Source organism: Candidatus Pantoea gossypiicola, assembly GCF_008632075.1.
GTDB classification, from domain to species: domain Bacteria; phylum Pseudomonadota; class Gammaproteobacteria; order Enterobacterales; family Enterobacteriaceae; genus Pantoea; species Pantoea gossypiicola.
In genome coordinates, this window is sequence record NZ_VWVM01000012.1 from 115343 (window position 1) to 156291 (window position 40949).

Annotated in this window: 40 protein-coding genes and 1 rRNA gene (1 of these 41 cut by a window edge); 30 read left to right on the forward strand and 11 right to left on the reverse strand. The window is 55.9% G+C overall.

The features are described from left to right. The 4 genes from uvrD to F3I20_RS15895 all read left to right on the forward strand — a co-directional run. Positions 1-390, forward strand: the 3' end of a protein-coding gene (gene uvrD, locus F3I20_RS15885; protein ID WP_150013245.1) for a DNA helicase II. Its footprint begins 1773 nt before the window's first position; 390 of the gene's 2163 nt are visible here — the last part of the coding sequence; the start codon falls outside the window, past its left edge; its stop codon occupies positions 388-390. A 67-nt stretch (positions 391-457) separates the two neighbouring features. Beyond that, complete coding sequence (ysgD, locus tag F3I20_RS24440; RefSeq protein WP_352230973.1) at positions 458-514, forward strand: YsgD/CorL family protein; 57 nt, start codon at positions 458-460, stop codon at positions 512-514. A 177-nt stretch (positions 515-691) separates the two neighbouring features. Then, positions 692-1645 (forward strand): magnesium/cobalt transporter CorA, encoded by a 954-nt coding sequence (gene corA, locus F3I20_RS15890; protein WP_150013243.1) that lies wholly within the window; start codon positions 692-694, stop codon positions 1643-1645. A gap of 97 nt (positions 1646-1742) precedes the next feature. Next, positions 1743-2795 (forward strand): AbrB family transcriptional regulator, encoded by a 1053-nt coding sequence (locus tag F3I20_RS15895; protein ID WP_150013241.1) that lies wholly within the window; start codon positions 1743-1745, stop codon positions 2793-2795. Here the strand turns inward: F3I20_RS15895 and rarD are convergent. Then, complete coding sequence (gene rarD / locus F3I20_RS15900) at positions 2766-3665, reverse strand: EamA family transporter RarD (protein WP_150013239.1); 900 nt, start codon at positions 3663-3665, stop codon at positions 2766-2768. The genes F3I20_RS15895 and rarD overlap by 30 nt on opposite strands. A 23-nt stretch (positions 3666-3688) precedes the next feature. Continuing rightward, a complete protein-coding gene (locus F3I20_RS15905; protein WP_013359695.1) occupies positions 3689-4159 on the reverse strand; it encodes a thioesterase family protein in 471 nt (156 codons plus the stop codon). A 194-nt stretch (positions 4160-4353) separates the two neighbouring features. On the opposite strand from F3I20_RS15905, the gene pldA reads away from it, so the two are divergent. From pldA to F3I20_RS15925, 4 genes are all read left to right on the forward strand, one after another. Further along, complete coding sequence (pldA, locus tag F3I20_RS15910) at positions 4354-5232, forward strand: phospholipase A (RefSeq protein WP_046100957.1); 879 nt, start codon at positions 4354-4356, stop codon at positions 5230-5232. A 24-nt stretch (positions 5233-5256) separates the two neighbouring features. Continuing rightward, positions 5257-7086: an ATP-dependent DNA helicase RecQ gene (gene recQ, locus F3I20_RS15915; protein ID WP_150013237.1), complete on the forward strand. Its 1830-nt coding sequence runs from the start codon at positions 5257-5259 to the stop codon at positions 7084-7086. A 12-nt stretch (positions 7087-7098) separates the two neighbouring features. Beyond that, a complete protein-coding gene (rhtC, locus tag F3I20_RS15920) occupies positions 7099-7722 on the forward strand; it encodes a threonine export protein RhtC (RefSeq protein WP_150013235.1) in 624 nt (207 codons plus the stop codon). A 211-nt stretch (positions 7723-7933) separates the two neighbouring features. Beyond that, complete coding sequence (locus F3I20_RS15925; RefSeq protein ID WP_150013401.1) at positions 7934-8743, forward strand: DUF1460 domain-containing protein; 810 nt, start codon at positions 7934-7936, stop codon at positions 8741-8743. Between the two features lie 69 nt (positions 8744-8812). On the opposite strand, the gene rhtB is transcribed toward F3I20_RS15925, so the two are convergent. Further along, positions 8813-9436 (reverse strand): homoserine/homoserine lactone efflux protein, encoded by a 624-nt coding sequence (gene rhtB / locus F3I20_RS15930; RefSeq protein ID WP_003854387.1) that lies wholly within the window; start codon positions 9434-9436, stop codon positions 8813-8815. A 112-nt stretch (positions 9437-9548) separates the two neighbouring features. On the opposite strand from rhtB, the gene pldB reads away from it, so the two are divergent. Both pldB and yigL read left to right on the forward strand, forming a co-directional pair. Continuing rightward, on the forward strand, positions 9549-10541 hold the full coding sequence (pldB, locus tag F3I20_RS15935; protein ID WP_150013233.1) for a lysophospholipase L2: 993 nt from the start codon (positions 9549-9551) through the stop codon (positions 10539-10541). Between the two features lie 52 nt (positions 10542-10593). After that, the gene (gene yigL, locus F3I20_RS15940) at positions 10594-11394 is read left to right on the forward strand and encodes a sugar/pyridoxal phosphate phosphatase YigL (protein ID WP_033784698.1); all 801 of its coding nucleotides are present in this window, start codon (positions 10594-10596) and stop codon (positions 11392-11394) included. Between the two features lie 48 nt (positions 11395-11442). Here yigL and glpT read toward each other — a convergent pair whose 3' ends face one another. Further along, positions 11443-12783, reverse strand: coding sequence for a glycerol-3-phosphate transporter (glpT, locus tag F3I20_RS15945; RefSeq protein ID WP_150013231.1), 1341 nt, complete (start codon positions 12781-12783; stop codon positions 11443-11445). 374 nt (positions 12784-13157) lie between these two features. Here glpT and F3I20_RS15950 point away from each other — a divergent pair, with 374 nt between their 5' ends. Continuing rightward, positions 13158-14018, forward strand: a complete 861-nt coding sequence (locus F3I20_RS15950) for a carboxylate/amino acid/amine transporter (protein ID WP_150013229.1) — start codon at positions 13158-13160, stop codon at positions 14016-14018. A 160-nt stretch (positions 14019-14178) separates the two neighbouring features. On the opposite strand, the gene F3I20_RS23970 is transcribed toward F3I20_RS15950, so the two are convergent. From F3I20_RS23970 to metR, 3 genes are all read right to left on the reverse strand, one after another. Further along, positions 14179-14349 carry a hypothetical protein gene (locus F3I20_RS23970; protein WP_156085417.1) on the reverse strand — a complete coding sequence of 57 codons (171 nt, stop codon included), beginning with the start codon at positions 14347-14349 and terminating at the stop codon, positions 14179-14181. A 177-nt stretch (positions 14350-14526) separates the two neighbouring features. Further along, positions 14527-15009: a YehS family protein gene (locus F3I20_RS15955; RefSeq protein ID WP_150013227.1), complete on the reverse strand. Its 483-nt coding sequence runs from the start codon at positions 15007-15009 to the stop codon at positions 14527-14529. Positions 15010-15092: 83 nt separating this feature from the next. Continuing rightward, positions 15093-16019: an HTH-type transcriptional regulator MetR gene (gene metR, locus F3I20_RS15960; protein ID WP_150013225.1), complete on the reverse strand. Its 927-nt coding sequence runs from the start codon at positions 16017-16019 to the stop codon at positions 15093-15095. 144 nt (positions 16020-16163) lie between these two features. Here metR and metE point away from each other — a divergent pair, with 144 nt between their 5' ends. Beyond that, a complete protein-coding gene (gene metE / locus F3I20_RS15965) occupies positions 16164-18434 on the forward strand; it encodes a 5-methyltetrahydropteroyltriglutamate--homocysteine S-methyltransferase (protein ID WP_150013223.1) in 2271 nt (756 codons plus the stop codon). 52 nt (positions 18435-18486) lie between these two features. Here metE and F3I20_RS15970 read toward each other — a convergent pair whose 3' ends face one another. Continuing rightward, positions 18487-19320: a dienelactone hydrolase family protein gene (locus tag F3I20_RS15970; protein WP_150013221.1), complete on the reverse strand. Its 834-nt coding sequence runs from the start codon at positions 19318-19320 to the stop codon at positions 18487-18489. A gap of 304 nt (positions 19321-19624) precedes the next feature. On the opposite strand from F3I20_RS15970, the gene udp reads away from it, so the two are divergent. The 10 genes from udp (at position 19625) to tatD (ending at position 29091) form a co-directional block, all read left to right on the forward strand. Further along, complete coding sequence (gene udp / locus F3I20_RS15975; protein ID WP_150013219.1) at positions 19625-20386, forward strand: uridine phosphorylase; 762 nt, start codon at positions 19625-19627, stop codon at positions 20384-20386. Positions 20387-20478: 92 nt separating this feature from the next. Next, positions 20479-21747, forward strand: a complete 1269-nt coding sequence (locus F3I20_RS15980) for a tetratricopeptide repeat protein (RefSeq protein WP_150013217.1) — start codon at positions 20479-20481, stop codon at positions 21745-21747. Positions 21748-21832: 85 nt separating this feature from the next. After that, entirely contained in the window at positions 21833-23332 is a 1500-nt protein-coding gene (rmuC, locus tag F3I20_RS15985) for a DNA recombination protein RmuC (RefSeq protein ID WP_150013215.1), read from the forward strand. A 75-nt stretch (positions 23333-23407) separates the two neighbouring features. After that, a complete protein-coding gene (gene ubiE, locus F3I20_RS15990; protein WP_150013214.1) occupies positions 23408-24166 on the forward strand; it encodes a bifunctional demethylmenaquinone methyltransferase/2-methoxy-6-polyprenyl-1,4-benzoquinol methylase UbiE in 759 nt (252 codons plus the stop codon). Between the two features lie 11 nt (positions 24167-24177). After that, on the forward strand, positions 24178-24783 hold the full coding sequence (ubiJ, locus tag F3I20_RS15995) for a ubiquinone biosynthesis protein UbiJ (RefSeq protein WP_150013212.1): 606 nt from the start codon (positions 24178-24180) through the stop codon (positions 24781-24783). After that, on the forward strand, positions 24780-26417 hold the full coding sequence (gene ubiB / locus F3I20_RS16000; protein WP_150013210.1) for a ubiquinone biosynthesis regulatory protein kinase UbiB: 1638 nt from the start codon (positions 24780-24782) through the stop codon (positions 26415-26417). Before ubiJ ends, ubiB begins: the two co-directional genes overlap by 4 nt. A gap of 109 nt (positions 26418-26526) precedes the next feature. Continuing rightward, positions 26527-26781, forward strand: coding sequence for a Sec-independent protein translocase subunit TatA (gene tatA, locus F3I20_RS16005; protein ID WP_150013208.1), 255 nt, complete (start codon positions 26527-26529; stop codon positions 26779-26781). Positions 26782-26784: 3 nt separating this feature from the next. Next, entirely contained in the window at positions 26785-27462 is a 678-nt protein-coding gene (tatB, locus tag F3I20_RS16010; protein WP_150013206.1) for a Sec-independent protein translocase protein TatB, read from the forward strand. Next, positions 27462-28220, forward strand: coding sequence for a Sec-independent protein translocase subunit TatC (gene tatC, locus F3I20_RS16015; RefSeq protein WP_150013204.1), 759 nt, complete (start codon positions 27462-27464; stop codon positions 28218-28220). Before tatB ends, tatC begins: the two co-directional genes overlap by 1 nt. Before the next feature lie 88 nt (positions 28221-28308). Continuing rightward, positions 28309-29091, forward strand: coding sequence for a 3'-5' ssDNA/RNA exonuclease TatD (gene tatD / locus F3I20_RS16020; protein ID WP_150013202.1), 783 nt, complete (start codon positions 28309-28311; stop codon positions 29089-29091). On the opposite strand, the gene rfaH is transcribed toward tatD, so the two are convergent. Next, positions 29088-29576 carry a transcription/translation regulatory transformer protein RfaH gene (gene rfaH, locus F3I20_RS16025; protein ID WP_150013200.1) on the reverse strand — a complete coding sequence of 163 codons (489 nt, stop codon included), beginning with the start codon at positions 29574-29576 and terminating at the stop codon, positions 29088-29090. The two genes, tatD and rfaH, sit on opposite strands and share 4 nt — an antisense overlap. Before the next feature lie 206 nt (positions 29577-29782). Here rfaH and pepE point away from each other — a divergent pair, with 206 nt between their 5' ends. From pepE to fre, 3 genes are all read left to right on the forward strand, one after another. Then, on the forward strand, positions 29783-30508 hold the full coding sequence (gene pepE, locus F3I20_RS16030) for a dipeptidase PepE (protein WP_150013199.1): 726 nt from the start codon (positions 29783-29785) through the stop codon (positions 30506-30508). 80 nt (positions 30509-30588) lie between these two features. Then, entirely contained in the window at positions 30589-32073 is a 1485-nt protein-coding gene (ubiD, locus tag F3I20_RS16035) for a 4-hydroxy-3-polyprenylbenzoate decarboxylase (RefSeq protein WP_010257222.1), read from the forward strand. Between the two features lie 41 nt (positions 32074-32114). Further along, positions 32115-32816: an NAD(P)H-flavin reductase gene (gene fre, locus F3I20_RS16040; protein ID WP_008926461.1), complete on the forward strand. Its 702-nt coding sequence runs from the start codon at positions 32115-32117 to the stop codon at positions 32814-32816. A 70-nt stretch (positions 32817-32886) separates the two neighbouring features. On the opposite strand, the gene fadA is transcribed toward fre, so the two are convergent. Both fadA and fadB read right to left on the reverse strand, forming a co-directional pair. Next, positions 32887-34050, reverse strand: a complete 1164-nt coding sequence (gene fadA, locus F3I20_RS16045; protein ID WP_150013197.1) for an acetyl-CoA C-acyltransferase FadA — start codon at positions 34048-34050, stop codon at positions 32887-32889. Positions 34051-34060: 10 nt separating this feature from the next. Next, complete coding sequence (gene fadB, locus F3I20_RS16050) at positions 34061-36244, reverse strand: fatty acid oxidation complex subunit alpha FadB (protein WP_150013195.1); 2184 nt, start codon at positions 36242-36244, stop codon at positions 34061-34063. A gap of 187 nt (positions 36245-36431) precedes the next feature. Between fadB and pepQ the strand changes: the two genes are divergently transcribed. The 5 genes from pepQ to F3I20_RS16075 all read left to right on the forward strand — a co-directional run. Continuing rightward, complete coding sequence (pepQ, locus tag F3I20_RS16055; RefSeq protein WP_150013193.1) at positions 36432-37763, forward strand: Xaa-Pro dipeptidase; 1332 nt, start codon at positions 36432-36434, stop codon at positions 37761-37763. Beyond that, positions 37763-38380: an IMPACT family protein gene (locus F3I20_RS16060; protein WP_150013191.1), complete on the forward strand. Its 618-nt coding sequence runs from the start codon at positions 37763-37765 to the stop codon at positions 38378-38380. Before pepQ ends, F3I20_RS16060 begins: the two co-directional genes overlap by 1 nt. Positions 38381-38412: 32 nt before the next feature. Next, positions 38413-39864 carry a Trk system potassium transporter TrkH gene (gene trkH / locus F3I20_RS16065; RefSeq protein WP_013359724.1) on the forward strand — a complete coding sequence of 484 codons (1452 nt, stop codon included), beginning with the start codon at positions 38413-38415 and terminating at the stop codon, positions 39862-39864. 17 nt (positions 39865-39881) lie between these two features. Further along, on the forward strand, positions 39882-40415 hold the full coding sequence (gene hemG / locus F3I20_RS16070; RefSeq protein WP_150013189.1) for a menaquinone-dependent protoporphyrinogen IX dehydrogenase: 534 nt from the start codon (positions 39882-39884) through the stop codon (positions 40413-40415). Positions 40416-40824: 409 nt separating this feature from the next. Beyond that, positions 40825-40949, forward strand: a 16S ribosomal RNA gene (locus tag F3I20_RS16075); the annotation flags it as partial.

Consider the following 40949-nt stretch of genomic DNA (forward strand, 5'->3'; position numbering starts at 1 on the left):
CTGGAGGAGGAGCGTCGTCTGGCGTATGTCGGTGTGACCCGCGCGATGCGCAAGCTGACGCTGACCTACGCTGAAACCCGCCGACTCTATGGTAAGGAAGTGTATCACCGGCCTTCCCGTTTTATCGGTGAGCTGCCCGAAACGTGCATCGAAGAAGTGCGTCTGCGCGCCAGCGTCAGCCGTCCGGTCAACCATCAGCGGATGGGTGCCCCGGTGACCAAAAATGACAGCGGATTCGCGCTGGGCCAGCGTGTTCATCACGCAAAATTTGGCGAAGGCACCATCATTAATCTGGAAGGCAGCGGTGAGCACAGCCGTTTGCAGGTGGCGTTTCAGGGGCAGGGAATCAAGTGGCTGGTAGCGGCTTACGCGAAGCTGGAAACGCTTTAGCGCGCGGTTGACGGCTTTTTCGTCTCAGCGTAACATGCGCCCACTATTATCATGAGAGGACAATGCCTTGGACACGCCCAGTCGATGCTGGCTCAATGACCTGGATATCAGGCATAACATCTAAGGCTACCTCTTTACGCGGGTAGCCTTAGCGGTTATCAGCGACCCCCCTTTTTGATTCCGTCGCGCGAGTCAGCACTGATTTATCTTTGAAACTCTGTTTCCGTGTTCAGGCTGCCTGTTCCTTTAAAGGAACGGCGGACCGCTTTGTCCCATTTAGTCTGCAATGGGGAGTATTGCTATGCTGAGCGCATTTAAACTCGATCAAAGCCGCCTGACGCGACTGGAGCTGGAAGACGAAACCGACAAACTGACCAACTCTGTCTGGGTCGATCTGATCGAGCCGGAAGAGGGCGAACGTGACCGGGTGCAAACGGAGCTGGGCCAGAGCCTGGCAACACGGCCAGAGCTGGAAGATATCGAGGCCTCGGCACGCTTCTTCGAAGATGAAGATGGTCTGCATATCCACTCCTTCTTCTTCTATGAAGATGCTGACGATCACGCCGGTAACTCCACCGTGGCATTCACCATTCGTGAAGGCCGCCTCTACACGCTGCGCGAACGTGAACTGCCCGCTTTCCGCCTCTATCGTATGCGTGCCCGTAATCAGACCCTGATCGATGGCAACGCCTTTGAGCTGCTGCTCGACCTGTTTGAAACCAAAATCGAACAGCTGGCAGACGAAATCGAGAACATCTATAGCGCGCTGGAGAAACTCAGCCGGGTGATCATGGAAGGTCAGCAGGGCGAAGAGTACGATCAGGCGCTGTCACGCTTAGCAGAACTGGAAGATATCGGCTGGAAAGTGCGTCTCTGTCTGATGGATACACAGCGCGCCCTGAATTTCCTGGTGCGTAAAGCGCGTCTGCCGGGTAATCAGCTGGAGCAGGCGCGGGAAATCCTGCGCGATATCGAGTCGCTGCTGCCGCACAACGAATCGCTGTTCCAGAAGGTCAACTTCCTGATGCAGGCCGCAATGGGCTTTATCAACATCGAGCAGAACCGCATCATCAAGATCTTCTCAGTAGTCTCCGTGGTGTTTCTGCCACCCACGCTGGTGGCATCCAGCTACGGGATGAACTTCGAATTTATGCCGGAACTGAAGTGGAGCTTTGGTTATCCTGCGGCTATCGGTCTGATGATTCTGGCCGGCCTGGCACCTTATCTCTACTTTAAGCGTAAAAACTGGCTTTAAAAAAGCCACGGGCCATCTGAGATGGCCCGTTCTGCTGGCTCCCGTCGCCATTTCTGCGTACTCTGACCCTCCTGTTTTTACAAATAATTAACTTCTTATGGACGCTTTTTCGTTACGCACGCAGTGGACGCTGCTGCTGCTAATCTCGGTACTACTGGGCGCGGTGCTGCACTACTTTCATGTACCCGCCGCGCTGCTACTGGGACCGATGATTGTGGGTGTGGTGATGGGGCTGTCAGGTGCCACACTGCGGATTGATAAACGATTCTTCCTGCTTGCCCAGGCGGTACTGGGTTGCATGATTGCGCAGAGCCTGTCTCCTTCCATTCTGACACCGCTGATTCAGGAGTGGCCGATCGTGCTGGCGGTGCTGCTGTTGACGCTGGCGGCCAGCGGCCTGTCGGGTTTTCTGCTGGTGCGTTTCAGTCATCTGCCTGGCCCGACCGGCGCATGGGGCTCGTCACCGGGTGGTGCTTCGGCAATGGTAGCAATGGCGGGGGACTTTGGTGCTGATGTGCGGCTGGTGGCGTTCATGCAGTATTTGCGGGTGCTGTTTGTCGCCTCGGCGGCCGCGCTGGTCGCGCGCATCGGGCTGGGCGATGAAGCGCACAGCGTTTCGCTACTCTGGTTTCCCGCGCTGAGTTATGGCTTTGCAATGACGCTGGTGGTGGTGCTGGCGGGCGCGTGGCTGGGTACTCGACTGCGCATTCCTTCTGGCGCATTACTGCTGCCCGCGCTGGCGGGTGCGGTACTGAACAGCAGTGAAATCGCAGTGTTACAGGTGCCGGAATGGCTGCTGGCCGTGGCCTATGCGCTGATTGGCTGGAGCGTGGGATTACGTTTTACCCGTCCGATTTTCTTGCTGGCACTGCGCACGCTGCCGCAGATGCTGGCCTCAATTTTCGGGCTGATGCTGTTGTGTGGCGGGCTGGCGTGGATACTGACACGCATGCTGGATATCGATCTGATGACGGCCTATCTCGCCACCAGTCCAGGCGGGCTGGATACGGTGGCGATTATTGCTGCGGGAACCCAGGTCAACATGGCATTTGTGATGGCGATGCAGACGTTGCGTCTCTTTACCATCCTGCTGACCGGCCCGGCTTTAGCGCGCTTTATTTCACGCTATGCGCGGACGGGAACGGAATGAAAATGCCACCGCATCGCAGACAAACACCAGCAACGCCAGCCAGATAAAGCCGAAGGTTACCATCTTGTCTGGCGTGATGGTTTCATCGTAAAACACCACCGCCAGCACAAACATCAGCGTCGGGCCGAGATACTGAAAGAAACCGACTGTGGAGAGGCGCAGCCGGCTACAGGCCGCTGCAAACAGCATCAGTGGAATGGTTGTCACAATGCCCGCTGCAATCAGTTTCAGGTTGAGACTCAGCGGGTTCGCCGATAAATGACTGGTGGCGCTGTCGGCAAAGCCAAACAGATAAATGGCTGCCAGCGGAAACAGCCACAGGGTCTCAATGAGCATGCCGCTCTGTGCATCGACCTGGATTTTTTTGCGCATCAGACCATAAACGGCAAAGCTCAGGGCCAGGCCGAGTGCGATAACCGGCAACGATCCAAACTGCCACAGCTGCACCAGCACGCCGACGGTTGCCAGCAGCACCGCCAGCCATTGCAGACGGCGGAAACGCTCACGCAAAAACAGCATGCCGAACACCACGTTGATCAGCGGATTAATAAAGTAACCCAGGCTGGCTTCCAGCATATGCTGGTTGTTGACTGCCCAGATAAACAGCAGCCAGTTGCCGCCAATAGTCAGCGCCGTGATCGCCAGCAACAGCACTTTTTTGGGCTGGCGCAATACGCTGCGAACGCCGGGCCAGCTGCGGCTCAGGGTAATCAGCAACAGCATAAAGAGTGCCGACCAGATCACCCGGTGCGTCATGATTTCTGTGGCGGGAACCTGTTTGACCAGCTTGAAATAGGCGGGCGCAATGCCCCAGATAAAGTAGGCGCCCAGTGCAAAGCCAACGCCCTGGCGGGTTTGTTGCGTATCCATATGCGATCCATTCAATGGCGGGGTTAGCCGATAAGATAGGTGGCGGTTGCCGTGGCGATATAGTCGCCCTGTTGATTGTGCAGCTCCACGCGCGCCACGGCGACTTTGTTACCGGCCCGCAGCAGGCTGCTGGTGGCGGTGAAGCGCTCACCGCGTCCGGGACGCAGATAGTCAACGCGCATATCGATAGTGCCCATACGTGACAAACGCTGGCGCAGATCCGCTTCGCTGATGCTCTCCTGACGGGTTAACGCATTGCTGACGCAGACCATGCCCGCGGCCACATCAAGGACTGACGCGATAACACCACCGTGCAGAATCTGTTGCGCCTGGTTGCCCACCAGCATGGTTTTATTATTGAAGCTGATTTCAGCGTAGTCTGCGTCGAGACGCATCAGCTCCAGGCCTAACGCCTGATTAAACGGCATGTGATAAACAAAAATTTCGCCAACCAGCTGGCGAGCGTCCTGCGGTGTCAGCACGGGTGATGACATGATGATGTGTCCTGAAAAAATCGGGCCAGGGGGCGCGCAACATTAACGAGTTGTGTATTCTATGCCGCCTGCGAGGGGGTTTCCAGTTTAAGAAATCAGCACTCTTGCTCACTGCCATTTGCGTGTAGAATGGCCTGCTTTTTACAACACCCTTTTCAGTTATTCTGATACGCAGCTGCTCACCGGAGAATTTTATGCGTAAGCATCGCGCCTTGCTGGCGGCAATGTTGATAATTCCTGCGCTGGCGCAGGCAGATGAAGCTCAGATCAAAGAGGTTCATGACGCGCCACAGGTTCAGGGCAGCATCATTGCTAACCTGCTGGAGAAGCATGATAATCCGTTTGTTCTCTATCCTTACGAGAACAATTATCTGCTCTACACCTACACCAGCGACCTGAACAAAGAGGCGATCTCCTCCTATAACTGGGGAGAAAATGCCCGCAAAGATGAAGTGAAATTCCAGCTCAGCCTGGCGTTTCCGCTGTGGCGCGGTATTCTGGGTGATAACTCGGTACTTGCAGCCTCTTACACACAGCGCTCCTGGTGGCAGCTGTCGAATCGCGGTGAATCCTCGCCCTTCCGTGAGACCAATTATGAGCCGCAGATTTTCCTTGGCTGGGCCACGGATTATTCGCTGGGTGGCTGGACACTGCGGGATGTCGAACTGGGTCTGAATCATGAGTCTAACGGGCGCAGCGATCCCACCTCGCGCAGCTGGAACCGCGTTTATGCGCGGCTGATGGCGGAGAACGGGAACTTCCTGGCGGAGATCAAACCCTGGTATCGCATCCCGGACGGGGCGAGTAATGACGACAACCCCGATATCACCAAATATATGGGTTACTACCGCACCCGGCTCGGCTATAAGCTTGGCGACAGTATCTTCAGCGTAGAGGGCAACTATAACTGGAACAGCGGTTATGGCGGCGCGACGATGGCCTGGAGCTACCCGATCAGTGAACACGTCCGCTTCTATACGCAGGTGTTCAGCGGCTACGGTGAATCACTAATCGACTACAACCATCGCCAGACACGTCTGGGCGTGGGTGTAACGCTTAACGACTTGTTCTAATCCCTAACGTAAGACAGGAATCGCGTGGCAACCTCGGCAGTTCTTAATCAGGAAGCGCTGGCGCAGCAGGTATTGCAGGATACCTTCGGCTACCAGCAGTTTCGTCCCGGTCAGCAGACGATCATTAATCAGGCGCTGAGCGGGCGCGACTGTCTGGTGGTGATGCCCACTGGCGGCGGTAAATCGCTCTGTTATCAGATCCCGGCGCTGGTGCGCGAAGGGCTGACACTGGTGGTGTCGCCGCTGATCTCACTGATGAAAGATCAGGTCGATCAGCTGCTGGCGAACGGCGTGGCGGCAGCCTGTCTCAACTCCACTATGACGCGCGATCAGCAGCAGACGGTGATGGCTGACTGCCGTACCGGCCGGGTTAAGCTGCTCTATATCGCCCCTGAACGCCTGATGATGGATAACTTCCTGGACAGTCTGGCGCACTGGCAACCGGCGATGCTGGCGGTGGATGAGGCGCACTGTATTTCACAGTGGGGCCACGATTTCCGTCCGGAATATGGTGCACTCGGGAAGATGCGTCAGCGCTTCCCGGAATTACCGGTCATGGCATTGACGGCGACTGCGGACGAAACCACCCGCAACGACATCGTTAATCTGCTGCACATGCAGGATCCGCTGATTCAGATCAGCAGCTTTGACCGCCCCAATATTCGCTACACGCTGGTGGAAAAATTCAAACCCACCGATCAGCTGCTGCGTTACGTTCAGGATCAGCGCGGCAAGTGCGGCATTATCTACTGCAACAGCCGGGCGAAGGTGGAAGACACCGCCGCGCGACTGCAAAGCCGTGGATTCAGCGTCGGGGCGTATCATGCCGGCATCGACAGCGAACAGCGTGCCCGCGTGCAGGAAGCGTTCCAGCGTGACGATCTGCAAATCGTAGTGGCAACCGTGGCTTTTGGTATGGGCATCAACAAGCCCAACGTCCGTTTTGTGGTCCACTTCGATATTCCGCGCAACATCGAATCCTATTATCAGGAAACCGGACGAGCCGGACGTGATGGTCTGCCCGCCGAAGCGATGATGCTCTACGATCCAGCCGATATGGCCTGGCTGCGTAAATGCCTGGAAGAGAAAGTGCCGGGACCCTTGCAGGATATTGAGCGCCACAAGCTCAATGCCATGGGCGCGTTTGCTGAAGCCCAGACATGCCGCCGCCTGGTGCTGCTGAATTACTTTGGTGAAGGTCGCCAGCAGCCGTGCGACAACTGCGATATCTGCCTTGATCCGCCAAAACGGTATGACGGCCTGGTTGAAGCGCAAAAAGCGCTTTCCGGTATCTATCGCGTGGGCCAGCGGTTCGGCATGGGCTATATCGTTGAGGTGCTGCGCGGGTCCAACAACCAGCGTATCCGTGAGCAGGGCCATGACAAGCTGCCGGTCTATGGACTGGGCAAAGATCAGAGCCACGAACACTGGGTCAGCGTGTTACGTCAGTTAATCCATCTGGGACTGGTGACGCAGAACATCGCTATGCACTCGGCTTTGCAACTGACCGAAGCAGCGCGACCGGTGCTGCGCGGTGAAGTGCCACTGATGCTGGCCGTGCCGCGTTTAATTACCGCGAAAACAAAGAGCAGCGGTCCGGCGAAGTTTCACGGTGGTAACTACGATCGCAAACTGTTCGCCAAACTGCGTAAGCTGCGAAAAGCGATCGCCGATGAAGAGAATATTCCGCCTTACGTGGTGTTCAATGACGCCACACTAATAGAGATGGCAGAACAGATGCCGGTCAGCGCGTCCGAGATGCTTAGCGTCAACGGCGTGGGTCACCGCAAACTGGAGCGCTTTGGCAAACCCTTCCTGGTGATGATCAAAGAGCATCTTGATGATGAAGAGTAAAGGACACTAATCATGCTGATGTTATTCGCAACCGTGGCGCTGGTACATCTGGTGGCGCTGATGAGCCCCGGCCCCGACTTCTTTTTTGTATCACAGACCGCCGCCAGCCGATCACGCAAGGAGGCGATGATGGGGGTGCTGGGCATTACCCTGGGAATTGTGGTCTGGGCAGGCGTGGCGCTGATGGGCCTGCATCTGATCCTGGAAAAAATGGCGTGGCTGCATCAGATCATCATGGTTGGCGGTGGCCTCTATCTGCTCTGGATGGGCTGGCAGCTGATGCGCTCGGCGCGTCAGCGTCATAGGCAGCCGCAGCAGGATGAGCCGGTGGTAGAGCTGCCGAAACGCGGCATGAGCTTTCTCAAGGGCCTGCTGACCAACCTGTCGAATCCTAAAGCGATTATCTACTTCGGCAGCGTCTTCTCGCTCTTTGTGGGTGACGATGTTGGCTCAGCAGAGCGCTGGGGTCTGTTCCTGCTGATTGTCGGTGAAACCTTTGCCTGGTTTACGCTGGTGGCGGCTATCTTTGCGCTGCCGTGGATCCGCGCGAAGTATCAGCGACTGGCGAAGTGGGTGGATGGTATGGCTGGCGTGCTGTTCGCCGGTTTTGGTATCCACCTGATAATTTCGCGTTAAGCCCTTATGCCGGAGAGCGCGCTGCGCATCCGGCAGTCATTTCACCTCCTGTTACTTCCTCTGAACTTCATCTGCGTGACGACTGTCACAATCTGTACCCGACGATGCCCCTCTGCTGCAACCGCAGATAAATAGTCACCATTCGTTAATTAATGAAACCATCACCTCCGGTATGGTCGTGTCGACGGACTATTTTTTCATGGAGAGGATGATGCGAGTAAAACCCCTTTTACTATTGTTTATCGCGGCCTGTATCAGCGCCTGCGCTTCCCCTGATGCTGCCCAAAATCGCGTTTCTGAAACGGCAGAAGTAGATAGTGTTCCGGCTATCCTTGCGCAGACATTTCCGGCGTCAGAGCAGCCACAGGGCGAGAGGATTAGCCAGATTTCCGCCGCGTTTCTCGGTACGCCCTACCAGGCGGATACGCTGATCGGCTCGCCTGATACGCCGGAAGCGCTGGTGATCAATTTCAATGGGGTGGATTGTTTCACGCTGCTTGATTACGTCCAGGCGCTGAGCCGCAGCCACGACCGCGCCAGCTTTGAGGCGAACCTGATTCGGACCCGCTACGCTGACGGTGAGGTCAGCTACCTGAAACGCCGACACTTTTTCACCGACTGGTTCGCTGAGAACCCGCGCAATGCCGATGACATAACAAGCACACTCACCCCGGATGCGATGACGGTAGTGAAGCAACTGAACCGTCAGGCCAGCGGAAAAGAAAGGCTGCCCGGTCTGGGTGTGATTCCTCGCCGCATTACCTACATTCCGGCCCGGGCGATCACACCAAAGGTGCTGAAGCAGATTCAGACTGGCGATTACATCGGAGTTTATACGCCCGCTCAGGGGCTGGATGTCTCGCATGCCGGGATTGCCGTCCGGCATGATGGGCAATTGTGGTTCAGGAACGCCTCATCACTGGCCGTTAATCGCAGGGTTGTCGATACGCCGTTGAGTGAATATATGCAGTCTAAACCGGGTATCATTGTGTTACGTGCGGTGCCGCTGACTGCGCCTTAATGGTGCCCGGCAAGAAGGGATTAAACAGGGAGTGTTCGCGCCGACCTCAGTGTGTCGGCGCGTAAAGTCTTAAGCGATTTTTCTGGCGCTGGCCAGCAGTGCGCCCACCGCCATAAACAGACCACCGAAAATACGGTTCATTAACTTCATCTGCTTTGGCCCTTTAATCCAGCCAGCAATGCGCGTTGCCAGCGTGGCGTAGCCAATCATCACGATGATATCGACCACCACGGTCGTCACGCCCAGCACCAGATACTGCATAAACAGCGGCTGATGTGGCTGGATAAACTGCGGGAAAAGCGCCGCCAGAAAAACGATACTTTTCGGATTGGTCAGATTAACCAGCACGGCACGTTTGAACAGGCGACGGCGCGGCATCGCTTTAGCGACCGCATCCAGATCGATGCCACCCGCCGAGCGCCACTGCTGAATACCCAGCCAGACCAGATAGGCCGCACCGGCCCATTTCAGAATTTCAAACGCCAGCAGCGACTGCGAAAACAGTGCGCCCAGCCCGATACCGACCAGCACAATGTGCAATGCCAGGCCGACCTGCAGGCCAGAGATAGAAGCCACCGTGCCGCGATAGCCGTGGCTGATACCGGTACTCATGGTATTGATTGCGCCGGAACCCGGCGACAGGCTGAGAATTGTGGTGGTAAGCAGGTAGGTCAGCCACCATTCGATGGTCATGGGTCAGGCTCTCTTTAGTCGCGAATTTGTGACACAATACGCCAGAAATAAGCGCGGCGCTACGGCCCGCGCAGGGCGTTCAGGACTCTGTATCCGGTCATCAGGAGGGCGAATGAATCAACACAAAGCCAGCTGGCTGCGACGGGAAAAAGCCTTTGCTGCCTTCGCCACCGGGCCGCTGCTCGATTTCTGGCACAGTCGTGAGGAGCTTGAGTTTACCGGCGTCGGCAATCTGACGCTGCGTTATGTTCGCTTCACATCGCCGCAACACAAGCGTGTGATCCTGATTGTGCCGGGACGCATCGAGAGTTACATAAAATATCCTGAGCTGGCGTACGATCTGTTTCACTGCGGATTTGATGTGGTGATCCTGGATCATCGCGGTCAGGGGCGCTCCGATCGCCTGCTGGAAGATTCACACCGCGGTCACGTGGCGGAATTTACGCATTACGTGGACGATCTTGAAACGCTCTACCTGAAAGAGATCGTCAGCGGTCATTATCAGCAGCGCTATGCGCTGGCTCACTCAATGGGTGGCGCAATCTTAACGCTGTTTCTGGCGCGTCAGCCGCAGGCGTTTCATGCCGTCGCGCTGGTGGCACCGATGTTTGGCATCGCCTTACCGTTGCCCTCTTTTCTGGCTCATCGTATCCTGGACTGGGCGGAGAAGCGTCCAGCCTTACGCGATGGCTATGCGCTCGGCACCGGACGCTGGCGCGCGCATCCGTTTGGCATTAACCGGCTGACCCATAGCACCGAGCGTTACCGGCGTAACCTGCGCTTTTATGCGGACGATCCTGCGATTCGTGTGGGCGGACCGACCTACCATTGGGTACGCGAAGGCATCCATGCGGGGCGCAACATCATCAGTCAGGTGGATAAGATCACTACGCCGCTGCTGCTGCTACAGGCGAGCGACGATCGGGTGGTCGACAACCGTTCGCAGGATCTGTTTTGTGCTGCGATGGCTGCGGCGGGTCATCCGTGTGAAGGTAATAAGCCACGGGTGATCGACGGCGCGCGTCACGAGATTCTGTTTGAAAAAGATGAGATGCGTGCCGAAGCACTCAATGCAGTGGTCGACTTTTTTTCATCGCACCACTGACGTTATTTATCCGACCGGTAAAAACCGGCAGAACCAGATACCCGAGGTTTTCATGTATCACATCGTTGCATCCGATCTGGATGGCACGCTGCTTTCTCCCGAACATCGCCTGACCCCTTTTGCACGTGAAACGCTGCAGCAGCTGGTCGCTAAGGATATTCACTTTGTCTTCGCCACCGGCCGTCATCATATCGATGTCGGACAGATGCGCGACAGCCTGGCGATTCCGGCCTATATGATCACCTCGAACGGTGCGCGCGTACACAACGCAGAGGGCGAACTGGTGTTCAGTCATAATCTGGATGAGGATATCGCCAGCGACCTGTTTGGCCTGCAGTATCATCACAGCGATATTCTGACGCACGTTTACCGCGATGATGAGTGGTTTGTCAGCCGTTCAAGCCCGGCTGAGCAGGACTATTTTCGTGAGTCAGTCTTCAACTATCAGGTCTACGAGCCAGGTCTGCTACCAACCAGCAACATCAGCAAGGTCTTCTTCACCTGCGAAAACCCCGAGCATCTGATCCCGATGGAGCAGGCGATTGAAGCGCGCTGGGGCGATCGGGTTAACGTCAGTTTCTCGCTGCCAACCTGTCTGGAGGTCATGGCGGGCGGCGTGTCGAAAGGACATGCACTGGAAGCGGTCGCGAAAACGCTGGGTCACTCGCTGGAGAGCTGCATTGCCTTTGGCGACGGTATGAATGATGTGGAGATGCTGAGCATGGCGGGCAAGGGCTATATCATGCAGAACGCCCATCAGCGCTTAAAAGATACGCTGCCGGAGCTGGATGTGATTGGTTCGAATGCCGATGATGCGGTGCCGCAGACGCTGCGCACGCTCTATCTGGCTTAAGCCGTCAGCGTAAACAAGGGCCGGATAGCCGGCCCTTGTTTACTACCGTCAGGCGAGAGTCTTTTTGTGTTTGTGTTCGCTGACCATGGTCAGTAACAGCAGAATAACCGCCAGCACACAGCCCGCAATCATCACCATAAAGCCGCCGTCCCAGCCGAAGTAATCGACGGTGTAACCGACAATGGCGCTGGCCGCGACCGAGCCACCCAGGTAACCGAACAGGCCGGTAAAGCCCGCCGCTGTCCCCGCTGCTTTTTTCGGTGCCAGCTCCAGCGCATGCAGACCAATCAGCATCACCGGACCGTAGATCAGGAAGCCAATCACGATCATGCAAGCCATGTCGACGCCAGGATTGCCCGCCGGGTTGAGCCAGTAGATCACGGTTGCGATGGTCACCAGCGTCATAAAGAACACGCCGGTCGCACCACGATTACCCCGGAACACTTTGTCCGACATCCAGCCACACAGCAGCGTCCCCGGAATCCCCGCATATTCATACAGGAAGTAGGCCCAGGACGACTTATCCAGCGTGAAGTGTTTGACTTCACGCAGATAGGTTGGTGACCAGTCGAGGATGCCGTAGCGCAGCAGATAGACAAAAACGTTGGCCAGCGCGATGTACCACAGCAGCTTGTTCGGCAACACATACTTCATGAAGATCTGTTTTGCCGTCAGCTCCTCTTCGTGGCTGGCATCGTAGTCGGGCGGATAGTCGTTTTTGTACTCTTCAATCGGTGGCAGGCCACAGGATTGCGGGGTATCGCGCATCAGCGCAAAGGCCAGAATCGCGATGGCAATCGCGCCAAAGGCGGGCATGTAGAGCGCCGCTTTCCAGTCGTTGAACCACGCCATACCCAGCAGGAAGAGCAGCGGCGGAATACCGCCGCCCACGTTATGCGCACAGTTCCAGACCGAAACGATCCTTCCGCGCTCCTTCTGCGACCACCAGTGAACCATGGTTCGTCCACAGGGTGGCCAGCCCATGCCCTGAAACCAGCCACAGATAAACAGCAGCACAAACATCACCATGATGCTGGAGGTCGCCCAGGGGACGAATCCCATAATCAGCATCACTGCTGCGGCCAGAATCAGGCCTGCCGGTAAGAAGACGCGCGGGTTTGATCGGTCAGAGACCGAGCCCATGATGAATTTTGAAAAGCCGTAGGCAATGGAGATGCCGGACAGGGCAAAGCCGAGATCGCCACGTGAAAAACCCTGCTCCACCAGATAGGGCATGGCGAGTGCGAAGTTTTTTCTGACCAGATAATAGGCCGCATAACCAAAAAAGATCCCGATGAAAATTTGCCAGCGCAGACGACGGTAGAGCGGATCAACGTGATCCTCCGCTACCTGCGGCTGACGTGGTGCAGGTTTAAAAATGCTCAGCATCAGTGAGGCCCTCCAGGGCACATTATGGTTTTTCATTCCCGGCAGGTTGGAGCAGGAAAGTGCAGAACAAAATGGATGCAGAATGTTCCATTTCGCGCAAAGAATAGTGTTAGTTGCGCAACGTTACTGTGATGAATGACACATTTGTTACAGTTTTATTACAGTCAGGAGCGGAAGTGATCATCTGATGGATCATTTCGCGCATTTTATGTGGCTGAAAACCTATTCTGTCGATTGATATGTCAGGAAGTGTAAGCAGGGTATCCGGTCGGCTTTTTAATCGCCTGGTTTATAATCAGATGTCAACCAGATTTCACAGCCTGACGGCGGCACATTGTTTACACTGTCGGCCTGTTAATTTCGGGGTCGTTGCCGTGTTTTTATTGATTATTACCACCATTCTGTGGGCCTTTTCCTTCAGCCTGATTGGCGAATATCTCGCTGGTCAGGTGGATAGCTGGTTCTCTGTGCTGATGCGTCTGGCGCTGGCTGCGCTGGTGTTTTTGCCTTTCCTGCGCTGGCGAGGTTACCGCCCTTCAACGCTACTGCTGTATATGCTGGTGGGGATGCTGCAACTGGGCGTAATGTATCTGCTGAGCTTCGAAGCCTATCTCTACCTTAGCGTGTCAGAATTCCTGCTGTTTACGGTAATGACACCGCTCTATGTGACGCTGATTTACGATCTGATCAGCCGTCGTCCATTGCGCATCGGCTATATCTTCAGTGCGTTACTGGCGGTGGCGGGTGCGGCGATTATTCGTTATGACAAAGTCAGCGATCATTTCTGGTTTGGTCTGCTGTTAGTGCAACTGGCAAACATCTGCTTCGCGGCAGGCATGGTGGGTTATAAGCGTCTGCAGGAGACCCGTCCCATGCCGCAGCATACGGCCTTCTCATGGTTCTATCTGGGGGCGGTGTTGATTGCGGTGATTGCCTGGTGTGCCTGGGGCAATCCACAGAAGTTGCCGACCACCTCATTGCAGTGGAGCATTCTGGTGTGGCTGGGCGTTGCGGCTTCTGGTCTTGGCTATTTTATGTGGAACTACGGGGCGACGCAGGTCGATGCCGGTACGCTGGGCATTATGAATAACATGCACGTTCCCGCCGGGCTGCTGGTGAATCTGGCTATCTGGCAGGAGAAACCGCACTGGCCGAGCTTTATTGCGGGCGCGCTGGTGATCATTGCCTCGCTGTGGGTGCATAAGCGCTGGGTGGTGGGGCGCGGTCAGAAGTGACTTTGCGGGTTGTCGGGTGTGTTTTGCCTGAAGAAAGGGTTTGTCATTTAAAGACGGCGTAAAGTGTGAGTTGCTTCTCTGCGATGGACACTCGACGCCGTGATCCGACTCCAGCCTTTAATGAGCTGGACGATCATTATCACTTACTCACTCTGTCTGGTTATTTCAGATAAGGTATCTTCATGCCAAATAATCCATTAAGTACCCGGAATATTTTATTAACCAGCAGACTGTTTTTATTAACGGAGCTTAACTGCACAACGTCCGTACTGGCACTTTCTGTTCCTGCACCGCTGGCCTGGCTTGTTTCAAAATGAGTTAATTCACGCATATTTCTTCCTGATTGAATGATTGAAAGTTAACCCGGCAGGGTGCGAATCAGGCTTTGATTGCGCCCCGCCAGAATCAATCATGCATCAGGAAATATTGAGAAATAAATAGTAATATTTTTAAAGGCCGCATTATGGGATCTCTGATCTTTCAGAAAATAATCGCTGCCGTAAGGCCTCTATTTATCGCGCGGGGCTTGTGACGGACGCTGAATCATCGCCATGCCTTTCAGAAAGTTGCGCAGAATCTGATCGCCACACTCGCGGTAGTTTTTATGATCAGGCTTGCGGAAAATCGCGCCGACTTCAGCCTGCGAAACGGTAAAGTTTACGCGTTTGAGCACGTCAGGGATATCGGTGGTTTTCAAATCGAAAGCGATGCGCAGTTTTTTCATGAAGATATTGTTAGTCATCTTGCGCTCAATCGACGGGGCGGGCGCGTCTTCACTCTTGCCGCGACGGTAAAAGATCAGGCCATTCAGGAAATAACCCATCAGCACATCGGGGCAGGGACGGAACGCTGCATCGTCATCTTTTTTCAGCCACGCCTGAATATCCGCCAGCGGCACGTCACATTCTGCCAGCGCAAAAATCTCCACCATTTTGGCATCGCTCAGGTTGAGCATGTAGCGCACGCTGCGCAGAATATCATTGTTAGTCATGGTGAGATCTTCTCATGGTCAGTCGACAGGCTGCGCATTATAGGGGATTTTGCCCGCGTTCGCGCAGGTTTGTGCCCGCCAGATTACCGCTGTAACACCGTACCGGCCAGCGCGGCGTCGCGCACAAATGGCAGATGCTCACAGGCGTGCTGTCGGGCAAAGCGGATAAAGGCTTCCAGCACCGGCTGACGCTGTTCCCCTTCGCGTACGGCTGCATAAAGACGGCTCCAGAGCCCATCACCCAGTGTGCGCGTCACGACCAGACCTTGCTTCTCAAAACTCTCCACCACCCAGTGCGGCAGTGCGGCAATCCCCATTCGTGCCGACACCATCTGAATCATCAGCAGGGTGTTATCCACACTTTTCAGGGCCGGACTGACGCCAGCGGGCTGCAGGAAGTGACGCCAGATATCCAGACGCTGACGCTGTACCGGATAGATCATCAACACTTCATCGGCTAAATCTTCCGGCGAAATCTGCTCAACCTGCGCCAGCGGGTGATCCGTCGCCAGCACCAGCCGTACTTCATAATCAAACATCGGCGAGTAGAACAGGCCAGAGCGCGCCAGAATGTCGGAGGTCAGCACTACATCCAACTCACCCTGTTGCAGAGCAGGCTGCGGATCAAAGGTTACGCCTGATTTGAAATCCATCACGACCTGCGGCCAGCTCTGACGGAATTTATCCAGCGCGGGCGTCAGCCACTGAATGCAACTGTGACACTCAATCGCCACCCGCAGCGTGGTCTGATGCGGCTCATGGCAGGCCTGCAACGCCTGCTGAATCTGCGGCAGCACCTGCTCTGCCAGTTGCAGCAGAATATCGCCCTGCGGCGTAAAGCGCAGTGGCTGACTTTTACGGACGAACAGGCGGAATCCCAGCCGCTGCTCCAGATCGCTGAACTGGTGAGACAACGCCGATTGCGTCTGATGAAGCTGGGCTGCTGCTGCCGCCAGCGATCCCGTATTGCGCAGAGCCTGAAGCGTCCGCAGGTGCTTGAGTTCGATCATGAGAGTCCTTCACATCGAAAATGAACATATTGCGCTTGAGCAACATACAGTACCCGCAGAGTATAGCAGTGTAAACATCTGGACGGCTAAACATCTTTGGCTGCCCATTTAAGCCAAAGTGAAAGATTATCTGGAGAACAGCATATGACTATCCTGAACCATACCCTCGGCTTTCCCCGTATTGGTCTGCGTCGTGAACTGAAAAAAGCCCTGGAGCGTTACTGGGCGGGCGACAGCACGAAGCAGGCGCTACTGGCGACGGGCCGCGAGCTGCGTGCGCGACACTGGCAACAACAGAAAGAGGCGGGCGTCGATCTGCTGCCGGTCGGCGATTTTGCCTGGTATGATCATGTGCTGACTACCAGCCTGCTGCTGGGCAACGTGCCCGCGCGTCATCAGAACAAAGAAGGGACCGTTGATCTCGACACGCTGTTTCGTGTGGGGCGCGGTCGTGCGCCGACTGGCGAGCCTGCGGCGGCGGCAGAAATGACGAAATGGTTTAACACCAACTATCACTACATGGTGCCGGAATTTACTCAGGGCCAGACCTTTAAACTGACCTGGACTCAGCTACTGGATGAGGTGGATGAGGCGCTGGCGCTGGGCCACAACATCAAACCGGTACTGCTGGGACCCGTGACGTATCTGTGGCTGGGTAAAGTTAAAGGTGAGCCTTTTGAACGTCTGTCGCTGCTGGAAAGGATTCTGCCGGTTTACCAGCAGGTGCTGGCAGAATTGGCGAAGCGCGGCATCGATTGGGTTCAAATCGATGAACCCGCCCTGGCGCTTGAGCTGCCGCAGACGTGGCGCGACGCTTTTAAACCGGCGTATGACGCCTTGCAGGGGCAGAGCAGGCTGCTGCTGACCACCTATTTTGACAGTATCGGCCAGAACATTGATGTCATTCGTGAGCTCCCGGTACAGGGTCTGCATGTCGATCTGGTCCATGGCTGCGATGATATTGAGCAATTGAATCAGCAACTGCCCGCCAGCTGGTTGCTGTCGCTGGGGGTGATCAATGGGCGTAATGTCTGGCGCGCCGATCTGAGCCGCTGGTTCAGCCGTCTGCAACCGCTCATCACCCAGCGTCAACAGCTGTGGATCGGCTCTTCCTGCTCGTTGCTGCACAGCCCAATCGACCTCAGCGTCGAGACCCGTCTGGATGATGAGGTCAAAAGCTGGTTCGCCTTTGCGCTGCAGAAATGTACGGAGCTCTCGCTGCTGAGTCAGGCACTGAATAACAATGATGCGACGCTGCTGGACGCCTGGAGCGCACCGGTGCACGCCCGCGCTCACTCCCGCCGCGTGCATAACGCGGCGGTGGGCCAGCGGCTGCAGGCCATTGCGCCGCAGCACAGTGAGCGCCAGAACGCCTACCCGGTGCGGGCAGTGCTGCAGCGTCAGCGTTTCAATCTCCCCGCCTGGCCCACTACCACCATCGGCTCATTTCCGCAGACCACTGAAATTCGCGGCCTGCGCCTCGACTTCAGGCAGGGCCGTCTCGACAACAACCATTACCGCACCGGCATCGCGGAGCACATAAAACAGGCGATTACCGAACAGGAGCGGCTGGGACTGGATGTGCTGGTGCATGGTGAAGCGGAACGCAACGACATGGTTGAATACTTCGGCGAGCATCTGGAGGGATTTGTCTTTACCCAGAATGGCTGGGTACAGAGCTACGGCTCCCGCTGTGTGAAACCGCCTGTGATCATCGGCGATGTCAGTCGTCCAGAGGCGATCACCGTTGAGTGGGCGAAGTATGCGCAGTCGCTGACCGACAAGCCGGTAAAAGGAATGCTGACCGGCCCGGTGACGATTCTGTGCTGGTCATTCCCGCGTGAAGATGTGCCACGGGAAATCATCGCGAAGCAGATCGCGCTGGCGCTGCGTGACGAAGTGGAAGACCTGGAGAAAGCAGGCATTGGTATTATTCAGATCGATGAGCCTGCACTGCGTGAAGGTCTGCCACTGCATCAGTCTGAGTGGGCGGACTATCTGAACTGGGCTGTGGAGGCGTTCCGACTGAATGCGGCGGTGGCGCGGGATGAAACCCAGATTCACACGCATATGTGTTACTGCGAGTTCAACGACATCATGGATGCCATTGCGGCGCTGGATGCGGATGTGATCACGATTGAAACCTCACGATCTGATATGGACTTACTGGAGTCGTTTGAAGACTTTGAGTATCCGAATGAAATCGGCCCCGGCGTCTATGACATTCACTCGCCCAATGTTCCCAGCGTGGCGTGGATAGAGGCGCTGTTGCTGAAGGCAGCGAAACGGATTCCGGAAGCGCGTCTGTGGGTAAACCCGGACTGCGGTCTGAAAACGCGTGGCTGGACGGAAACACGTCAGGCGCTGGCCAATATGGTGAAGGCGGCGAAGAAACTGCGTGGTGAGACGGCGTAGGAAATCTGGTCTAAGTGGCAAAAACAGGGGCGCAGAAGCGCCCCTTGTTCATTTATTTTGATGCCACGCCATACTGCCTGAACCAGGCCAGCATCCGCTGCCAGCCATCATTGGCTGATTCAGCATGGTAACTCGGACGGTAGTCAGCATTAAACGCGTGCCCCGCCTCGGGATAGACGATGATCTCGGCGGTCGCATTGGCGGCATGCAGCGCCTGACGCATCTGCTCGACGCTCTCCAGTGGAATGCCGTCATCCTGACCACCATACAAACCCAACACCGGCGCACTTAGATCGACCGCAACATCAATTGGATGCTTCTGCTGCTTCAGCGTGCGCTCGCCGATTAATCGTCCATACCAGGCAACCGCGGCGCGTAGCTGTGGGTTATGCGCGGCGTAGAGCCAGGTGATGCGGCCACCCCAGCAAAAACCGGTGATGCCCATGCGACGGATATCACCGCCGTTACGTGCTGCCCAGTTAGCGGCATGATCGAGATCGGCCAGTACCTGCGTATCCGGCACTTTGCTGACCAGTTCGCTGAACAGCGTCGGGATATCGTTATACTCAGTCGGGTCGCCTTCGCGGAAATAGAGCTCAGGAGCAATCGCCAGATAGCCTTCCAGTGCCAGACGGCGGCAGATGTCCCGGATGTGCTCATGGACACCAAAGATCTCCTGCACCACCAGCACCACAGGCAACGGGCCTTCCGCTGAGTGCGGTTTTGCAAAAAATGCCGGCATGTTTTCGCCCTGGCTGGGCACTGAGGTTTCACCTGAGTGAATGGCCGGGCTTTGGGTAATAATGGTAGTAGAGGCGGTGGGCTGCACGGCAGGGGCAAAGCCGCCCGTCGCCGGTTTTTGTGCCATATTGTCACTGGGTTTCATTATTCTCTCCGTGCAAGCATTTGCGCAATCACGTAACTATAGCCTGGCCGTAAAGCGTATGCGTCCAGGTGTCAGGTAACAGAATCAGCAGCGAATAAAATCATCCACCTCTTTAACATTGCGCCGGCCCTGACACAGCCTCGCTAAAGGCTATCCGGACGAATAAGACATAATTTTGTGACTAAAATCACATTTTATCTTCCATGAAATGTAACTTTCATTTTCTTAAGTGAATGCTGTCACATATTTATCGGGCGTGCTGGCGTAGAGTGGCGTGCTACCTTCCCTTAACAGGAGTCTGAAAATGACACAGTCTGACGTTTTCCATCTTGGCCTGACAAAAGCCGATCTGCAGGGCGCGACCCTGGCGATTGTGCCGGGCGACCCGGAACGTGTGAAGAAAATTGCCGGACTGATGGAAGATGCCACGCATCTCGCCTCACACCGTGAATTTACCTCCTGGCTGGCAAAACTTGATGGCAAGCCGGTCATTGTCTGCTCAACGGGCATCGGCGGTCCTTCTACATCGATTGCGGTCGAAGAACTGGCGCAGCTTGGCGTGCGTACCTTCCTGCGTGTCGGTACCACAGGTGCTATCCAGCCACACATTAACGTCGGCGATGTGCTGGTGACCACTGCGTCCGTTCGCCTGGACGGAGCAAGCCTGCATTTTGCCCCGATGGAATTCCCGGCTGTCGCTGACTTCGCCTGCACCACCGCACTGGTTGCCGCCGCTGAAGCCTGTGGCGCGAAAACCCACATTGGCATCACCGCCTCTTCTGACACTTTCTATCCGGGCCAGGAGCGCTACGACACTGTTTCAGGCCGCGTCGTCAGTCGTTTCAAAGGATCGATGAAAGAGTGGCAGGAGATGGGCGTTCTCAACTATGAGATGGAATCTGCAACGCTGTTAACCATGTGCGCCAGCCAGGGTCTGCGGGCCGGCATGGTCGCGGGCGTGATTGTGAACCGTACTCAGAAAGAGATCCCGGATGCGGCCTCCATGAAGCAGACAGAAAGTGACGCAGTGAAGATTGTGGTCGAAGCGGCGCGTCGTTTATTATAACGACCGCGTCTGGCAGCAGGTTTTTTGTCCAGACTCAAAACCTGTTGCCGGTAGTTAACGGCGCGTAACATCAGTGAAACCTGAGAGTGTTTATGCGCAATACGATTCCTGTCCGACGTCCTGTCCCTGGCGCTACCCCTGCGGCAATCAATGCCCGTCTGGAACGCAGCGCCGAACGTTTTCGCGCCGCCATGCAGCAGGGTGACCATGCGCTGGCTGCCCGATGCTGCGAAGAAGTCTTGCGCTCCATGCCCAATCAGATGCAGGTGCTGAGCGACTACGCGCTCTGCCTGCTGCGTCTGGGTCAGTACAATAAATCGTACAAAATCTACCAGAAGATTTATCAGTCACCGCCCGCTGTGCAGGCGACAGCTTCTGAAACCTGGCTGGACGGCTTAACCGAAGTGTGCGGCTGGCTGGATAAAAAGGAAGAGGTGGCACGTTTTGGTCTGGCGTCACTGATGCGCTCTGATGCGCGTTTCAGTCAGGGACAGCGTGCCGCGTTTCCTGCTCCGCAACCTGAGCCTGCCGATCTCAGCCAGCCGCATCAGAATGTCATCGCCTTCTGCCTGTATGGCGATCAGCCACGCTATTGCGAAACGCTGATTAAAAACGTTGAGATGGCGCCTGAGTTCTATCCCGGCTGGGTTTGTCGCATCTACCTTGATGACAGCGTGCCGCAGCATGTCTGGCAGCGCCTGGACCAGCCACATGTCCAGCTGGTCGATATGTCTCACGAGAAAACGCTGTTTCCGACCCTGTGGCGTTTTCTGGTGCTCGACGATCCGGCGGTGAAGCGGTTTATCGTGCGCGATGCTGACTCGCTGCTTTCAGAGCGCGAAGCGGCGGCGGTTAACGCCTGGCTGGCATCGCCTTACTGGTTCCACCATATGCGTGATTACTTTTCCCATACCGAACTGCTGCTGGCAGGGATGTGGGGCGGCTGTCACGGCGTCTTCCTGAATGTGGAACAGGCGATGCGTGATTTCATTGCACAGTATCAGGGCAGCCAGCGCTTCACCGATCAATATTTCCTCAAAGTGGTGTTATGGCCGACAGTGCGTGAAAGTCTCCTGAGCCATGATGAGCTGTTCAATTTTCATCAGGCCCAGGCGTGGCCTGATCATGCGCCGGTGCGCTGGCAGACGCCGCATTTCCACGTTGGCAGCAATGCCGGCTTTGCCAGTATGACCGGTAAATCCAGCGCCCCTGAAGGGAGCAGACAGCGCGTCGCGATCACCTCCGGCGAGAAAACCTGGCACTATCTGGCGCAGGTTAAAAACGGCGAGTGGCTATTGCCGATGCCATTCTTCCTGATTGATGAGTGGCAGGCTGGAAAGCTGACGGTAGCGGCCCTGTAAGACGCTGAATGTCGGCAAATTTATCTGGACATTCATACAGTGCGACTCTACCTTTTTCCTCAGCAGCCTGAGTCGCGGGGAAATCATGGATCAGCACATCATTATCAGCGCCTGTCTGGCGCTTGCCGGGTTGGGGATTGGCTTTATGCTGGCACAGTTACGTGCCAGCCATCAGGTCGCCAGTTTTCAGACCGAGCGCCGTCTGCAGGAAGAGGCGCAACAGCGCCAGCAGCAGCAGATCGAACAGCTTCAGCAGCAGACGCAACAGCGTGAGCAGGAGCTGCGTCAGCTTCATGGCGCGCTGAGCGGGGCCAATGAGCGCCTGCAACAGCTCGATTACTGGCGCAATGAAAGCGAACAGCTTAATCGTGAACTGCGCAATCAGCTGGAGGTTAACAGCGCGCAGGAAGCAGAGCTGCGCGAAGTGACCATCCGCCTTGAAGAGACCCGTTTTGCCGCTGAAGAGAAACAGCGCCTGCTGACCAACAGCGAGCAACGCCTCAGCGCCCAGTTTGAAAACCTCGCTAACCGTATTTTCGAAAACAGCGGCCGTCGCGTCGATGAACAGAACCGCCAGAGTCTGGACGGGCTGATTGGTCCGCTGCGTGAACAGCTGGATGGCTTTCGCCGTCAGGTGCATGAAAGCTTTGGTGCAGAAGCGCGTGAACGGCACACCCTGACGCATGAAATCCGGCAGTTACAGCAGCTGAATGCGCAGATGGCACAGGAGGCGCTTAACCTGACCAAAGCGCTCAAGGGCGACAATAAAATTCAGGGTAACTGGGGTGAAGTCGTGCTGAGCCGGGTACTGGAGGCTTCCGGGCTGCGTGAAGGCTACGAATATGACACCCAGGTCAGCATCCAGTCAGAACAGCAGGGCCGGATGCAACCGGATGTCATTGTGCGTCTGCCGCAGGGCAAAGATGTCGTGGTGGACGCCAAAATGACGCTGGTGGCCTATGAACGCTACTTCAATGCGGATGATGAGATTGAACGTGAGCAGGCGATCCAGGAGCATGTCAGCGCCATGCGGGCGCACATTCGCCTGTTGGGACGAAAAGATTATCAACAATTGCCCGGTTTACGGTCGCTGGATTATGTGTTGATGTTCATTCCGGTCGAGCCGGCCTTTTTGCTGGCGATTGACCGCCAGCCTGAGTTGATTGGCGAGGCGCTGCAGCAGAACATTATGCTGGTCAGTCCCACCACGCTGCTGGTGGCGCTGCGTACCATTAACAATCTCTGGCGCTATGAGCATCAGAGCCGCAATGCGCAGCGTATTGCTGACCGGGCCACGCGCCTCTATGACAAAATGCGACTGTTTGTGGATGACATGAGCGGCATTGGCCACAGCCTGGATAAGGCGCAGAACAGCTATCGTGAGGCGATGAAAAAGCTGGCAGAAGGGCGCGGCAACCTGATTGCGCAGACGGAAGGATTTCGTGCGCTGGGCGTGGAGATCAAACGACCCATCAATCCTCAGCTGGCTGAACGGGCCATGCCGGAAAGCCGGGCCGCTGACGACGCAGATGACGACAGGGATGCGGATGAGAGTGAGAGGCGTGTGAGGCGTCTCCACGAATAGTATGGGCGCAGCGTGCCTGACTTCCGTGACTCTGATACACTTCGGGAAGTATTGTTTGTGGAGCAGGTAAAACCGATGGCAGATGAATCACAGCAGGAAACTACCCATTTTGGCTTTCAGACGGTCGCCAAAAGCGAAAAAGCTGACAAAGTCGCGGATGTGTTTCACTCCGTAGCAGCAAAATATGACCTGATGAACGATTTGATGTCGTTTGGCGTCCATCGTATCTGGAAGCGTTTTACCATTGACAGCAGCGGCGTGCGTCGCGGTCAGCGCGTGTTAGATCTGGCGGGTGGTACCGGCGATCTCACCGCCAAATTCTCTCGCCTGGTGGGTGAAACCGGTCAGGTTGTACTGGCGGATATCAACAGCTCCATGCTGAAGATGGGCCGCGAGAAACTGCGCAATCAGGGCGTGGTGGGCAACGTCAGTTATGTCCAGGCCAACGCAGAAGCGCTGCCTTTCCCTGATAACTATTTCGACTGCATCACTATCTCCTTTGGTCTGCGCAACGTCACGGAAAAAGAGAAGGCGCTGGCCTCTATGTTCCGCGTCCTTAAGCCGGGCGGACGCCTGCTGGTGCTGGAGTTCTCTAAGCCCGTTCTGGATCCGCTGAGCAAAGCGTATGACGCCTACTCTTTCCACATTCTGCCGCGCATCGGACAACTGGTGGCGCAGGATGCAGACAGCTATCGCTATCTGGCCGAATCGATCCGCATGCATCCCGATCAGGAGACCCTGAAAGCGATGATGAACGATGTCGGTTTTGAAAATACCACTTACTCCAATATGACCGGCGGCATTGTTGCGCTGCATCGTGGATTTAAGTTCTGAGTGAGATGGTAATGAACCTGACGCCCTTGATTACCGCGGGTCTGGAAACGGCGCTGAACCGTATTCTCTATCGCGATCGTGGCCTGAAAGCAGCGCGGCAACGCCTGAATGGCAAAGTGCTGACGCTGCGCCTGAGTGAGTTTTCGCATCCGCTGGTGCTGGTTTTCAGTGAGCAGCAGCTGGACGTATTAGCGGACTGGCAGGATCGCAGTGACTGCATGGTGATTACTTCGCTGAAAACGCTGCCAAAGCTGCGCGATCGCCAGCAGCTGACGCCGCTGATCCGCAGCGGTGAGCTGCAGGTTGAAGGTGACCTGCAGGTGGTGCAGCAGTTCTCCGCGCTGATGGATCTGGCTGAGCTGGATCCGGCGGAATATCTGGCTCCCTGGATCGGCGATATCGCCGCTCAGGGTATCAGTCAGCGCTCACAACAGGCATTCCGCTTCTTAAAAGGTGAAGTGCAGCGTCGTCAGGATTATCTCGGACAGGCCATTACCGAAGAGTGGCGTGTTGCGCCTGGCTCGCTGGAGTTAGCCTGGTTTTCTGAGGAGGTCGACGCGATGGAACGTTCGCTTGAGGCGCTTGATGCGCGTCTGGCGCAGCTGGAGGCAAAATGAGTTTTGGAGAGATCCGCCGTTTATATCTGATCATGAAGGTTTTTCTGACCTATGGCCTTGATGAACTGATTCCTCAGACACGCCTCACTTTCCTGTTTCGCCTGTGGCGTCGCTCGGTTTTCTGGATACCGAATCTGCATCAGCAGGAACTGATCGGTGCACGTATGCGCATGGCGATGGAGCAACTTGGGCCGGTCTGGATCAAGTTTGGCCAGATGCTGTCGACGCGTCGCGATCTTTTCCCGCCGCTGATCGCCGATCAACTGGCGATCCTGCAGGACCGCGTTGCACCGTTCGATGGCGTCAAAGCCAAAGCGCAGATTGAAGCCTCAATGGGCGCACCGATTGAAACCTGGTTTGATGATTTTGATATCAAGCCACTGGCGTCGGCATCCATTGCGCAGGTGCACACTGCCACGCTGAAATCGACCGGTAAGAAAGTAGTCATCAAAGTGATTCGCCCCGATATTCTGCCGGTGATCCGAGCGGACATGAAGCTTATCTATCGGCTGGCACGCTGGGTTCCGCGTCTGCTGCCGGATGGCCGTCGTCTGCGTCCGGTCGAGGTAGTGCGCGATTATGAGAAAACCCTGCTTGATGAACTGAATCTGTTACGCGAAGCCGCCAACGCCATTCAGCTGCGCCGGAACTTTGAAGATAGCCGCATGCTCTATGTGCCGGAAGTCTATTCAGATTACTGCAGCGAAACCATGATGGTGATGGAGCGTATCTACGGCATTCCGATTTCAGACGTAGCGACACTGGAGCGTCACGGTGTGAACATGAAGCTGCTGGCGGAACGTGGCGTGCAGGTCTTCTTCACCCAGGTCTTCCGCGACAGCTTCTTCCATGCGGATATGCATCCGGGCAACATTTTTGTCAGCTACGAGCATCCGGAAGACCCGCAATATATCGGTATCGACTGCGGTATCGTGGGTTCGCTGAACAAAGAAGATAAGCGTTATCTGGCCGAAAACTTCATCGCCTTCTTTAACCGTGACTACCGTAAGGTCGCGGAGTTGCACGTTGACTCAGGCTGGGTGCCGCCTGATACCAACGTTGAAGATTTCGAGTTTGCGATCCGTACGGTCTGTGAGCCAATTTTTGAAAAACCGCTGGCTGAGATCTCCTTCGGGCATGTGCTGCTGAATCTGTTTAACACTGCACGTCGCTTTAATATGGAAGTGCAGCCGCAACTGGTATTACTGCAAAAAACCCTGCTCTATGTAGAAGGTATTGGCCGTCAGCTCTATCCGCAGCTCGACCTGTGGAAGACAGCTAAGCCATTCCTGGAAGAGTGGATTAAGGATCAGGTCGGTTTGCCCGCTATTATTCGTGCGGTCAAAGAGAAAGCGCCATTCTGGGCTGAAAAGTTACCGGAGTTGCCAGAACTCTTTTACGACAGCATGCGCCAGCACAAACTCTTACGGCACAGCGTTGATAAGTTAGTGGGCGACATGAATGCGCAACGCGTCCGTCACCATCAGGCGCGATACCTGTTTGGCGTCGGTGCAACGTTGCTGTTAAGTGGAACGGCGGTGCTGCTCACCCGACCGGACTGGGACTTCTTCCCGGCGGTGCTGATGGCAGCGGGAATCGTCTCCTGGTTAATCGGCTGGCGTAAGACAAACTGATTGTCACGTCTGTTTAAAAAAAGGTAATGTCGCTGGCTAAAGCCCGGTTAAAAAGGGCACTCTGTCCTGCATTACCTTATCGTTTTCACAGAATATTAGAGGCTATCTCATGGGCGGTATCAGTATCTGGCAATTGTTAATCATTGCCGTGATTGTTGTTCTTCTGTTCGGTACCAACAAATTACGTAATCTGGGTTCAGATTTAGGTTCTTCGATTCGTGGCTTCAAAAAAGCCATGAGTGACGAGGATGACAAAAAAGATCAACCGAAAGAGCAGGACGCTGACTTCGCGGCTAAAACACTGGCGGACAAACAGCAAACTTCGGCTAACAAAGAAGACGCCAAGAACGACAAGCAGGTGTAAACCGTGTTCGATATTGGTTTTAGTGAACTGGTATTGGTGTTCGTTATCGGGCTGATTGTTCTCGGCCCGCAACGTTTACCGGTCGCGGTGAAAACCGTGGTCGGCTGGATCAGGGCGATTCGCTCGCTGGCAGCCAATGTACAACATGAACTGGCGCAGGAGCTCAAGCTGCAGGAGTTGCAGGAGAGCCTGAAAAAGGTGGAAGAAGCGGGCCGTGGCACGCTCTCCCCTGAGCTGAAAGAGTCGATGGAAGAGCTGCGTAAAACGGCGGATTCAATGAAGCGCTCGGTCAGCCAGAGCATCGACATTGAAAAAGAGGAAGACGAGGCGAACACCATCCACTCGGCTCAGCACAGGCCTGTGCCTCATGCGGCTTCTGATGCAGTGCAGGCATCTGAGCCTGCTGTCGCTGAGCCTTCGGTGACGCCAGCTTCAGCAGCGCATCAGGCCAGTGCCGCGGCACAGAGTCCGTCTTCAGCATCAGGCTCTGCGGTGCAACCTTCCGCGGCACCTGCTGCAGTCGCCACGTCTCCGGCACAGGCTCCGTCAGCAGTTTCATCAGCTCCGGCTGTGCAATCCTCTGCCGCGCCTGCTACTGCGGCGAGTGCACCGGCACAGGCTCCCGCAGGTGATGCCGCGCGTCATTCCGCACCCTCCTCTTCTGCAAGTGATGAACGATAATGGCCGTTGAAGATACCCAACCGCTCATCAGCCATCTGATTGAGCTGCGTAAGCGCCTGCTGAACTGCATCATTGCCGTACTGGTCATTTTCCTGGTACTGGTCTATTTCGCCAACGACATCTATCAGCTGGTCGCCGCACCGCTGATCAGTCAGATGCCGGTCGGATCCAGTATGATCGCGACCGATGTGGCCTCACCGTTTTTCACCCCGATTAAGCTGACCATTATTGTGTCGGTGTTTCTTGCGGTGCCGGTGATCCTCTATCAGGTCTGGGCCTTTGTCGCCCCGGCGCTCTACCGGCATGAGCGCAGGCTGGTAATGCCGCTGCTCTTTTCCAGCACCTTCCTGTTCTACTTCGGTGTGGCCTTTGCCTACTTCGTGGTCTTCCCCCTGGCATTTGGTTTTTTCACCAAGACCGCACCAATTGGTGTCACCGTCGCAACGGATATCTCTAAGTACCTCGATTTTGTCATGACGCTATTTATGGCATTTGGCGTGGCGTTTGAAGTGCCGGTAGCGATTGTGTTGCTGTGCTGGACCGGGATCACCAGTCCGGAAGAGTTGAAGAAGAAGCGCCCCTATATTCTGGTGGGGGCTTTCGTGGTCGGGATGTTGCTCACACCGCCGGATGTTTTTTCACAAACTTTGCTCGCTATTCCGATGTACTGCCTGTTTGAAGTCGGCGTATTCTTTTCCCGGTACTACGTGGGTAAAGGCCGACGCTTACAGGATGAGGAAGAGAACACCGACGCCTGACGCTGACAGCCTTACCCGCACTGGCGGGAAGCGTTCACTCCAAACCGCCCTGATGGGCGGTTTTTGTTTATAACCAGTGGGAAATATTATGTTTGATATCGGTGTAAACCTGACCAGCACGCAATTCGCCTCCGACCGGCAAAAGGTGGTTAAACGCGCGCGTGATGCGGGCGTCACCGGCATGCTTATTACCGGCACCAACGCGCTGGAGAGCCAGCAGGCTCAGCGACTGGCTGAAGCTCAACCCGGCTTCTGCTGGTCTACTGCGGGCGTTCACCCTCATCATGCCAGCGAATGGTCGCTGGAGATCGCCAGCACCCTGCGCCGGTTGGCGGAAAAACCGGAAGTGGTCGCTATCGGTGAGTGCGGGCTCGATTTCAACCGCAACCTGTCGGCGCATGAGCAGCAGGAGTATGCGTTTGACGCACAGCTTGCGCTGGCGGCCGAACTCAACATGCCGGTGTTCCTGCACTGCCGTGAAGCCCATGCCCGTTTCGCTGCGGTGCTTGAACCCTGGCTGCCAAAACTGCCGGGTGCGGTGATCCACTGCTTTACCGGCACGCGCGACGAACTGGAAGCCTGTCTGGCGATGGGGTTATCCGTGGGCATTACGGGCTGGGTCTGCGATGAGCGTCGGGGTCTGGAACTGCGCGAGCTGCTGCCGCTGATTCCGGCCGAACGCCTGCTGCTGGAAACCGATGCTCCCTACCTGTTGCCGCGCGACATGCGTCCGCGTCCGCCTTCGCGCCGCAACGAACCCTGCTTTTTACCGCATATTGTTAATCAGGTGGCGACATGGCGGGACGAGGGTGCTGAGGAACTGGCGACCCGCATCGATCAGAATGCACGGACGTTGTTCAGACTGGCTTAAAGCTTACGGAACTGCTTATTATCCACGCTGCGCATTACCTGCTTGTTCAACAGATTCAGCAACAGAATCGAGCGCGTCTCACCATCCGGTTCGGCAAAGATGGCGCGCAGCCCTTCAAACGTCCCTTCGGTGATGACAACTTCATCGCCGCTTTGAGGGGTTTCAGGATCCAGCAGGATTTGCGGAACGTCAGTTTCCAGCGCTTCGATCACCGCAGACGGCACGGTTGCGGGCGTGGTGCCGAAGCGTACAAAGTGACTGACACCGCGTGTGCTGCTAATCGTCGTGGTGTGAATCGCTTCCGGATCGAATTCGATAAACAGATAATTTGGAAACAGTGGCTCACTCACCGTGGTGCGTTTACCGCGCACGATCTTTTCCAGAGCGATCATTGGACTGAGGCAATGCACTTCCTGCCGCTCCAGATGCTCCTTCGCGCGCAATAGCTGTCCACGTTTGCAATAGAGTAAGTACCAGGCTTCCATAACGGCTCCCATTGAATGGACGCTAAGAATAGCAAACCTGCTGCCAGAGTTATAGCGCAGGGGCAGGGTAAAGCGCCCCGCAGCGAAAATAAACTGAGACTTTTCCTAACATGCCGGATGGCGGTAAAAGCATAGATGGGTAATTGACGTCGGCTATTGCTCTGTATCAGACTCGATGACCATCACATCTGCACAAGGATCCTCTGATGGAACTCTTTCTGTTGAGCAATGGCAGGCTGGCGGATGATGCGCCGCTGCTGGGCTATGCGCAGCCACAGCTGCACGCCATGATCGCCCGACGCGCTATCCGGTCGGCGGTACTGATCCCCTACGCAATTATTCGTGGCGACCAGCAGCAACGTGCTGCCGAGCTCAGTGCTTCTCTCGGAATTCAGGTGGCGCGCGTTCAGGCATTCGCTTCGCCAGCTGACGCGATTGTCCGGGCAGAGCTGATTTTAGTCAGCGGTGGCAACACCTGGTTTCTGAATCAGATGCTGCATGAACAGGGCCTGATCGGGGCGATTCAGCGTGCGGTGCGGGAGCGGCAGATACCCTATGTCGGCTGGAGCGCAGGCTGCAATGTGGCAACGCCCTCAATCCGTACCACTAACGATATGCCGGTGCGCAGCAGCGTGGTATTACCTGCGCTGGATCTCTTTCCGGTGCAGATTAATCCCCACTATCTGGATGCCAGTGTCAGCGGCCATATGGGCGAAACCCGCGATGAACGCCTGGCGGAGTTCTGTGCAGTTAACCCGACGGAGTCGGTCATTGCACTGCGTGAAGGCAGTTTTCTGCACCTGCATGACAACCAGCTGCGTTATCACAGCGTGCGTAACGAAGATTTTAAACTGTTTCGCCACGGCGAGCCGATTCAGGGTCATCACGATGCCCGTGCGTTACAACCGCTGGTTCCCTTTCAGTGCATTTAAGGTGGCCGTATAAACCTCAGCAACTCCGCGTAATCAGACCTATAATGGCCGACTCACTCTGGCCGGAAAGCTAAAGCCGCATGAAATATCACGATTTAAGAGACTTTCTCGCGCTGCTCGAACAGCGCGGTGAGCTAAAGCGCATTACCCAGTCGATCGATCCTGAACTGGAAATGACCGAAATTGCCGACCGCACTCTGCGTGCCGGTGGCCCCGCTCTGCTGTTTGAAAACCCAAAAGGGTACGACATGCCGGTGCTGTGCAACCTGTTCGGCACGCCAAAGCGCGTGGCCATGGGCATGGGCCAGGAAGAAGTCAGCGCACTGCGTGAAGTGGGTAAACTGCTGGCCTTCCTGAAAGAGCCGGAGCCGCCAAAAGGCTTCCGCGATCTGTTCGATAAGATGCCGCAGTTTAAGCAGGTCCTGAACATGCCGACCAAACGCCTGCGCAATGCACCCTGTCAGGAAGAGGTGTTCAGCGGCGATGAAGTCGATCTGACGCGTATTCCGGTCATGAAGTGCTGGCCTGGCGATGCTGCACCGCTGATTACCTGGGGACTGACCGTCACGCGCGGCCCGCATAAAGAGCGGCAGAATCTCGGTATCTACCGGCAGCAGGTGATCGGCAAAAACCGTCTGATTATGCGCTGGCTGTCGCACCGTGGCGGCGCGCTTGATTATCTGGAGTGGACGAAAGCGCATCCGGGTGAGCGTTTTCCGGTCTCGGTGGCATTGGGTGCCGATCCCGCCACCATTCTCGGTGCCGTCACGCCGGTGCCTGACACGCTGTCAGAATATGCGTTTGCCGGGTTGCTGCGCGGCAATAAAACCGAAGTGGTGAAGTGCCTGTCGAACGATCTGGAAGTGCCAGCCAGTGCTGAAATCGTGCTGGAAGGGTATATCGAAGCGGGCGATATGGCGCCAGAAGGACCTTACGGCGATCACACCGGCTACTACAATGAAGTAGATAGCTTCCCGGTGTTTACCGTGACACATATTACGCAGCGCCATAAGCCTATCTATCACTCTACCTACACCGGCCGGCCGCCGGATGAGCCTGCGGTGTTGGGTGTGGCGCTGAATGAAGTGCTGGTGCCAATTCTGGTGAAGCAGTTTCCGGAGATTGTGGACTTCTATCTGCCACCGGAAGGGTGCTCATACCGGCTGGCGGTCGTAACGATTAAAAAGCAGTACGCCGGGCATGCCAAACGTGTCATGTTTGGCGTCTGGTCGTTTTTACGGCAGTTCATGTACACCAAATTTGTTATTGTGTGTGACGATGATGTTAATGCGCGTGACTGGAACGACGTGATCTGGGCCATAACCACGCGTATGGATCCGGCCCGCGATACGGTATTAGTGGAAAATACCCCGATCGATTATCTCGATTTCGCCTCGCCCGTTTCCGGGCTGGGGTCAAAGATGGGGATGGATGCAACTAATAAGTGGCCAGGTGAAACGCAGCGCGAATGGGGCACACCCATCGTTAAAGATCCGGCGGTCACCGCGCGCATTGATGCTATCTGGGATGAGCTAGGTATTTTTGATCAGCCGCCACAGCGTTGATGGCGAGCACAACCATAAAGACGACCCGACAGAGGGAACGCATGACAACGTTAAGCTGTAAAGTAACTTCGGTTGAGGCGATTACCGACACGGTCTATCGCGTTCGCCTGATCCCTGAAGCGGAATTCAGTTTTCGCGCAGGACAGTATCTGATGGTAGTGATGGATGAGCGCGACAAGCGTCCGTTCTCACTGGCCTCAACGCCGATGGAAAAAGACATCATCGAGCTGCATATCGGCGCGTCCGATCTGAACCTCTATGCCATGGCCGTTATGGATCGCATCCGTAACGATCGCCAGATCACGGTTGATATGCCGCACGGCGATGCCTGGCTGCGCGAAGAGAGCACTAAACCGCTGATCCTGATTGCAGGCGGTACCGGTTTCTCCTATGCCCGTTCAATTCTGCTCACCGCGCTGGCGGAACAGCCAGAGCGCGACATCGCCATTTACTGGGGCGGACGTGAGCTTAAGCATCTCTACGATATGGATGAGCTGGATGCGCTGGCCGTGAAGCACCCGAACCTGAAGGTGATCCCGGTCGTCGAGCAGCCTGAAGCAGGCTGGCAGGGCCGTTCTGGTACGGTACTGACCGCAGTGATGCAGGACTTCAGCACGCTGAGTGAGCATGAGATCTACATCGCCGGACGTTTTGAGATGGCGAAGATTGCCCGCGATCGTTTCTGTGCCGAGCGTGGCGCAGTGGAATCACAGATGTATGGCGATGCGTTTGCCTTTATCTGATTCCCGGTAGCAGAAAGAAAAAACCCGCCGGTTAACGGCGGGTAAATCTGACAAAGTAAAACTCAACGTATTACAGACGCTCGAATACGGTTGCGATCCCCTGTCCCAGTCCGATGCACATGGTGGCAAGGCCAAAACGGGCATCGCGACGTTCCATAATGTTCAGCAGCGTAGTGCTGATGCGTGCGCCGGAACAGCCCAGCGGATGGCCCAACGCAATCGCACCGCCATTCAGATTAACTTTCTCATCCATCAACTCCAGCAATCCTAAATCTTTGATGCACGGCAGTGTCTGCGCAGCAAAGGCTTCGTTCAGCTCAAAGACGTCGATATCGCTGACGCTCAGTCCCGCCCGTTTTAACGCCAGCTTACTGGCCGGAACCGGCCCATATCCCATGATCGAAGGATCGCAGCCCACCACGGCCATGCTGCGAATGCGGGCACGCGGCGTCAGTCCCAGCTCGCGGGCGCGTGATTCACTCATGATCAGCATGGCGGCCGCGCCATCTGACAGGGCCGACGACGTACCCGCCGTGACGGTGCCATTCACCGGATCAAAAGCCGGTTTCAGCGCCGCCAGGCCTTCGGCGCTGGTCTCTTCACGGATCACTTCATCAAAATCATAGCGCTTAAGGATGCCGTCGCTGTCGTGACCCCAGGTGGCGACAATCTCTGTCGCAAAGTCGCCGCGCCGGGTTGCCTGCCACGCACGCTGGTGCGAACGCAGGGCAAATGCATCCTGCTGCTCACGACTGATATGATGCATACGTGCCAGCATTTCGGCAGTTAAGCCCATCATGCCTGCGGCTTTGGCAACGGTGCGGCCCAGGCCAGGATGAAAGTCCACGCCGTGATTCATCGGCACGTGTCCCATATGCTCCACACCGCCAATCAGGCAGCACTGGGCATCGCCGACCATAATAGCGCGGGCCGCATCGTGCAGCGCCTGCATTGACGAACCACACAGCCGGTTAACGGTCGTGGCCGGCACGGAGTGCGGGATTTCAGCCAGCAGCGCAGCGTTACGCGCGATATTAAATCCCTGTTCCAGCGTCTGCTGTACGCAGCCCCAGACAATGTCGTCGAGAGATGCCGGATTCACCGCCGGATTGCGGCTCAGGATTTCGCGCATCAGGTGCGCAGAGAGATCTTCAGCGCGCACGTTCCGAAAGGCTCCGCCTTTTGATCGTCCCATTGGCGTGCGCACCGCATCAACAATCACTACATTTTCCATCTTTTTGCCCTCAGGCGCTTTTCAGCGCGGCTTCATCAATCGGTTTGGCGGCGGGATACCAGCTTTCATGCTGATGGGCTTTCTGCACCAGCAGCGCAGGCAGGGCATACAGGCCACCAAGCGCGCTGTAGCGCCGGGCCTGATCGACCACATTGCTGTTGCCCAGGGTATCGAGATAGCGGAAAGCACCACCACGGAACGGCGGGAAGCCGAGGCCATAGACCAGCGCCATGTCCGCTTCAGCGGGCGAGGCGATAATCTTCTCTTCCAGGCAGCGTACTACCTCATTCAGCATCGGCAGCATCATACGGTTCAGGATCTCTTCATCACTGAAGACCCGCGCGGGCTGACAGACCTGTTGCAGCAGCGTATCCACCTCCGCATCCGGCACTTTCTTCAGCTTGCCCTTTTTATCCTCTTCCCAGCGCCAGAAGCCTTTGCCATTTTTCTGACCAAAACGACCGGCATCAAACAGAAGGTCGATCGCATCGCGATAGTCATGCTTCATACGATCCGGGAAACCATCGGCCATAACGCTTTGCGCGTGGTGCGCGGTATCGATGCCCACCACATCCAGCAGCCATGAAGGCCCCATCGGCCAGCCGAACTGTTTTTCCATCACTTTATCAATCTGACGGAAATCAGCGCCGTCGCGCAGCAGCAGGCTGAAAGCAGCGAAGTAGGGGAACAGCACCCGGTTCACAAAGAAGCCGGGGCAGTCATTCACCACGATAGGCGTTTTGCCCATTTTGCTGGCCCATGCCACCACTTTACTCAGTGTCGCTTCACTGGTTTTCTCGCCACGAACGACTTCAACCAGCGGCATACGCGGCACCGGATTGAAGAAGTGCATGCCACAGAAATTTTCCGGGCGCTGCAGCGTCTGCGCCAGCTGGCTGACAGGAATGGTTGAGGTATTGGAGGCCAGAATCGCATCCTGACGCAGGTGCTGTTCCGTTTCCGCCAGCACTTTGGCCTTGATCAGCGGGTTCTCGACCACGGCTTCCACTACCACATCGGCCTGGTCAAAACCGGCGTAATCCAGGGTGGGCTGAATAGTAGCGATCACACTGGCGAGTTTACTGCCGTCGATTTTGCCGCGCTCCAGCAGCTTATTGAGCAGCTTACTGGCTTCATTCATCCCCAGCGTCAACGCTTTGGGGTTGATATCTTTCATTCTGACCGGTACGCCTTTCCAGGCAGACTGGTAGCTGATGCCGCCACCCATAATGCCCGCGCCCAGTACTGCCGCCTGAGCGGGTGCGCTGCTTTCGCTGCCACGCTTTTTCGCCAGGCTTTTCACGTACTGATCGTTGAGGAAGATGCCGACCAGGGCGCGGGCTTCATCAGACTGCGCCAGCGGCACAAACGCCGCCGTTTCAAGTTTCAGCGCATCATCACGACCCAGGCTGGCCGCCGCTTCAATTGTTTTTACGGCCATCAGCGGAGCGGGATAGTGTTTACCTGCGGTCTGCAGCACCATTGCTTTCGCAATCGTGAAGCTCATCGCCGCTTCAATCGGGCTGAGTTTCAGCGGTGCCAGTTTCGGTGCACGGCGTGCGCGCCAGCTACCATCAGTGGCAGCGGCCTTAAGCATGGTGATCCCCGCCTCGCGCAGTTTCTCACGCGGCACGACCGCATCGACCAGACCGAGTTTCAGGGCGGCATTGCCATCGACATCTTTGCCCGCCGCAATAATTTCCAGCGCGCTGTCCGCACCCAACAGGCGCGGCAATCGCACGCTGCCGCCAAAGCCGGGCATGATGCCGAGTTTTGTTTCCGGCAGGCCAATACGGGCGTCCGCAGTGGCGATACGCAGATCGGTTGCCAGGACGCATTCGCATCCGCCGCCCAGCGCATAGCCGTCAATGGCGGCCAGGGTTGGCACAGGTAAATCTTCCAGACGGTTGAAGATGCTGTTGGCGTAGCTCAGCCACTGGCTCAGCTTTTCGGTGGGTGCATCAAACAGAGAAAGGAACTCGGTGATATCCGCGCCCACGATAAAGGCGGGTTTAGCGGAGCTCAGCAGCAGGCCGCGCAGTTCTGGCTGCTGTTCCAGCACCGCAATCGCCTCGCCCAGACTGGCGACCGTTTGCGTATCGAGCTTGTTGACCGAGCCTGTAGCATCAAAAACCAGCTCGGCGATGCCATCGTCCAGCCAGTGAAGAGTAAGGTTAGCGCCTTGGTAGAGCATGTGCGTCTCCTGAAACCGCGAAAGGTGATCTGGTCATACCAGATGATCGTGAGTGTGGGAGCGATGTTAATTATTTGCAAACGGCTCTGTGCTTATTTGCTAACAAGATCACAGCTGCGCCGGCTTCGGCATCTGGACAAGGGGTATGCTAAACTTGCGGCCATTTCGCGACACTGGAGAGACGTCAATGGATTCACTGAAGACCTTGTATCACGCGCATATCGCCACGTTGCAACAACGGGCGCAGCAGGTGCTGGCACGCAACAAACTGGATGCGATGTTGATCCATTCCGGTGAGTTGTTGACGGTGTTTCTGGATGATCACACCTATCCGTTCAAGGTGAATCCACAGTTCAAGGCCTGGGTGCCGGTAACCCAGGTACCTAACTGCTGGCTGTGGATTGACGGGGTGAACAAACCGAAACTGTGGTTCTACTCTCCGGTGGATTACTGGCATAACGTCGAACCGCTGCCGGACAGCTTCTGGACCGCGGATGTTGAGGTCATCGGCCTGAAAAATGCCGACGAGATTGCGCAACTGCTACCTGCACAGCGCGATAACGTCGCCTATATCGGCCCGGTCAACGCGCGTGCGGCTCAGCTCGGTATCGCCTCCGGCAATATCAATCCGAAAGCGGTGATCGACTTCCTGCATTTCCATCGCAGCATCAAAACAGATTATGAACTCGCCTGCCTGCGCCAGGCGCAGAAGCTGGCGGTTGCGGGTCATCGCGCGGCCAAAGAGGCGTTCTCGGCGGGCCTGAGCGAGTTCGATATCAATCAGGCTTACCTGACCGCGACCGGCCATCGTGATACTGATGTGCCTTACGGCAATATCATCGCGCTGAACGAACACGCTGCGGTGCTGCACTATACCCGGCTGGATCATCAGCCACCGGCGAAACGCCACAGCTTTTTGATTGATGCCGGTGCTGAGTATCTTGGCTATGCCGCCGATTTGACCCGCAGCTATGCGGCGCAGAGCAGTTCGCTCTATGCCAGAATGGTTGAGGCGATGAACGCGGAAGAGCTGGCGCTGATTGCTACGCTGAAAGCGGGGGTGCGCTACACCGATTATCATCTTCAGATGCACCAGCGTATTGCGAAGATGTTGCTGAAGTTTGAGCTGGTGCAGGGGATCAGCGAAGAAGCGCTGGTGGCTGAAGATCTGACGGGTCCGTTTATGCCCCATGGTCTGGGGCATCCGCTGGGTCTGCAGGTGCATGACGTGGCTGGCTTTATGCAGGATGATCAGGGCACGCATCTGGCCGCGCCTGCGCAATATCCTTATCTTCGCTGCACCCGTGTACTGCAACCGGGCATGGTCTTAACCATCGAGCCGGGCTTCTATATTATTGACTCGTTACTGGCACCGCTGCGCGCAGGCCGTTTCAGTCAGCACTTTAACTGGCAGGCCATCGATGCGCTCAGGCCTTACGGCGGGATTCGCATCGAGGATAACGTGGTGATCCATGCGCATCGCGTTGAAAATATGACCCGCGATCTGCACCTGGCCTGATGGAGGCCTTTGATATTCCCGCTGTGCCCGTGAGCAGCAGTGAGGAGACGATCAAAAAGAGTCGCTTCATTACGCTGCTGGCGCACACTGAGGGGGCAGAGGCGGCGCGCGCCTTTGTCCAGCAGGTCAAAAGCGAGCATCCCGCTGCCCGACATCACTGCTGGGCGTGGGTCGCGGGCGCGCCGAATGATTCACAACAGCTCGGCTTCTCTGATGATGGTGAACCTTCGGGTACGGCAGGGAAACCGATGCTGGCGCAGCTGATGGGTGCGGATATTGGCGAGATTACCGCTGTAGTGGTGCGTTATTACGGCGGCATCATGCTGGGAACCGGCGGCTTAGTGAAAGCCTATGGCGGTGGCGTTCAGCAGGGGCTTAAGCTGCTGCCACGGCAGCGCAAAGTGCCGATGAAGCTGTTCACCTTGCAATGTGACTATCCACAGCTCAGTGATATTGAGCGGCTGGTTCAGCGTTTCGACGGTAAGGTGACCGACAGTCAGTTTCAGGATCGCATTGCATTGACGCTGGCTGTCCCTTACGGACAGATCGACGGATTCAAAAAAAATCTGTCAGACTTTAGTCGGGGCGCGTTATCGCTGATCCCGCTCACACCCTGATGTTCATCTCTATTATTTAAAGGAACGGCTGAATGCACTTTCGCGCCATTACCCGCATAGTCGGTCTGCTGGTAATCCTCTTTTCAGTGACAATGATTTTGCCCGGCCTGGTCGCATTGATTTATCGCGATGGCGCGGGGCGAGCATTTAGCCAGACCTTTATGATGGCGCTGGTGATCGGCTCGCTGCTGTGGTGGCCGAATCGCAAAAAGAAAACCGAACTCAAACCGCGGGAAGGGTTTCTGATTGTCGTCCTGTTCTGGACGGTGCTGGGCAGCGTAGGGGCGATGCCCTTTATCTTTGCGGAGCAGCCGCATCTTTCGGTGACGGATGCGTTTTTTGAATCTTTCTCGGGCCTGACAACGACTGGTGCCACCACGCTGGTGGGGCTGGACTCGCTGCCTAAGGCGATCCTCTTCTATCGGCAGATGCTGCAGTGGCTGGGCGGTATGGGGATCATCGTATTAGCGGTGGCGATACTGCCGATTCTGGGCGTCGGGGGTATGCAGCTCTATCGTGCTGAAATGCCGGGTCCGCTAAAAGATAACAAGATGCGACCGCGTATTGCCGAGACGGCCAAGACACTCTGGCTGATCTACGTTCTGCTGACGGTGGCCTGTGCGCTGGCATTGTGGCTGGCGGGCATGCCGGCCTTTGATGCTATCGGCCACAGCTTTTCAACCATCGCCATTGGCGGCTTCTCAACCCATGATGCCAGCATCGGCTATTTCCACAGTGGTACCATCAATACCATCGTGGCAGTGTTTCTGCTGATCTCAGGCTGTAACTATGGCCTGCACTTTGCCATGTTAAGCGGACGTAATCTGCGCGTGTACTGGCGCGACCCGGAATTCCGCATGTTCATTGGCGTTCAACTGACGCTGGTATTGATCTGCACGCTGGTGCTCTGGTTCCACAATGTTTATGCCAGTGGCTGGCAGACGCTGAATCAGGCCTTCTTCCAGGTCGTTTCCATGGCGACGACGGCGGGATTCACGACCGACAGCATCGCACGCTGGCCATTGTTCCTGCCGGTACTGCTGTTGTGCTCCGCCTTTATTGGCGGCTGTGCCGGTTCAACCGGCGGTGGCCTGAAGGTGATTCGCATCCTGCTGTTGTGCAAGCAGGGTAACCGTGAGCTTAAACGTCTGGTTCACCCCAATGCGGTCTATACCATCAAGCTGGGTAATCGGGCGCTACCGGAACGTATCCTTGAAGCCGTCTGGGGATTCTTCTCGGCATATGCACTGGTGTTCCTGGTCAGCATGCTGGCGATTATCGCCACCGGCGTCGATGACTTCTCGGCTTTTGCTGCCGTCGCCGCGACGCTCAACAACCTCGGGCCGGGCCTGGGGGTAGTAGCTGATAACTTCACTTCAATGAATGACGTGGCGAAATGGATTCTTATTTCTACCATGTTATTCGGGCGTCTCGAGGTATTTACCTTGCTGGTGCTGTTCACGCCTACTTTCTGGCGTGAATAATTAATAAGGATGCTGACATGAAAGCACTGATTCTCTATTCCACTCGCGACGGACAAACAAAGAAGATTGCCTCTTCTATTGCTGAGGTGATCCTTCAGCAGCAGCCATGTGATGTGCTGGATATCCAGGATGCTACTCTGCCCGACTGGACGCAGTATGATCGCGTGCTGATTGGTGCCTCGATCCGTTACGGCCATTTCCAGCCGGTCGTCGATAAGTTCGTTAAGCAACACCTCAAGGAACTGCAACAGCGTACCAGCGGTTTCTTTTCGGTGAACCTGACGGCGCGGAAACCGGAGAAGCGTTCGCCTGAAACCAACGCCTATACACAGAAGTTCCTGGCTAACTCTCCGTGGCAACCCGATTGCTGTGCCGTGTTCGCGGGCGCACTTTATTATCCGCGCTATCGCTGGTTCGATCGCGTCATGATTCAGCTGATTATGCGTATGACCAGTGGTGAAACAGATTCAACGAAAGAAGTTGAATACACGGACTGGCAGCAGGTACGCACTTTTGCCAATGATTTTGCACAGTTACCAGGCAAATTGTAGCGAAATAGCGCAATTTGATGAAAATTACTGCGAACGATAATCTTTTCGTAATAAACACTTGTCAGCCCGCGCGAACTCCCTATAATGCGCCTCCATCGACACGGCACACCGGCAACGGGAAACGGGTTGAAGGTTCAGGAGACTGACCCGCCGGAGAAAAACTTCTGAAATAGAGGTTGACTCTGCAGGAGGAAAGCGTAATATACGCCACCTCGCGACAGGACGCTAACGCACTGTTCGCGCTGCTCTTTAACAATTTATCAGACAATCTGTGTGGGCACTCGCAGGATTGATATCAGCGTCTTTGGACGCACAAAAATATCAAAGCCTCACGAGTGAACACATAATGAAATTCATTATGACGTTTTACAGATGAGCATCGCTGAACTGGTTTCAGCAAATCAAACTTAAATTGAAGAGTTTGATCATGGCTCAGATTGAACGCTGGCGGCAGGCCTAACACATGCAAGTCGGACGGTAGCACAGAGAGCTTGCTCTCGGGTGACGAGTGGCGGACGGGTGAGTAATGTCTGG

What these genes read in the sequence shown, in the direction of transcription:
- corA (WP_150013243.1), top strand. Translation starts at nt 692, where the DNA reads ATGCTGAGCGCATTTAAACTCGATCAAAGCCGCCTGACGCGACTGGAG.
- F3I20_RS15895 (WP_150013241.1), top strand. Translation starts at nt 1,743, where the DNA reads ATGGACGCTTTTTCGTTACGCACGCAGTGGACGCTGCTGCTGCTAATC.
- rarD (WP_150013239.1), bottom strand. Translation starts at nt 3,665, where the DNA reads ATGGATACGCAACAAACCCGCCAGGGCGTTGGCTTTGCACTGGGCGCC.
- F3I20_RS15905 (WP_013359695.1), bottom strand. Translation starts at nt 4,159, where the DNA reads ATGTCATCACCCGTGCTGACACCGCAGGACGCTCGCCAGCTGGTTGGC.
- pldA (WP_046100957.1), top strand. Translation starts at nt 4,354, where the DNA reads ATGCGTAAGCATCGCGCCTTGCTGGCGGCAATGTTGATAATTCCTGCG.
- rhtC (WP_150013235.1), top strand. Translation starts at nt 7,099, where the DNA reads ATGCTGATGTTATTCGCAACCGTGGCGCTGGTACATCTGGTGGCGCTG.
- F3I20_RS15925 (WP_150013401.1), top strand. Translation starts at nt 7,934, where the DNA reads ATGCGAGTAAAACCCCTTTTACTATTGTTTATCGCGGCCTGTATCAGC.
- rhtB (WP_003854387.1), bottom strand. Translation starts at nt 9,436, where the DNA reads ATGACCATCGAATGGTGGCTGACCTACCTGCTTACCACCACAATTCTC.
- pldB (WP_150013233.1), top strand. Translation starts at nt 9,549, where the DNA reads ATGAATCAACACAAAGCCAGCTGGCTGCGACGGGAAAAAGCCTTTGCT.
- yigL (WP_033784698.1), top strand. Translation starts at nt 10,594, where the DNA reads ATGTATCACATCGTTGCATCCGATCTGGATGGCACGCTGCTTTCTCCC.
- glpT (WP_150013231.1), bottom strand. Translation starts at nt 12,783, where the DNA reads ATGCTGAGCATTTTTAAACCTGCACCACGTCAGCCGCAGGTAGCGGAG.
- F3I20_RS23970 (WP_156085417.1), bottom strand. Translation starts at nt 14,349, where the DNA reads ATGCGTGAATTAACTCATTTTGAAACAAGCCAGGCCAGCGGTGCAGGA.
- F3I20_RS15955 (WP_150013227.1), bottom strand. Translation starts at nt 15,009, where the DNA reads ATGACTAACAATGATATTCTGCGCAGCGTGCGCTACATGCTCAACCTG.
- metR (WP_150013225.1), bottom strand. Translation starts at nt 16,019, where the DNA reads ATGATCGAACTCAAGCACCTGCGGACGCTTCAGGCTCTGCGCAATACG.
- metE (WP_150013223.1), top strand. Translation starts at nt 16,164, where the DNA reads ATGACTATCCTGAACCATACCCTCGGCTTTCCCCGTATTGGTCTGCGT.
- F3I20_RS15970 (WP_150013221.1), bottom strand. Translation starts at nt 19,320, where the DNA reads ATGAAACCCAGTGACAATATGGCACAAAAACCGGCGACGGGCGGCTTT.
- udp (WP_150013219.1), top strand. Translation starts at nt 19,625, where the DNA reads ATGACACAGTCTGACGTTTTCCATCTTGGCCTGACAAAAGCCGATCTG.
- F3I20_RS15980 (WP_150013217.1), top strand. Translation starts at nt 20,479, where the DNA reads ATGCGCAATACGATTCCTGTCCGACGTCCTGTCCCTGGCGCTACCCCT.
- rmuC (WP_150013215.1), top strand. Translation starts at nt 21,833, where the DNA reads ATGGATCAGCACATCATTATCAGCGCCTGTCTGGCGCTTGCCGGGTTG.
- ubiE (WP_150013214.1), top strand. Translation starts at nt 23,408, where the DNA reads ATGGCAGATGAATCACAGCAGGAAACTACCCATTTTGGCTTTCAGACG.
- ubiJ (WP_150013212.1), top strand. Translation starts at nt 24,178, where the DNA reads ATGAACCTGACGCCCTTGATTACCGCGGGTCTGGAAACGGCGCTGAAC.
- ubiB (WP_150013210.1), top strand. Translation starts at nt 24,780, where the DNA reads ATGAGTTTTGGAGAGATCCGCCGTTTATATCTGATCATGAAGGTTTTT.
- tatA (WP_150013208.1), top strand. Translation starts at nt 26,527, where the DNA reads ATGGGCGGTATCAGTATCTGGCAATTGTTAATCATTGCCGTGATTGTT.
- tatC (WP_150013204.1), top strand. Translation starts at nt 27,462, where the DNA reads ATGGCCGTTGAAGATACCCAACCGCTCATCAGCCATCTGATTGAGCTG.
- tatD (WP_150013202.1), top strand. Translation starts at nt 28,309, where the DNA reads ATGTTTGATATCGGTGTAAACCTGACCAGCACGCAATTCGCCTCCGAC.
- rfaH (WP_150013200.1), bottom strand. Translation starts at nt 29,576, where the DNA reads ATGGAAGCCTGGTACTTACTCTATTGCAAACGTGGACAGCTATTGCGC.
- pepE (WP_150013199.1), top strand. Translation starts at nt 29,783, where the DNA reads ATGGAACTCTTTCTGTTGAGCAATGGCAGGCTGGCGGATGATGCGCCG.
- ubiD (WP_010257222.1), top strand. Translation starts at nt 30,589, where the DNA reads ATGAAATATCACGATTTAAGAGACTTTCTCGCGCTGCTCGAACAGCGC.
- fre (WP_008926461.1), top strand. Translation starts at nt 32,115, where the DNA reads ATGACAACGTTAAGCTGTAAAGTAACTTCGGTTGAGGCGATTACCGAC.
- fadA (WP_150013197.1), bottom strand. Translation starts at nt 34,050, where the DNA reads ATGGAAAATGTAGTGATTGTTGATGCGGTGCGCACGCCAATGGGACGA.
- fadB (WP_150013195.1), bottom strand. Translation starts at nt 36,244, where the DNA reads ATGCTCTACCAAGGCGCTAACCTTACTCTTCACTGGCTGGACGATGGC.
- pepQ (WP_150013193.1), top strand. Translation starts at nt 36,432, where the DNA reads ATGGATTCACTGAAGACCTTGTATCACGCGCATATCGCCACGTTGCAA.
- F3I20_RS16060 (WP_150013191.1), top strand. Translation starts at nt 37,763, where the DNA reads ATGGAGGCCTTTGATATTCCCGCTGTGCCCGTGAGCAGCAGTGAGGAG.
- trkH (WP_013359724.1), top strand. Translation starts at nt 38,413, where the DNA reads ATGCACTTTCGCGCCATTACCCGCATAGTCGGTCTGCTGGTAATCCTC.
- hemG (WP_150013189.1), top strand. Translation starts at nt 39,882, where the DNA reads ATGAAAGCACTGATTCTCTATTCCACTCGCGACGGACAAACAAAGAAG.